This is a genomic window from Paenibacillus phytorum (assembly GCF_013141715.1).
Classification (GTDB): domain Bacteria; phylum Bacillota; class Bacilli; order Paenibacillales; family NBRC-103111; genus Paenibacillus_E; species Paenibacillus_E phytorum.
The window spans coordinates 1-57157 of sequence record NZ_WHOA01000070.1 but is presented as its reverse complement, the minus strand read 5'-3'; the positions used below and the strand labels follow the sequence as shown (position 1 = coordinate 57157).

The 57157-nt window shown below is 43.7% G+C and carries 72 protein-coding genes, 1 pseudogene and 1 other annotated feature (1 of these 74 cut by a window edge); of the genes and pseudogenes, 2 read left to right on the top strand and 71 right to left on the bottom strand.

Features of this window, described 5'->3' with window-relative positions; genetic code table 11:
• Positions 1–78: the end of a spore germination lipoprotein GerD gene (gene gerD, locus GC098_RS09225; protein WP_171642889.1), read on the top strand. It extends 714 nt beyond the left edge of the window; only the last 78 of its 792 coding nucleotides appear in the window; its start codon lies beyond the left edge, outside the window; the stop codon is at positions 76–78.
• A 47-nt stretch (positions 79–125) separates the two neighbouring features.
• Here gerD and salA read toward each other — a convergent pair whose 3' ends face one another.
• From salA to GC098_RS08910, 63 genes are all read right to left on the bottom strand, one after another.
• A complete protein-coding gene (gene salA, locus GC098_RS09220; protein WP_171642888.1) occupies positions 126–1214 on the bottom strand; it encodes an iron-sulfur carrier protein/transcriptional regulator SalA in 1089 nt (362 codons plus the stop codon).
• A gap of 60 nt (positions 1215–1274) precedes the next feature.
• Positions 1275–2030 carry an N-acetylmuramoyl-L-alanine amidase CwlD gene (gene cwlD, locus GC098_RS09215; protein WP_171642887.1) on the bottom strand — a complete coding sequence of 252 codons (756 nt, stop codon included), beginning with the start codon at positions 2028–2030 and terminating at the stop codon, positions 1275–1277.
• A gap of 71 nt (positions 2031–2101) precedes the next feature.
• On the bottom strand, positions 2102–3274 hold the full coding sequence (gene sat / locus GC098_RS09210; RefSeq protein WP_171642886.1) for a sulfate adenylyltransferase: 1173 nt from the start codon (positions 3272–3274) through the stop codon (positions 2102–2104).
• A 27-nt stretch (positions 3275–3301) separates the two neighbouring features.
• Positions 3302–3994: a phosphoadenylyl-sulfate reductase gene (locus GC098_RS09205; RefSeq protein WP_171642885.1), complete on the bottom strand. Its 693-nt coding sequence runs from the start codon at positions 3992–3994 to the stop codon at positions 3302–3304.
• 223 nt (positions 3995–4217) lie between these two features.
• Positions 4218–4610 carry a 30S ribosomal protein S9 gene (gene rpsI / locus GC098_RS09200; protein WP_029196439.1) on the bottom strand — a complete coding sequence of 131 codons (393 nt, stop codon included), beginning with the start codon at positions 4608–4610 and terminating at the stop codon, positions 4218–4220.
• An 18-nt stretch (positions 4611–4628) separates the two neighbouring features.
• Complete coding sequence (gene rplM / locus GC098_RS09195) at positions 4629–5066, bottom strand: 50S ribosomal protein L13 (protein ID WP_029196440.1); 438 nt, start codon at positions 5064–5066, stop codon at positions 4629–4631.
• Positions 5067–5238: 172 nt separating this feature from the next.
• Positions 5239–6000 carry a tRNA pseudouridine(38-40) synthase TruA gene (gene truA, locus GC098_RS09190; protein WP_171642884.1) on the bottom strand — a complete coding sequence of 254 codons (762 nt, stop codon included), beginning with the start codon at positions 5998–6000 and terminating at the stop codon, positions 5239–5241.
• A 137-nt stretch (positions 6001–6137) separates the two neighbouring features.
• Positions 6138–6503 carry a 50S ribosomal protein L17 gene (gene rplQ, locus GC098_RS09185; protein WP_057304263.1) on the bottom strand — a complete coding sequence of 122 codons (366 nt, stop codon included), beginning with the start codon at positions 6501–6503 and terminating at the stop codon, positions 6138–6140.
• A gap of 24 nt (positions 6504–6527) precedes the next feature.
• Positions 6528–7472 carry a DNA-directed RNA polymerase subunit alpha gene (locus tag GC098_RS09180; RefSeq protein WP_028557469.1) on the bottom strand — a complete coding sequence of 315 codons (945 nt, stop codon included), beginning with the start codon at positions 7470–7472 and terminating at the stop codon, positions 6528–6530.
• A gap of 126 nt (positions 7473–7598) precedes the next feature.
• Complete coding sequence (gene rpsK, locus GC098_RS09175) at positions 7599–7994, bottom strand: 30S ribosomal protein S11 (RefSeq protein WP_028557470.1); 396 nt, start codon at positions 7992–7994, stop codon at positions 7599–7601.
• Between the two features lie 18 nt (positions 7995–8012).
• Entirely contained in the window at positions 8013–8381 is a 369-nt protein-coding gene (gene rpsM, locus GC098_RS09170; RefSeq protein ID WP_028557471.1) for a 30S ribosomal protein S13, read from the bottom strand.
• 19 nt (positions 8382–8400) lie between these two features.
• Positions 8401–8514, bottom strand: a complete 114-nt coding sequence (rpmJ, locus tag GC098_RS09165) for a 50S ribosomal protein L36 (RefSeq protein ID WP_003333770.1) — start codon at positions 8512–8514, stop codon at positions 8401–8403.
• Between the two features lie 107 nt (positions 8515–8621).
• On the bottom strand, positions 8622–8840 hold the full coding sequence (gene infA, locus GC098_RS09160) for a translation initiation factor IF-1 (protein WP_009676800.1): 219 nt from the start codon (positions 8838–8840) through the stop codon (positions 8622–8624).
• 16 nt (positions 8841–8856) lie between these two features.
• Entirely contained in the window at positions 8857–9150 is a 294-nt protein-coding gene (locus GC098_RS09155; protein ID WP_171642883.1) for a KOW domain-containing RNA-binding protein, read from the bottom strand.
• 10 nt (positions 9151–9160) lie between these two features.
• Positions 9161–9913, bottom strand: coding sequence for a type I methionyl aminopeptidase (gene map, locus GC098_RS09150; protein ID WP_056834166.1), 753 nt, complete (start codon positions 9911–9913; stop codon positions 9161–9163).
• Entirely contained in the window at positions 9913–10563 is a 651-nt protein-coding gene (locus GC098_RS09145) for an adenylate kinase (RefSeq protein ID WP_029196447.1), read from the bottom strand. Before GC098_RS09145 ends, map begins: the two co-directional genes overlap by 1 nt.
• Positions 10564–10648: 85 nt before the next feature.
• The gene (gene secY, locus GC098_RS09140) at positions 10649–11953 is read right to left on the bottom strand and encodes a preprotein translocase subunit SecY (protein WP_171642882.1); all 1305 of its coding nucleotides are present in this window, start codon (positions 11951–11953) and stop codon (positions 10649–10651) included.
• Positions 11953–12393, bottom strand: coding sequence for a 50S ribosomal protein L15 (gene rplO / locus GC098_RS09135; RefSeq protein ID WP_029196449.1), 441 nt, complete (start codon positions 12391–12393; stop codon positions 11953–11955). The genes secY and rplO overlap by 1 nt, the downstream gene beginning before the upstream one ends.
• A 36-nt stretch (positions 12394–12429) precedes the next feature.
• Positions 12430–12618, bottom strand: coding sequence for a 50S ribosomal protein L30 (gene rpmD / locus GC098_RS09130; RefSeq protein ID WP_029196450.1), 189 nt, complete (start codon positions 12616–12618; stop codon positions 12430–12432).
• Positions 12619–12629: 11 nt separating this feature from the next.
• Positions 12630–13127: a 30S ribosomal protein S5 gene (gene rpsE / locus GC098_RS09125; protein WP_029196451.1), complete on the bottom strand. Its 498-nt coding sequence runs from the start codon at positions 13125–13127 to the stop codon at positions 12630–12632.
• Positions 13128–13155: 28 nt separating this feature from the next.
• On the bottom strand, positions 13156–13524 hold the full coding sequence (rplR, locus tag GC098_RS09120) for a 50S ribosomal protein L18 (protein ID WP_057304266.1): 369 nt from the start codon (positions 13522–13524) through the stop codon (positions 13156–13158).
• A gap of 101 nt (positions 13525–13625) precedes the next feature.
• Positions 13626–14168: a 50S ribosomal protein L6 gene (gene rplF / locus GC098_RS09115; protein WP_047683181.1), complete on the bottom strand. Its 543-nt coding sequence runs from the start codon at positions 14166–14168 to the stop codon at positions 13626–13628.
• A gap of 29 nt (positions 14169–14197) precedes the next feature.
• Positions 14198–14596, bottom strand: coding sequence for a 30S ribosomal protein S8 (gene rpsH, locus GC098_RS09110; protein WP_029196454.1), 399 nt, complete (start codon positions 14594–14596; stop codon positions 14198–14200).
• Between the two features lie 33 nt (positions 14597–14629).
• Positions 14630–14815, bottom strand: coding sequence for a type Z 30S ribosomal protein S14 (locus tag GC098_RS09105; protein WP_029196455.1), 186 nt, complete (start codon positions 14813–14815; stop codon positions 14630–14632).
• A gap of 36 nt (positions 14816–14851) precedes the next feature.
• Entirely contained in the window at positions 14852–15394 is a 543-nt protein-coding gene (rplE, locus tag GC098_RS09100) for a 50S ribosomal protein L5 (RefSeq protein WP_171642881.1), read from the bottom strand.
• Positions 15395–15427: 33 nt separating this feature from the next.
• Positions 15428–15781: a 50S ribosomal protein L24 gene (rplX, locus tag GC098_RS09095; RefSeq protein ID WP_079418006.1), complete on the bottom strand. Its 354-nt coding sequence runs from the start codon at positions 15779–15781 to the stop codon at positions 15428–15430.
• Positions 15782–15836: 55 nt separating this feature from the next.
• Positions 15837–16205 (bottom strand): 50S ribosomal protein L14, encoded by a 369-nt coding sequence (gene rplN, locus GC098_RS09090; RefSeq protein WP_028557485.1) that lies wholly within the window; start codon positions 16203–16205, stop codon positions 15837–15839.
• A 35-nt stretch (positions 16206–16240) separates the two neighbouring features.
• Positions 16241–16504: a 30S ribosomal protein S17 gene (gene rpsQ, locus GC098_RS09085; protein ID WP_171642880.1), complete on the bottom strand. Its 264-nt coding sequence runs from the start codon at positions 16502–16504 to the stop codon at positions 16241–16243.
• 27 nt (positions 16505–16531) lie between these two features.
• Entirely contained in the window at positions 16532–16729 is a 198-nt protein-coding gene (gene rpmC / locus GC098_RS09080) for a 50S ribosomal protein L29 (protein ID WP_028557487.1), read from the bottom strand.
• Positions 16719–17153: a 50S ribosomal protein L16 gene (rplP, locus tag GC098_RS09075; protein WP_029196459.1), complete on the bottom strand. Its 435-nt coding sequence runs from the start codon at positions 17151–17153 to the stop codon at positions 16719–16721. The genes rpmC and rplP overlap by 11 nt, the downstream gene beginning before the upstream one ends.
• Before the next feature lie 3 nt (positions 17154–17156).
• Positions 17157–17819: a 30S ribosomal protein S3 gene (gene rpsC / locus GC098_RS09070; RefSeq protein WP_171642879.1), complete on the bottom strand. Its 663-nt coding sequence runs from the start codon at positions 17817–17819 to the stop codon at positions 17157–17159.
• Positions 17820–17832: 13 nt separating this feature from the next.
• Positions 17833–18165: a 50S ribosomal protein L22 gene (gene rplV, locus GC098_RS09065; RefSeq protein WP_028557490.1), complete on the bottom strand. Its 333-nt coding sequence runs from the start codon at positions 18163–18165 to the stop codon at positions 17833–17835.
• A gap of 31 nt (positions 18166–18196) precedes the next feature.
• On the bottom strand, positions 18197–18475 hold the full coding sequence (rpsS, locus tag GC098_RS09060; protein ID WP_029196461.1) for a 30S ribosomal protein S19: 279 nt from the start codon (positions 18473–18475) through the stop codon (positions 18197–18199).
• Between the two features lie 48 nt (positions 18476–18523).
• Positions 18524–19354 (bottom strand): 50S ribosomal protein L2, encoded by an 831-nt coding sequence (gene rplB / locus GC098_RS09055; RefSeq protein WP_028557492.1) that lies wholly within the window; start codon positions 19352–19354, stop codon positions 18524–18526.
• A 31-nt stretch (positions 19355–19385) separates the two neighbouring features.
• Positions 19386–19676, bottom strand: a complete 291-nt coding sequence (gene rplW / locus GC098_RS09050; RefSeq protein ID WP_028557493.1) for a 50S ribosomal protein L23 — start codon at positions 19674–19676, stop codon at positions 19386–19388.
• The gene (gene rplD, locus GC098_RS09045; RefSeq protein ID WP_060647784.1) at positions 19673–20299 is read right to left on the bottom strand and encodes a 50S ribosomal protein L4; all 627 of its coding nucleotides are present in this window, start codon (positions 20297–20299) and stop codon (positions 19673–19675) included. Before rplD ends, rplW begins: the two co-directional genes overlap by 4 nt.
• Before the next feature lie 16 nt (positions 20300–20315).
• On the bottom strand, positions 20316–20939 hold the full coding sequence (gene rplC, locus GC098_RS09040) for a 50S ribosomal protein L3 (protein WP_028557495.1): 624 nt from the start codon (positions 20937–20939) through the stop codon (positions 20316–20318).
• 45 nt (positions 20940–20984) lie between these two features.
• Entirely contained in the window at positions 20985–21293 is a 309-nt protein-coding gene (gene rpsJ / locus GC098_RS09035) for a 30S ribosomal protein S10 (protein WP_028557496.1), read from the bottom strand.
• A 240-nt stretch (positions 21294–21533) separates the two neighbouring features.
• Complete coding sequence (gene tuf / locus GC098_RS09030) at positions 21534–22724, bottom strand: elongation factor Tu (protein WP_047683193.1); 1191 nt, start codon at positions 22722–22724, stop codon at positions 21534–21536.
• A gap of 39 nt (positions 22725–22763) precedes the next feature.
• Complete coding sequence (gene fusA / locus GC098_RS09025; protein WP_171642878.1) at positions 22764–24839, bottom strand: elongation factor G; 2076 nt, start codon at positions 24837–24839, stop codon at positions 22764–22766.
• 38 nt (positions 24840–24877) lie between these two features.
• Positions 24878–25348, bottom strand: a complete 471-nt coding sequence (rpsG, locus tag GC098_RS09020; protein ID WP_028557499.1) for a 30S ribosomal protein S7 — start codon at positions 25346–25348, stop codon at positions 24878–24880.
• Between the two features lie 44 nt (positions 25349–25392).
• A complete protein-coding gene (gene rpsL / locus GC098_RS09015) occupies positions 25393–25812 on the bottom strand; it encodes a 30S ribosomal protein S12 (protein ID WP_028557500.1) in 420 nt (139 codons plus the stop codon).
• Positions 25813–25975: 163 nt separating this feature from the next.
• Complete coding sequence (locus GC098_RS09010) at positions 25976–26227, bottom strand: ribosomal L7Ae/L30e/S12e/Gadd45 family protein (protein ID WP_171642877.1); 252 nt, start codon at positions 26225–26227, stop codon at positions 25976–25978.
• Positions 26228–26417: 190 nt separating this feature from the next.
• On the bottom strand, positions 26418–30038 hold the full coding sequence (gene rpoC / locus GC098_RS09005) for a DNA-directed RNA polymerase subunit beta' (RefSeq protein ID WP_171642876.1): 3621 nt from the start codon (positions 30036–30038) through the stop codon (positions 26418–26420).
• A 69-nt stretch (positions 30039–30107) separates the two neighbouring features.
• Entirely contained in the window at positions 30108–33647 is a 3540-nt protein-coding gene (rpoB, locus tag GC098_RS09000) for a DNA-directed RNA polymerase subunit beta (protein WP_171642875.1), read from the bottom strand.
• Between the two features lie 382 nt (positions 33648–34029).
• A complete protein-coding gene (locus tag GC098_RS08995; RefSeq protein ID WP_171642874.1) occupies positions 34030–34626 on the bottom strand; it encodes a class I SAM-dependent methyltransferase in 597 nt (198 codons plus the stop codon).
• A gap of 145 nt (positions 34627–34771) precedes the next feature.
• Entirely contained in the window at positions 34772–35137 is a 366-nt protein-coding gene (gene rplL / locus GC098_RS08990) for a 50S ribosomal protein L7/L12 (RefSeq protein ID WP_029196469.1), read from the bottom strand.
• A gap of 54 nt (positions 35138–35191) precedes the next feature.
• Positions 35192–35701, bottom strand: a complete 510-nt coding sequence (rplJ, locus tag GC098_RS08985) for a 50S ribosomal protein L10 (RefSeq protein WP_057304272.1) — start codon at positions 35699–35701, stop codon at positions 35192–35194.
• 66 nt (positions 35702–35767) lie between these two features.
• Positions 35768–35922 (bottom strand) — a sequence feature (ribosomal protein L10 leader region).
• 54 nt (positions 35923–35976) lie between these two features.
• On the bottom strand, positions 35977–36669 hold the full coding sequence (gene rplA, locus GC098_RS08980) for a 50S ribosomal protein L1 (RefSeq protein WP_171642873.1): 693 nt from the start codon (positions 36667–36669) through the stop codon (positions 35977–35979).
• Between the two features lie 120 nt (positions 36670–36789).
• Positions 36790–37215, bottom strand: a complete 426-nt coding sequence (rplK, locus tag GC098_RS08975) for a 50S ribosomal protein L11 (RefSeq protein ID WP_029196472.1) — start codon at positions 37213–37215, stop codon at positions 36790–36792.
• Between the two features lie 102 nt (positions 37216–37317).
• Positions 37318–37851: a transcription termination/antitermination protein NusG gene (gene nusG, locus GC098_RS08970; RefSeq protein WP_029196473.1), complete on the bottom strand. Its 534-nt coding sequence runs from the start codon at positions 37849–37851 to the stop codon at positions 37318–37320.
• Between the two features lie 24 nt (positions 37852–37875).
• Complete coding sequence (gene secE / locus GC098_RS08965; protein WP_171642872.1) at positions 37876–38088, bottom strand: preprotein translocase subunit SecE; 213 nt, start codon at positions 38086–38088, stop codon at positions 37876–37878.
• A gap of 19 nt (positions 38089–38107) precedes the next feature.
• Positions 38108–38257 carry a 50S ribosomal protein L33 gene (gene rpmG / locus GC098_RS08960; protein ID WP_079418041.1) on the bottom strand — a complete coding sequence of 50 codons (150 nt, stop codon included), beginning with the start codon at positions 38255–38257 and terminating at the stop codon, positions 38108–38110.
• 224 nt (positions 38258–38481) lie between these two features.
• Entirely contained in the window at positions 38482–39126 is a 645-nt protein-coding gene (gene sigH, locus GC098_RS08955; protein ID WP_028557511.1) for an RNA polymerase sporulation sigma factor SigH, read from the bottom strand.
• A gap of 119 nt (positions 39127–39245) precedes the next feature.
• Positions 39246–39758, bottom strand: coding sequence for an NYN domain-containing protein (locus tag GC098_RS08950; RefSeq protein ID WP_171642871.1), 513 nt, complete (start codon positions 39756–39758; stop codon positions 39246–39248).
• A 5-nt stretch (positions 39759–39763) separates the two neighbouring features.
• A complete protein-coding gene (gene rlmB, locus GC098_RS08945; protein ID WP_047683217.1) occupies positions 39764–40504 on the bottom strand; it encodes a 23S rRNA (guanosine(2251)-2'-O)-methyltransferase RlmB in 741 nt (246 codons plus the stop codon).
• Between the two features lie 53 nt (positions 40505–40557).
• The gene (locus tag GC098_RS08940; RefSeq protein ID WP_047683219.1) at positions 40558–40989 is read right to left on the bottom strand and encodes a Mini-ribonuclease 3; all 432 of its coding nucleotides are present in this window, start codon (positions 40987–40989) and stop codon (positions 40558–40560) included.
• Positions 40986–42386 (bottom strand): cysteine--tRNA ligase, encoded by a 1401-nt coding sequence (cysS, locus tag GC098_RS08935; RefSeq protein ID WP_171642870.1) that lies wholly within the window; start codon positions 42384–42386, stop codon positions 40986–40988. The genes GC098_RS08940 and cysS overlap by 4 nt, the downstream gene beginning before the upstream one ends.
• Complete coding sequence (cysE, locus tag GC098_RS08930) at positions 42367–43038, bottom strand: serine O-acetyltransferase (protein ID WP_246321031.1); 672 nt, start codon at positions 43036–43038, stop codon at positions 42367–42369. The genes cysS and cysE overlap by 20 nt, the downstream gene beginning before the upstream one ends.
• 346 nt (positions 43039–43384) lie before the next feature.
• On the bottom strand, positions 43385–44839 hold the full coding sequence (gltX, locus tag GC098_RS08925) for a glutamate--tRNA ligase (protein WP_171642868.1): 1455 nt from the start codon (positions 44837–44839) through the stop codon (positions 43385–43387).
• Between the two features lie 31 nt (positions 44840–44870).
• On the bottom strand, positions 44871–45356 hold the full coding sequence (ispF, locus tag GC098_RS08920; protein ID WP_171642867.1) for a 2-C-methyl-D-erythritol 2,4-cyclodiphosphate synthase: 486 nt from the start codon (positions 45354–45356) through the stop codon (positions 44871–44873).
• Positions 45353–46057, bottom strand: a complete 705-nt coding sequence (ispD, locus tag GC098_RS08915; protein ID WP_171642866.1) for a 2-C-methyl-D-erythritol 4-phosphate cytidylyltransferase — start codon at positions 46055–46057, stop codon at positions 45353–45355. Before ispD ends, ispF begins: the two co-directional genes overlap by 4 nt.
• Positions 46058–46234: 177 nt before the next feature.
• Positions 46235–47302, bottom strand: coding sequence for a PIN/TRAM domain-containing protein (locus tag GC098_RS08910; RefSeq protein ID WP_376773851.1), 1068 nt, complete (start codon positions 47300–47302; stop codon positions 46235–46237).
• Positions 47303–47457: 155 nt separating this feature from the next.
• Between GC098_RS08910 and GC098_RS08905 the strand changes: the two genes are divergently transcribed.
• The gene (locus tag GC098_RS08905) at positions 47458–47853 is read left to right on the top strand and encodes a hypothetical protein (protein ID WP_047683251.1); all 396 of its coding nucleotides are present in this window, start codon (positions 47458–47460) and stop codon (positions 47851–47853) included.
• A gap of 74 nt (positions 47854–47927) precedes the next feature.
• Here the strand turns inward: GC098_RS08905 and pssA are convergent, their stop codons facing one another.
• From pssA to GC098_RS08865, 8 genes and pseudogenes are all read right to left on the bottom strand, one after another.
• Positions 47928–48677, bottom strand: coding sequence for a CDP-diacylglycerol--serine O-phosphatidyltransferase (gene pssA / locus GC098_RS08900; protein ID WP_171642864.1), 750 nt, complete (start codon positions 48675–48677; stop codon positions 47928–47930).
• A gap of 120 nt (positions 48678–48797) precedes the next feature.
• A complete protein-coding gene (gene disA, locus GC098_RS08895) occupies positions 48798–49877 on the bottom strand; it encodes a DNA integrity scanning diadenylate cyclase DisA (protein ID WP_082562248.1) in 1080 nt (359 codons plus the stop codon).
• Between the two features lie 46 nt (positions 49878–49923).
• Positions 49924–50142: pseudogene (locus GC098_RS08890) on the bottom strand (DNA repair protein RadA); the annotation flags it as partial.
• A 481-nt stretch (positions 50143–50623) separates the two neighbouring features.
• Entirely contained in the window at positions 50624–52054 is a 1431-nt protein-coding gene (radA, locus tag GC098_RS08885) for a DNA repair protein RadA (protein ID WP_047683235.1), read from the bottom strand.
• A 303-nt stretch (positions 52055–52357) separates the two neighbouring features.
• Entirely contained in the window at positions 52358–54799 is a 2442-nt protein-coding gene (gene clpC, locus GC098_RS08880) for an ATP-dependent protease ATP-binding subunit ClpC (RefSeq protein ID WP_171642863.1), read from the bottom strand.
• A gap of 60 nt (positions 54800–54859) precedes the next feature.
• Positions 54860–55879, bottom strand: coding sequence for a protein-arginine kinase McsB (gene mcsB, locus GC098_RS08875; RefSeq protein WP_216625210.1), 1020 nt, complete (start codon positions 55877–55879; stop codon positions 54860–54862).
• A gap of 65 nt (positions 55880–55944) precedes the next feature.
• Positions 55945–56457 (bottom strand): protein-arginine kinase activator protein McsA, encoded by a 513-nt coding sequence (mcsA, locus tag GC098_RS08870; protein WP_029196491.1) that lies wholly within the window; start codon positions 56455–56457, stop codon positions 55945–55947.
• Between the two features lie 13 nt (positions 56458–56470).
• Positions 56471–56932, bottom strand: a complete 462-nt coding sequence (locus GC098_RS08865) for a CtsR family transcriptional regulator (RefSeq protein ID WP_029196492.1) — start codon at positions 56930–56932, stop codon at positions 56471–56473.
• Positions 56933–57157 lie beyond the last annotated feature (225 nt).

Sequence of the window (57157 nt, the reverse complement as noted above, 5' to 3'; positions counted from 1 at the left end):
CAGAAAAGTGATTCGGGAGACTCCCAAAAGCAAGATGGCGAAAAGAAAAAGGATGACTCCAGCGCTTCGGATTCGTAAATATGAATGTAAAAAGGGCATGCGGATTTCTCCGTATGCCCTTTCTATTATTTTTCCAATTTGGAAATGATATTTGTAGCCATATCCAAATAGATTTGTCCAGCTTTTGAGTCTGCTTTGTAGACAGACGGTGAATAGTCGATTTCCGAGACATGATTGTCGGGAGCTCCAAGTGGAATCTGCGCTAATAATTCACTATGCAAATCTTCCGCCAGTTTAGCTCCACCACCCTTACCGAATACGTAATCTATGCTGCCATCTTTGCATTCATAATAGGACATGTTCTCCACAATACCTAGAATTTCATGGTTTGTTTGAATGGCCATCGCTCCAGCTCTAGCGGCTACGAAAGCTGCTGTGGCATGCGGTGTTGTAACGATCACTTCTTTACTTTGCGGGATAAGCTGATGCACGTCTAGCGCTACATCTCCCGTTCCCGGTGGAAGATCCAGAAGGATGTATTCAACATCTCCCCAATTGACTTCATTGAAGAAATTGCGAAGCATTTTCCCTAGCATAGGACCACGCCAAACAACAGGCGCATTATCTTGAACAAAGAAGCCCATAGAGATTACTTTTACACCAAATTTCTCAACTGGCATAATGACATTATCAACAAGTTTCGGCTGTTCTTCGATGCCCATCATATCAGGGATACTGAAACCGTATATATCAGCGTCAATGATCCCTACCTTTTTCCCTTGGCGGGCCAAGGCAACGGCTAAATTAACAGTCACGGTTGATTTACCCACACCACCTTTGCCACTTGCAACAGCTATAAACTCAACTGTAGAGGCTTCTCCCAGTATTGGTTGTTCAATCGGTGGTTGGATGGGTTGGGTTGGTTTCTCTGCGGCCGGTTGAGACGTATCTTTAATCTGATTACGCTCATAATCAGTCATGAGTCTGAAACGAATATGTACTTGTGCAATACCCAATTTTCCTAAAGTTTGCTGAATATAAACCTTCGCTTTTTCTTTGAAAGCCTCATCCTCGGTCGTGACAATTAAGCTTAAAGACACGTTATCTTCTTTAAACATCACATCTCTAACTAAATTAAGATCCACAACGCTTTTATTGTAATGAGGTTCCACAAGAGGTTGTAACGCTTTTAATAGTTGGTCTTTGTTTATCATAGCCACACCACACCTTTATTCGGACATTGTAATTGTGGCCTTAATTATAACACATTTTGATTAGGAACCCACTTTTTCCCCAGCATAATATCTTAAGATACCTCGATAAACAGATGCTGCCACCATCTTCTGATATTTCTCACTTGCAAGCAGTCTTGCTTCTTCTGGATTTGATAGGAAACCCACTTCTACAAGAGCACTCGGAATTTTTAGCGTTTTTAATAAATAAACAGTCTTGTCCGCCGGCTTGGCAACACGATCGGTATTCTCTAAGTTATTCTTTAATTCCAACTGAATGAGTGCGGCTAGATTAGGGTTATTTGGATTATTCGGGTAATAGAACGTTTGTGCGCCTCTCCATTTCTGGGAAGGTATGCTGTTTAAGTGGACACTGAGAAACAAATCTGCCTTATTCTCATCGATGAGATCGGCACGGTTGTGGAGATCTTGTGTCTTTCTTTTACTATAGCCCTTTGTGCCGGGTTCAGCCAAATCGGTATCCGTTTCCCTTGTCATAATGACTAGCGCACCCGCCTGCTGCAAATAATCACGAATATGAAGTGTGATCGCTAAATTGATATCTTTCTCAACAACTCCTTCCTTGCTGGAAGCCCCACCATCAGGTCCGCCATGACCCGCATCCAGAGCAATTGTTTTACCCGACAAAGGTAAATTCCAATCTGACCACGTCTTCGTTGCCGGCAGCTCATAGGCATAGATGAAGACAACAAGTGCGACCAGCAAGGTCGAGAGAACAAGCTTAAGACTACTGTTAAAAGTCAGCCAAACGACCAGCCTCTTCTTCCTTTTGCGCATAAAAAATCCACCTCTGTTCCCCATAGACTCTGTAACATCTATATGGGACAGGGTGGACAAATATACCTTGCTTAAACTTGATATTCAGGGTCTCTTAGACCTTCTATAAGAACCTGAGCAACCTCAGGACGTGTGAACTCCGGAGGCGGGCATTGACCGTCTCTAAGCAATCCACGAACCTTGGTGCCGGAGAGATGCATATGGTGGGACTTATCATGCGGACAAGTTTTACTAGATGCCATATTGCCACATTTCGTACAGAAGAAGCTGTGCTCAAAGAATAGTGGAGTAATCCCAATTTCTTCTGCCGTAAAATTACTAAAAATCTCTTGCGCTTCATACGTGCCGTAGTAGTCGCCAACACCCGCGTGATCGCGTCCTACGATGAAATGCGTACATCCATAGTTTCTACGCACAATTGCGTGTAGAATCGCCTCACGAGGTCCTGCATAGCGCATAGCAGCCGGGTATACACCTAAGAAAGTTCGATCCTTCGGATAGTAGTTCTCGAGCAATACCAAGTAACTTTTCATACGAACATCTGCAGAGATGTCATCTGATTTGGTCTCACCTACTAGCGGATTAAGGAAAAGAGCATCCACGATTTCCATTGCTGACTTTTGAATATATTCGTGTGCACGGTGGACGGGATTACGTGTTTGAAAACCAACGACAGTTTTCCAGCCTTTCTCGGCAAAAATACGGCGTGTCTCCGATGGATCGAAGTAAAACTCTTCAAATTTCTTTGGTTTAGGGCGATTTAGCAGTTGGATCGGTCCTCCAATATTCGTAGACGAACGCGAGAAGAGTTTATCTACGCCTGGGTGAGCCATGTCATCCGTTTTGAAGACTTTAACTGCTTCATTCGTTTGGTCAACTTTGTAGATACTTGTAGTGTCTAAAATGGCATAAACAATGTTATCCTCATCGCCAATAAGCGCTACTTGCTCTCCGATCGTGATGGTAGCTGCAACATCACGAACAATGGATAGCGTAATTGGAATGCTCCATACTGTTCCATTCGTCAGACGCATAGTTTCAACTACAGAGTTGTAGTTTTCCTCATCCATAAAACCGGTAAGCGGTGAGAAAGCTCCTACTGCAATAAGATCCAGGTCAGAAATCGTCCAAGAATTTACCCGGATATGTTTCAAAGACGCCGCGCGTTTGAGCAGCTCTTCTCTTTGTTCTGCGGGAACCAATCGATTGATTAATTCGCCGCCATGCGGTTTGATCGTAGGCATTAACTAGCACCTCCATCATTTCGCTTCTTATTTATGAAGACCGCATTCCGTTTTCTCGATGTTTGCCCAACGACCAGCGCGTGGATCTTCTCCTTCTGCTACTTGGCGTGTGCAGTGCGTGCAGCCGATGCTAGGGTAATTACGGTCATGCAGCGGATTATAGATTACATTATTCTCGCGAATGTAATTCCATACATCTTCGGATGTCCAGCTTGCTAGTGGATTGAATTTAATTAAACCAAATTTAACATCGTACTCCACTTTTTTAGCATTTGCGCGAGTAGGCGCTTGGTCGCGGCGGATTCCCGTGATCCATGCGTCATAGTTTTTAAGAATATCAGTTAGCGGATCAACTTTACGAATGTTGCAGCATTGGTTTGCATCGCTTTTCCATAGCTCATCGCCAAATTTCTCAGCTTGTTCATCAAGTGTAAGCTTTGGCAATACCTGAACGAATTTAGTCCCATAATGCTGTTCTAGGCGATCTCTTGTTTCATAGGTTTCAGCGAAATGAACGTTTGTATCCAAGTAAAAAATATCTACATTCGGATTAATTTTTTGCAGCATATCAACAAGCACAACATCTTCTGCACCAAAACTGCAAGCAAGCGTTAGGCTTGAGAATGTGTCAACGGCGAGTTTCAATATCGCTTCTGGTGATTGGTTTTCGAATTCTTCAGCTGCTTTCGTTACAAAAGCTTCTTTTTCAAAGAGATTCATAGTAAATACCTCCTAAAGTCTATAATCCCGACTGTTATTGTATGATTTATATTTAATTATAGCTGAGTTCTTCTTTGTGTCAATTACTTTTTATCATTTTGGTATTAACTTCGTTAAATCCATGTTGTTAGTTGGCTCAAGGCATCTCTTTATGTACAAAAAGAAAAAACCTTTCCAGCATAATGCAGGAAAGGTTCCTCTTGAGCGCCAGAGGCGCAAAATCTTAACGTTTGGAGAATTGAGGAGCGCGACGAGCGGCTTTCAATCCATATTTTTTACGCTCTTTCATACGGGAATCACGTGTTAAGAAACCTGCTTTTTTCAGGGATCCACGGTATTCCGGATCAGCTTTCAGCAATGCACGGGAAATCCCGTGACGAATTGCTCCAGCTTGTCCGCTGATTCCACCACCATTTGCAAGAACTAGAACATCGTATTTACCGACAGTCTCAGTTAATGTCAATGGTTGTTTAACGATCAGTTTCAACGTTTCTAGACCGAAATACTCATCTAGATCACGTTTATTGATAATGATGCGTCCTTCACCCGGTACTAAGCGCACGCGCGCTACCGAGTGTTTACGACGACCCGTTCCATAATATTGAACTTGTGCCACGAAACGTTCCTCCTTATATTAACCGCGAAGATTCCAGACTTCTGGTAGTTGTGCTTGGTGCGGGTGCTCTGCTCCACCGTAGACTTTAAGCTTAGTTTTCAAGCTGTCGCCAAGACGGTTCTTAGGAAGCATACCGTGTACGGCAAATTCGATCATGCGATCAGGCTTGCTGTTCAGCAAATCCTGAGCAGAAGTCACTTTTAAACCACCTTGGTATAAAGAGTGACGGTAGTACATTTTGTTTTGCATTTTCTTACCTGTTAGCTTAATTTGGGAAGCATTGATAACAACAACGAAATCGCCAGTATCTACGTGTGGAGTGAACTCCGGTTTGTGCTTACCGCGGATAATGCTAGCAACTTCACTTGCAAGACGGCCAAGTGTTTGGCCTGCAGCGTCAACAATGTACCATTTACGCTCTACTTCATTTGGCTTAGCCATATATGTGGTGCGCATGCTTAATCCTCCTAAAAATATATCTCAATACATAATTATTATTGTTAATTTACATAAATGATGGATGGTTGACGGCCATTTGTGATCAGGGGCTGTGGGGTAGCCGATCACGAAACGCCAAGTTATATTTTACACGAAACATCGATAAGAAGCAAGTAGTGTTTTAAGCTTTTTAATAGTCGACTCTCCATAACGTTAAACCCATAGCTTCGGCCGTAGGACCTGCTTGAGATCGGTCTCTAGCTTCAAGAATCCGCTGCATATCGCTGCTGGGTCTCTTGCCTTCACCAATCTGAATTAGCGTTCCTGCGATAATCCTAACCATGTTATAAAGGAAACCATTACCCGTTACGATTAATCGGATTCGGGCAATTTTCCCCGTCGTAGATAACTCGTCAGCTTCCGTTTCCAGACGAACCTCGTAGAGGGTTCTCACCTTTACTTCCTTATCTGTCCTCACCGTGCAAAACGAAGTAAAATCATGCTCACCTAACAAGCAAGGGAGCGCCTCTCTCATGGCTTCCACATTCAAATGCGTAGGATGATGGTATTCATAGTTGCGGTGAAAGACATCAGGGAAGCGCGCCGAGCGAATTGAAAAGCAGTAAGTTTTACGTTTCGCGGCTTTGCGAGAATGAAAGGAAGGAAGGACTTCTTCCGCGGTATGTGCGACGATATCTCTGGGTAATCTAGCATTTAGAGCTAAACACCAACGTTCCACTGGAATCTTTGAATTCGTGCTGAAATTAATAACTTGTGCTTTCGCGTGTACACCGGCATCTGTACGCCCAGATGAGATGACTTTCACCTTCTCACCAGTCAACATGAAAACAGCCTGCTCTAAACGGAACTGAATCGTGTCTGCTTTAGGCTGAATCTGAAAACCTGAATAAGCAGTCCCATCATAACTTATGGTAAAGCGTAGATTTCTCAAGGCTTGTTCCTCCATGAGTCATCCTTCCTATCTAAGTGATTAGCCTTAGCTAAATTCACTTCTAGAGAGCGTGCTAAGACTGCAAAAAAAGGGCTTCACCAGAATCTATGATTCCGTCCACCCTTTCCCATCCGTCTTTATGCGCGATCTACTAGCTCTAGGTAAACCATTGGTGCTGCGTCACCGCGGCGTGGTCCCAGTTTAAGGATACGAGTGTATCCACCTGGACGCTCGGAGTAACGAGTAGCCAAATCGGAGAACAGTTTTTGAATCGCATCTTGATTCTCGTTTGCAGCTTCTCTACGAACAAAAGCAGCAACCTGACGGCGTGCGTGAAGATCTCCGCGCTTCGCAAGAGTGATTAACTTCTCAGCGATGGAACGAATTTCTTTTGCTTTTGCTTCTGTAGTTTGGATGCGTTCATGTATGAACAGATCTGTAACCAGATCACGGAATAATGCTTTACGATTACTGGAATCGCGGTTCAACTTTCTGTAGTTCATTGAATTAACCTCCTTCTGACAAGATTATTCCTCAGTACGTAGTCCCAAACCCAGCTCTTCGAGCTTCTCTTGAACTTCTTCAAGTGATTTGCGGCCTAAGTTCCGAACTTTCATCATGTCTTCTTCTGTTTTGGTAATCAGCTCTTGTACGGTGTTAATCCCTGCACGCTTGAGACAGTTGTAAGAACGAACAGATAGATCAAGTTCCTCGATAGTCATCTCCAGAACTTTCTCTTTCTTATCTTCTTCCTTCTCTACCATAATCTCAGCATCTTTCGCTTCATCCGTCAAACCGACGAACAAGTTCAAATGTTCTGTTAAGATTTTGGCACCCAAGCTCACTGCTTCTTCTGGTCTAATACTTCCATCGGTCCACACTTCGAGGGTCAACTTATCATAGTTAGTCACTTGGCCGACGCGAGTATTCTCAATAGCATAGTTTACTCGGGTAATAGGCGTGTAGATCGAATCAATTGGAATTACACCAATTGGTTGTTCTTCATGCTTATTTTTGTCCGATTGGACGTAACCGCGACCTCTGCCCGCATGAATCCTCATATGAAGACGCGCATCTGGAGATAAGGTAGCGATATGCAGATCCGGGTTAAGAATCTCCACATCACTATCACCACGAATATCTGCCGCAGTAATATTACCTTCCCCTTCTGCATCAATTTCAAGCACTTTCTCCTCATCGGAGTGAATTTTCAACGATAGGCCTTTCAAGTTGAGGATAATTTCCGTTACATCCTCAAGCACGCCAGGAATCGTTGAAAACTCATGTAAAACGCCATCGATTTGGACAGAGGTTACTGCTGCCCCCGGTAAAGAGGACAGTAAGATACGACGTAGTGAGTTACCTAAGGTTGTACCATAGCCACGCTCCAACGGCTCGATGATAAATCTACCATAAGCGCCATCTTCACTTAATGCTACGGTTTCTATTTTTGGCTTTTCGATTTCGATCATGAAATGTACCCTCCATTCAATACGTCGTTTCCCTCTGGATACTTCGCCTGAAAATTTCATAGTATTCCTATCCTTCAAACCATTATTCACGATTTTAGGATAATTATACTACAAAGTGATCCTGAATTATACGCGACGACGTTTTGGAGGACGGCAGCCATTATGAGGAACCGGAGTCACGTCTTTAATCAGGTTTACTTCAAGACCTGCTGCTTGCAAAGAACGAATTGCTGCTTCGCGGCCAGCTCCTGGACCTTTAACCATTACTTCAACAGTTTTCAAGCCGTGCTCCATAGCTGCTTTAGCTGCTTTTTCAGCTGCCATTTGCGCCGCAAAAGGAGTACTTTTACGGGAACCTTTGAATCCAAGGTTTCCTGAACTTGCCCAGGAAATTGCGTTACCATGCGGATCCGTGATCGTTACGATCGTGTTGTTAAATGTTGAACGGATGTGTGCTACACCGCTCTCAATATTTTTCCGGTCACGACGTTTCGTACGGACGACTTTTTTAGGTTTTGCCATTAGCTCTAACCCCCTTTATTATTTCTTCTTATTAGCTACCGTACGACGAGGACCTTTACGTGTACGAGCATTAGTTTTAGTACGTTGTCCACGAACAGGAAGACCACGGCGGTGACGAAGACCACGGTAGGATCCGATTTCGATTAGACGTTTGATGTTTAGGGAAATTTCGCGGCGAAGGTCGCCTTCTACTTTAAGGGTTTTGTCAATTACATCACGGATCTTGCTCACTTCATCTTCAGTCAAGTCACGAACGCGAGTACTAGCGTCGATACCTGTGGAAGCAATGATTTTCTGAGCAGTTGTAGTGCCGATACCGAAAATGTAAGTTAACGCGATTACAACTCGTTTGTCACGAGGTAAGTCAACTCCAGCTAAACGTGCCATCTACAGATTGCACCTCCTTTTAACCTTGTTTTTGTTTGTGCTTAGGATTTTCACAAATAACCATTACATTACCTTTACGGCGAATAACTTTGCATTTTTCGCAAATCGGTTTTACTGACGGTCTAACTTTCATTTTTAAGCCCTCCTTATCATCGTAAGCAACCATGTTGCGTTTTCTGTTAGAAAACTTGCTTCGTAAGCATACGCCTTGAGAGAGTAACTTACATGTAAGCCGAACATTTATTTAAAACGGTAGGTTATACGGCCTCTTGTTAAATCATAAGGCGATAATTCTACGGTAACCTTATCTCCAGGCAAAATGCGGATAAAATGCATTCTGATCTTACCGGATACATGGGCTAGGATTTTATGACCATTTTCCAATTCAACCTTAAACATTGCATTCGGAAGAGGTTCAATCACTGTACCTTCTACTTCAATTACATCTTCTTTGGCCACAGTCATTCTCCTTTCTCTATTGTGCTTCATCTTGCATAAGTTCAACGAATTTGGCAATTGCGAAGCGCAACTTTCCATTAGTAACACGACCTGTTTCCCTAATGCTTGACTCCACTTCACTGCTAATCGTTTCTTGTAACTGAAGATGATTCATGTTCTTCTTCTTCGGTTGATCGAATTTGCGACTATCACCGTCGGCAAGCCAGACAAAGCGATGATCGACAATTCCAATTACGACCGCATATTCTCCGGGATCTCGACCGCGAAGCACCTTTACGATTTGACCCACCTTCGGAATCTTGCTATCCATTCATCATCACCTACGATCTAGGCAAAGTTAATATTTCATAACCGGCTGCCGTAATTGCAATCGTATGTTCAAAATGAGCACATAGGGTCCGATCCGCAGTGACTACAGTCCAATCGTCTTCGAGTGTTTGGACAAATCTTTCGCCAACGACCACCATCGGTTCAATGGCTAGGACCATGCCTGGTTTGAGACGAGGACCTTTGTCAGGTACACCATAATTCGGAATTTGTGGTTCTTCGTGAAGATCCGTTCCGATACCGTGACCGACATACTCTATAACCACGGAGAAGCCTGCGTCTTCAATACAAGTTTGGATTGCATGCGACAACGTGTAGAGTCTAGCATCCGGTTTAGCTTCTGCTATGCCTCGATACAGTGATTGTTCTGTCACAGCTAACAAACGCCTAGCTGTTTCAGAAATTTCACCGACAGGATACGTCCAAGCAGAATCTCCATGATAACCTTTATACTGAGCACCAATATCTATACTGATAATATCGCCCTCAGTCAGCTTTCTTGGACCAGGAATACCATGAACTAATTCTTCGTTGACTGAAGCACAAATGCTTCCAGGAAAACCGTTGTAGCCTTTAAAAGATGGAATCGCTCCCTGACTGCGAATGAATTCCTCTGCGATCTGATCAAGTTCTTTCGTTGTAATGTTCGGACGAATCGCCCTTGCCAATAAGCGGTGCGTTTCGGCTACGATACGACCGGCTTCTCGCATTAGGTCTAGTTCAACCTCGGACTTACAAATGATCATTACGCTAGACCTCGTAGCAGTGAGCTAATTTGTTCGGTTACCGCATGAATGTCTTGTTCCCCGTTAACCTCACGCAATAATTCCCTCTTTTGGTAGTAATCCAGCAGCGGAGCCGTTTTATTGATGTATTCATCCAAACGCGTTCCGACTTTCTCTTCCGTATCATCAGACCGTTGGTACAACTCACCCGAACATTTATCGCATACGCCTTCTTGCTTTGGTGGGTTGAAGATTACATGATACGTAGAACCACAGGATTTACAAATTCTTCGGCCAGTTAGTCTTGCAAGCAAGAAACTGCGATCAACGGAAAGATTGATAACTACTTCAATCTTCTTACCTAATGAATCTACGATTTCAGACAATGCATCTGCTTGAGCAACAGTTCTTGGGAAACCGTCAAGCAAAAACCCTTTATCGCAATCCGGTTGGGCAAGACGCTCTCTCACAATACCGTTCGTTATTTCATCAGGAACCAGAAGTCCCTTATCCACATAACCTTTGGCCTCAACACCAAGTGGTGTTCCTTGACTCATCGCCAAGCGAAAAGCATCTCCAGTCGAGATATGAGGAATTTGAAATTCGTTAACGATTTTTTCAGCTTGCGTACCTTTGCCTGCACCAGGAGGCCCCATAAAAATTACGTTCACATTTAAAACCTCCCATCGCACTCGGCATTACGAACAGCACAATAGGTGCCGATGTCGCAGATATTGCCCCATCAGAACCTATTAGCTATTTATTGATAAACCCTTTGTAATGACGCTTAATCAATTGGCTCTCGATTTGTTTCATCGTCTCAAGACCAACGCCTACTACGATAAGTAAAGATGTACCACCAATCCGAACCGAACTAGGCAAACCGGCAAGTCCTCCGAATAGCATTGGAAGAATGGAGATCGCTGAGAGAAACAAAGCTCCAGAAAGAGTAATTCTAGTCATTACGCGTGTCAGATAAGTCGATGTTGTCTTACCGGGTCTAATACCTGGTATGTAGCCACCATTTTTCTTCATCTGGTCAGCCATTTGAACTGGATTAATTTGTACGAAGGTATAAAAGTATGTGAATCCTATAATCAGCAGTACGTATAGTACAATCGCTAGTGGTGCAGTTTGGTTAATACTTAAATTGTTAATTATCCATTCTGCAACAACATTACCTCGCCAGTAACTAGCAATGGTAGGAGGGAACATCAATAACGATAGTGCAAAGATTACAGGGATTACACCAGCCGCATTCACTTTAAGAGGAATGTGAGTGGTTTGACCACCATACATTTTACGACCAACTACCCGTTTCGCATATTGTACAGGTATCTTACGGATACCTTGCTGCACGAATATGACCCCGGCAATAATCAGTATAACAACCAAAGCAATAATGATCAGTTTCACGATATTCAGGAACAAAGCTCCTTCGGTCGCAAAAAGTGTTTTGTAAATTTGTTGAATACTTGTTGGAATCGCCGCGACGATACCAGCAAAGATGATAATGGAAATACCGTTTCCAATCCCATATTCCGTGATTTGCTCACCGAGCCACATCAAGAAAGCTGTACCAGCTGTCAGTACAAGAGCGATTAGAGCAAAGGTTGTGACACCTGGATCAATCACGAGTCCGCTATACAAACGGTTAAACCCAATTGAAAGTCCAAAAGCTTGAATCACACCTAGAATAATCGTACCGTAACGAGTAACTTGTGTCATTTTCTTTCTTCCGACATCGCCTTCTTTTGCCCATTGCGCAAAGCGTGGAATTACATCCATGGACAAAAGCTGAACAATGATAGAAGCAGTGATGTAAGGCGTAATCCCCATCGCGAAGAGGGAAAATTGGAAGAGCGCACCGCCAGAAAACGTGTTAAGCAAACCAAAGACATCACTCTGATTCGCTTGGTCTTGAAGTTTCAGAACAGCCGTATTTATGTTAGGCACTGGAATAAAGGCACCTAAGCGGTAGACGATTAGCAAGATGAGTGTAAAGAAAATTCTTCTGCGTAAATCTTCTACTTTGAAGATGTTGGCTATGGTATTAAACATTAAATCACCTCGGTTTGACCGCCGGCAGCTTGGATTTTCTCAATCGCTGATTGAGAGAACTTATTCGCTTTAACGGTTAATTTTACTGTGATTTCACCGTTTCCTAAAATCTTGATACCATCTTTAGGAGCTTTAACAATACCAGTCTCCATTAATACTTGTGGAGTAACTTCGGTACCAGCTGCGAAATTGTTCAAATCTTCAAGGTTTACGATTGCGTATTCCGTACGGAAACGATTCGTGAAACCACGTTTAGGTAAACGACGGTATAACGGGTTTTGTCCACCCTCGAATCCAGGACGAACGCCTCCACCGGAACGTGCGTTTTGACCTTTATGTCCGCGAGTTGATGTTTTACCCATGCCGCTACTTGTACCACGGCCAACACGTTTACGAGTGTGACGAGAACCAGTAGCAGAACTTAGCTCATGTAACTTCATCGTTGCACACCTCCTCTAGATCTTAATATCTTGCTACTATGCTTCGATTTCTTTAACTTCTACCAAATGGCTCACTTGATTAACCATGCCTCTGATCGCAGCATTATCTTGATGAAGAACAGTTTGGTGCATCTTGCGAAGACCAAGTGTTTTCACAGTAACGCGTTGTGTTTCAGGGCGGCCAATCAGGCTGCGTTTTAGGGTAATTTGTAATTGTTTCGCCATGTTTACCCCTCCTAACCTAATAGCTCTTGAACTGTTTTACCGCGAAGCTTTGCAACTTCTTCCGCTTTTTTCAAGCGGCTTAAGCCTTCAAGCGTTGCGTTAACCATGTTCATGGAGTTCGATGAACCAAGGGATTTTGTCAAGATATCGCCGATACCAGCAAGTTCAAGTACTGCACGAACTGGTCCTCCAGCGATAACTCCTGTACCTTGGGAAGCTGGTTTTAGCAGAACGCGTCCTGCACCAAACTTACCTGTTACAAGGTGAGGAATCGAAGTGCCTACGATAGGAACATGAATCAAGTTCTTTTTCGCATCTTCAATGCCTTTGCGGATTGCATCAGGAACTTCGGAAGCTTTACCGATTCCTGCGCCAACCCAGCCATTGCCATCGCCAACGACAACAAGTGCGCTGAAGCTGAAACGACGTCCGCCTTTTACTACTTTAGCTACGCGATTAATATTAACAACTTTTTCTGTTAGCTCTAAAGTATTAGGATCTACACGCAAGTCTTTTACCTCCTTATATATGTTTTTCCTAGAATTCAAGTCCAGCTTCACGAGCTGCGTCAGCTAATGCTTGAACACGTCCATGATAAAGGTATCCACCGCGGTCAAATACCACTTTGTCTAAACCTTTTTCTTTCGCGCGTTGAGCGATTAATGCGCCAACTTTACGAGCAGCTTCAACGTTACCGCCATTACCAATATCACTTTTCAGTTCTTTATCTTGAGTCGATGCAGCAACGATTGTAATACCCGTTGTATCATCGATAAGTTGAGCATACATGTGTTTGGAAGAGCGGAATATGTTTAAGCGCGGACGAACAGTTGTACCTTCGATTTTCTTACGAACACGAAGATGTCTTTTCAAACGAGCTTTATTTTTATCGCTTTTAGTAATCATCTATACTTACACTCCTTTCATCATCTTATGATGCGAGGCTTATGCTTACGTAGCAAGTTTTCATTCGAAAACTCTTAGCTATTACCCGCGATCTAACGATCTTATTTCTTCTTACCAGCTTTACCTTCTTTACGAAGAATACGTTCGCCTTCATACTTGATACCTTTACCTTTATACGGCTCTGGCTCACGTACGGAACGAACTTTAGCTGCCATAGCGCCTACTAATTCTTTATCAATACCTTTAACGATGATTTTCGTGTTCGTTGGAACATCGAACTCAATGCCGTTTTCAGGAGTGATTTCAACTGGATGGGAGTACCCAACGTTGAGAACTAATTTGTCGCCGCTCTTGTTAGCACGGTAACCAACGCCAACTAGATCCAAAGATTTCGTGAAACCTTCCGTTACGCCACTTACCATGTTGGCAACAACACTACGTGTTGTACCATGCAGGGAACGGTGGAGTTTGTTATCGGAAGGACGCTCAACGGAAATCTCGTTCTCTAGAACATTTACTTTCATATCTTTATGAAGTTCACGGGACAAAGAACCTTTAGGGCCTTTAACCGTGATTTGAGTATTGTCTAGTGTTACATTTACACCACTTGGAATGGTGATTGGCTTACGACCAATACGAGACATGTTTGCACCTCCATTCAATTACAATTGTATTACCAAACGTAGCAGATAACCTCTCCGCCAGCTTTGGATTGACGAGCATCTTTATCCGTCATAACTCCTTTAGATGTGGAGATGATGGCAATCCCTAATCCGCCCAATACACGAGGGATTTCTTGTGATTTAGTGTAAACGCGTAGACCTGGTTTGGAAATTCTTTTCAAACCGGAGATAACACGCTCATTGTTTGAACCGTATTTCAGGAACAAACGAATGATACCTTGTTTGCTATCTTCAACGTACTCAGCGTCACGGATAAATCCTTCTTTTTTAAGGATTTCAGCGATTTCCCTCTTCACTTTTGACGCGGGAATTTCAACTGTTTCATGACGTACGATATTCGCATTACGAATGCGAGTTAGCATATCTGCAATTGGATCTGACATGACCATTTTGTGTAAACCTCCTTCCCGAAAATAGGGTGATTACCAGCTTGCTTTTTTAACGCCTGGAATCTGACCTTTGTGTGCTAATTCGCGGAAACAAATCCGACAAATTTTGAACTTGCGAAGCACTGAATGCGGACGTCCGCAGCGCTCACAACGTGTGTATGCTTGCACTTTAAACTTCGGGGTACGTTGCTGTTTGACTTTCATCGAAGTTTTTGCCACTTAATATAACACCTCCTGATAGGTACGACTGGTAACCTATTTAACGAAAGGCGCTCCGAGTTGTGTTAAAAGCTCGCGAGCTTCCTCGTCGGACTTAGCCGTTGTAACGATAACAATATCCATACCACGAACTTTATCAACTTTATCATACTCAATTTCTGGGAAAATGAGTTGTTCTTTCAGACCAAGTGTGTAGTTTCCACGGCCATCAAAAGCCTTGTTGGAAATACCACGGAAGTCACGTACACGTGGAAGTGATACGTTGAAAAGTTTATCCAAGAAATGATACATACGCTCGCCGCGAAGAGTTACTTTTACGCCGATTGGCATATTTTCACGAAGTTTGAAACCCGCGATCGCTTTTTTGGATTTTGTTACAACTGGTTTTTGACCAGAGATCTTTTGAAGATCTTCTACTGCAGTGTCAAGTACTTTGGAGTTCGATACAGCCTCACCAACACCCATGTTGATAACGATTTTCTCGACTTTAGGAACTTGCATAACTGTTGAGTAGTTAAACTTTTGAATTAACGCTGGAGTGATTTCGTTCAAATAACGATCTTTCATTCTTACTGCCATGACTCATTTGCCTCCTTTCCATGCTTGTTTGTATTAATCGATAACTTCGCCGGATTTTTTCGCGATACGAACTTTCGTTCCGTTATCCAATACTTTGTATCCTACGCGAGTAGGTTTGCCGCTCTTAGGATCAATTAGCATCACGTTAGAAACGTGGATTGCAGCTTCTTGATTCAAGATACCGCCTTGTGGATTTTGTTGAGATGGTTTCGCATGTTTCTTAACCATGTTTACACCTTCTACTAGCACACGGTTTTGACGAGGATAAGCAGCGATAACGCGACCCTTCTTACCTTTGTCTTTACCAGTGATTACAAAAACCGTATCGTCTTTTTTCACGTGCAGTTTATTGTTATGAGATTCTAATCTCTTTTTTAATCTTGGCATTAGCTTCTACACCTCCTGAGGTTTCCCGTTAGGAAAACAAACATCGTAACTGTTCTTAGATAACTTCTGGAGCCAAGGATACGATCTTCATGAAGTCTCTGTCACGAAGTTCGCGTGCAACTGGTCCAAAGATACGTGTACCACGTGGACTTTTATCTTCTTTCACGATAACAGCCGCATTCTCATCGAATGAGATATATGATCCGTCTTTACGGCGAGCACCGCTCTTCGTACGAACGATAACTGCTTTAACAACGTCACCTTTTTTGACAACGCCACCTGGTGTTGCTTCTTTTACTGAACAGACGATCAAATCACCAATGTGACCAACGCGACGACCAGTACCACCCAAAACGCGGATACACATTAATTGTTTCGCACCTGAGTTGTCAGCGACAGCCAAACGAGTAAATGGTTGAATCATCGTATTCCCTCCTTTCGGGGTTCATGTCTCGATTATTAGATAACAACGCCAACTTCAGTAACTTCAACCAGTCTCCAGCTTTTATCTTTGGATAATGGTCTAGTTTCACTGATTTTCACAGTGTCACCGATTTTAGCTTGGTTGTTTTCGTCATGCGCTTTAAACTTTTTCGTATATTTGATTCTCTTGTGATAGAGCTCATGTTTTTTGTAAGTTTCAACAGCAACAACAATGGTTTTATCCATTTTATCGCTGACAACTTTACCGATCAGAACTTTACGATCGTTACGTTCAGCCATCTAAGGAACACTCCCTTCTAGATTTGGTTACCCAATCCCCAATTCTCTTTCACGCAAAATAGTCTTGGCACGAGCGATCTCTTTACGCAAATCACGAATTTGAGTCGGGTTGTCCAATTGACCAGTAGCTAGTTGAAAACGGAGGTTAAAGAGTTCTTCTTTAAAACCATTAACTTTTTGCTCAATTTCAGCAGTGGTTAAGTTCCGGAATTCACTACCCTTCATTTGCTTCACCGCCTACTTCTTCTCTTTTCACGAATTTCGTTTTGATTGGAAGCTTGTGTGCAGCAAGACGCATCGCTTCACGAGCGACCTCTTCACTAACACCAGCAAGTTCAAACAAAATTTTACCCGGTTTTACTACAGCAACCCATTTTTCCACGTTACCTTTACCACTACCCATACGAACTTCAAGCGGTTTTTGTGTAACTGGTTTAGCTGGGAAGATTTTAATCCAAACTTTACCGCCACGTTTGATGTAACGTGTCATGGCAATACGTGCTGCTTCGATTTGACGGTTGGATACCCAAGCCGGTTCTACCGCTTGCAGACCATATTCGCCAAAAGCTACTTCCGTTCCGCCTTTAGCGCGACCCTTCATGTTACCGCGGTGTTCTTTACGGTGTTTTACACGTTTAGGTACTAACATGATTTAAATTCCTCCTTCCGGCTGAGCCTTTTTCTTAGCTGGCGGAAGCACTTCTCCACGATAAATCCATACTTTTACACCGATACGTCCATAAGTAGTGGCTGCTTCAGCAGTACCATAGTCGATATCCGCACGAAGCGTATGAAGTGGAACTGTTCCTTCGCTATATCCTTCCGTACGAGCGATCTCAGCACCGCCAAGACGTCCGCTAGTTGCTACTTTGATACCTTTTGCACCGGATCTCATCGTTCTTTGCATAGCTTGTTTCATTGCACGACGGAATGAAACACGACGTTCCAATTGAAGTGCAACAGCTTCAGCTACTAGAATAGCGTCAAGATCTGGGCTTTTGATTTCAGAGATGTTAATGTGAACTTTTTTATTGGACATAGCAGCGATGTAGTTACGAATAACTTCAACTTCAGCTCCGCCTTTACCAATAACCATTCCTGGTTTTGCAGTTTGAATCGTAACGTTCACACGGTTAGCCGCGCGTTCGATTTCGATGTGGGAAACTGCAGCATCTTTAAGTTTATTTTTTAAGTATTCGCGGATTTTGACGTCCTCAAGCAACAGAGTTCCGAAATCTTTCTCTGCGAACCATTTGGACTCCCAATCACGAATGACACCAATTCTAAAGCCTACCGGGTTTACCTTCTGACCCACACGTTACCCCTCCTTATTTTTCAGATACCACGATTGTAATGTGGCTGGTACGTTTTTTGATCGCGCTAGCGCGGCCCATTGCACGTTGTTGGAACCTTTTCATTGTAGGTCCTTGGTTAACAAATGTCTCAGACACCACAAGTTTATTAGGATCTAATGAATAGTTATGCTCTGCATTGGCAATTGCGGAATTCAGTAGTTTCTCCAGAATTGGAGAAGCTGCTTTAGGCGTGTGACGCAGAATCGCAATCGCTTCACCTACCGCTTTTCCCCGAATCAAGTCAACAACTAGCTTTGCTTTACGAGGAGCAATCCGAGCGTGGTTCAATATTGCTTTTGCTTGCATGGTAGTACCTCCTCTCGGTTAAAAATTGAAATTAACGTTTTCCGGTTTTCTTATCGTCATCGTGACCTTTGTAAGTACGTGTTGGAGCAAATTCACCAAGCTTATGCCCAACCATATCTTCCGTTACGTATACAGGCACGTGTTTTCTTCCGTCATAAACTCCGAAAGTGTGACCAACGAATTGCGGGTAAATCGTAGAACGACGGGACCACGTTTTGATAACCAGTTTTTTGCTGGAAGTGTTCAAGTCTTCTACTTTTTTCAGTAAGTATCCATCAATAAATGGACCTTTCTTTAAGCTGCGACCCATGGGTGTTCCTCCCTTCCTTGAACCTTAAGAGAATGTCTATATCCTAGATTACTTCGTACGACGACGTACAATGTATTTATCGGATGCTTTACCTTTTTTACGAGTTTTGAAACCAAGCGTCGGTTTACCCCATGGTGACATAGGTGATTTACGTCCGATTGGTGCGCGTCCTTCACCACCACCGTGTGGGTGATCATTCGGGTTCATTACGACCCCACGAACTTGTGGACGATTGCCTTTCCAACGATTACGTCCTGCTTTACCGATTTTCACGAGCTCGTGATCTTCGTTACCAACAGAACCGATAGTTGCGCGGCAAACTTTAAGGACTTTACGAACTTCACCGGATGAAAGGCGAATTGTTACGTAAGTTTCTTCTTTACCAAGAAGTTGAGCTTCCGTACCGGCAGCGCGCACTAATTGTGCACCTTTACCAGGCTTCAACTCGATGTTGTGGATAACTGTACCAACTGGAATGTTTTCCAATGGAAGAGCGTTACCTACTTTGATATCTGCTTGTGGTCCAGATACGATACGATCGTCCACTTTAAGGCCTTTTGGAGCGATGATGTATTTTTTCTCGCCATCAGCATAATGAATCAATGCGATGTTCGCGGAACGGTTAGGATCGTACTCAACTGTAGCAACGCGTCCTGGTATTCCATCTTTAGTACGTTTGAAATCGATAATACGGTATTTACGTTTGTGTCCACCACCATGGTGACGAACCGTAATTTTACCTTGGTTGTTACGACCAGCATGCTTGAACAAAGGAGCAAGCAAGGATTTCTCCGGTGTTGATGTTGTGATTTCTTCAAAAGTAGAAACCGACATCGCACGTCGAGCTGGTGAGGTTGGTTTGTATTTTTTAATTGGCACTCTGATTTCCTCCTTACTTCAAGAGATAGGGTTATACTGATTCAAAGAATTCCAATTCTTTGCTTTCTGCGCTTAGGGACACGATAGCTTTCTTCCAGATGGAAGTGTAACCGGAGTGTTTGCCATAACGTTTAGGCTTAGCAGGCATTCTGAGTGTGTTTACATTTGTAACTTTCACTTTGAAGATCGCTTCAATAGCTTGTTTAATTTCTGTTTTGTTAGCGCGAAGATCTACTTCGAAAACATACTTTTTGTTAGCCATTAGGTCGCTTGTACGCTCAGTGATGATCGGGCGCTTGATAATGTCGCGTGGATTTTTCATTGTGCAAGCACCTCCTCAACTTTCTGTACAGCCTCTTGTGTTAAGATCAATTTGTCATAAAGCATGACATCAAGAACGTTAACTCCATCAGCAGCAACAAATTTCACACCTGGGATATTACGAGCAGACAAAGCAACATTAGAGTCGTTAGCAACGCCCACAACTAGTACTTTGCTATCTACTTTCAGGTTGTTAAGAATAGCAACGAAATCCTTCGTTTTCGGAGCATTCATTTGAAGTTGATCCAATACGATCAAGTTGTTATCGATAAGTTTCGAGGACAAAGCGGATTTGATCGCTAAGCGACGAACTTTTCTAGGCAATTTGAAACCATAGCTACGAGGTGTCGGTCCGAATACTGTACCGCCGCCTTTCCACTGTGGAGCACGAATACTACCTTGACGCGCACGACCTGTACCTTTTTGTTTCCAAGGTTTACGACCACCGCCGCGAACTTCCGAACGACCTTTTGTTTTGTGTGTTCCTTGACGCACAGCTGCTTGTTGCAAAAGAACAGCTTCGTGGATCGCATGAACGTGAGGCTCAATTCCGAAAACAACGTCAGACAGTTCAACTTCTCCTACCTGAGCACCTGTTACATTATATAAAGCTACTTTTGGCATCTGTCTTCCTCCTTTCTTACTTTTTCACAGCAGACTTCACGCTAACGTAGCTGTTTCTAGGACCCGGAATGGAACCTTTAACTAGCAACACGTTACGCTCAGCATCTACTTTAATGATTTGCAGGTTTTGCAAAGTTACTGTTTCGTTACCCATGTGCCCTGGCAATTTCTTACCTTTAGGAACGCGGTTTGCTTGAATGGAACCCATGGAACCTGGTCCGCGGTGATAACGTGATCCGTGAGCCATAGGGCCTGTGGATTGGTTATGTCTTTTGATGTTACCTTGGAAACCTTTACCTTTGGAAGTACCCGTTACATCAACGAATTCGCCCTCTGTAAACAGATCTGCTTTCAGTTCTTGACCAACTTCATAGTCACCCAACTGAATGCCACGAATTTCTTTAACGTAGCGCTTAGGCGTTGCCCCTGCTTTTTTCGCATGGCCAAGCTCTGGTTTAATGATTCTGCTAGCTTTCACATCATCAAAACCGATTTGGATCGACTCATATCCGTCGTTATCCACATCTTTCTTTTGCAGTACCACACATGGTCCCGCTTGAATGACAGTTACCGGAACTACATTACCCTCCGGAGTAAACAACTGTGTCATCCCAAGTTTTTTTCCTAAGATACCTTTCATCGTTGACACCTCATTTCCTTCCTAAACGTTCATTCTATAGTTGTTTTACAGTTTGATCTCAATATCAACGCCAGACGGTAAGTCTAAACGCATTAGAGCATCAACTGTTTGTGGTGTTGGATTCACAATATCGATAAGACGCTTATGCGTACGCATTTCGAATTGCTCACGCGAATCCTTGTACTTGTGCACCGCACGAAGAATCGTGATGATTTGCTTCTCTGTCGGAAGCGGAATCGGACCGGATACACCTGCACCGGAACGCTTGGCAGTTTCCACGATTTTCTCAGCTGATTGATCAATAATTCTGTGATCATAAGCTTTCAAACGGATACGAATTTTTTGCTTTGCCATGATAAGTCCCTCCTTCTATCGCCCAATTTATTATCGGACATACTCCGCGAAAATTCTCCAACAACCATCCCCATGGCAAAGGGGCCAGGTGTGTCGGCAACCTTTCGCATCATCGCAACGTCACAGACCAACGTTTTATATTATATAAAATTTGAAAAGGAAAAGCAAGCGAAATTTTAGGCATATGCATAAAAAAACACCCACCGCCTAAACGATGAGTGTTTCTTCTATATATAGGTATTACTTTTGAATTGTTGCAACCGCGCCCGCACCAACTGTACGTCCGCCTTCACGAATCGCGAAGCGTGTTCCTTCTTCGATTGCGATTGGGTTGATTAGTTCAACAGTAACAGTGATGTTATCACCAGGCATAACCATCTCAGTACCTTCTGGAAGGGAGATGATACCCGTTACGTCAGTTGTACGGAAGTAGAACTGTGGACGGTAACCTGTGAAGAAAGGCTTATGACGGCCACCCTCTTCTTTAGTTAGAACGTAGATTTGTGCTGTGAAGTTCGTGTGTGGTTTAACTGAACCTGGTTTCGCAAGTACTTGTCCACGCTCGATATCTTTACGGTCTACACCACGAAGCAAAGCTCCAATGTTGTCACCAGCTTGAGCGGAATCAAGCAATTTACGGAACATCTCTACACCAGTTACGATGCATTTACGAGTTTCTTCAGCGATACCAACGATTTCAACTTCTTCTTGTACTTTAACAGTACCACGCTCAACACGACCAGTTGCAACTGTTCCACGACCAGTGATTGAGAATACATCCTCAACTGGCATAAGGAAAGGCTTGTCAGTTTGACGCTCAGGAGTTGGGATGTAAGTATCAACTTGTTCGAACAACTCGATGATTTTGTCAGCCCAAGGACCTTCTGGGTTAGCAAGAGCTTCACGAGCTGCACCACGGATGATTGGAGTATCATCGCCTGGGAACTCATATTCGTTAAGAAGGTCGCGAACTTCCATCTCAACCAATTCAAGCAACTCTTCGTCTTCAACCATATCACATTTGTTAAGGAATACTACGATGTAAGGTACGCCTACTTGACGGGAAAGAAGGATGTGCTCGCGAGTTTGCGGCATAGGGCCGTCAGCTGCGGATACAACCAGGATCGCTCCGTCCATTTGAGCAGCACCAGTGATCATGTTTTTAACATAGTCAGCATGTCCAGGGCAGTCAACGTGTGCGTAGTGACGGTTAGGTGTTTCGTACTCAACGTGAGCAGTGGAGATTGTGATACCGCGCTCGCGCTCTTCTGGTGCTTTATCGATTTGGTCGAATGCTACTGCAGCTCCACCGTATCTTTTGGACAATACAGTTGTAATAGCTGCTGTCAAAGTTGTTTTACCATGGTCAACGTGACCGATAGTACCGATGTTAACATGCGGTTTGTTACGTTCAAATTTAGCCTTTGCCATTTTAAACGATTCCTCCTTAGAGTGACTAATAGTTTTATATTAAGCGCCTTTGCCTTTTGCAATAATTTCTTCTGCAATGGACTTAGGTACTTCTTCATAATGTGAAAGTTCCATGGAGTAAACACCACGGCCTTGTGTTCTTGAACGAAGTGTTGTGGAATATCCAAACATTTCGGACAAAGGCACCTTAGCACGGATGATTTGCGCGCCATGACGGTTATCCATACCTTCAATACGTCCACGACGGGAGTTAAGGTCACCCATAACATCGCCCATGTACTCTTCAGGTACAGTAACTTCAACCTTCATGATTGGCTCAAGAAGAACCGGTTTACATTTTTCTTTAGCTGCTTTAAGTGCCATGGAACCTGCGATTTTGAACGCCATTTCATTGGAGTCAACATCATGGTAAGATCCATCAACAACTGTAGCTTTGATATCCACGAGAGGGAATCCTGCGATTACACCGTTTTTCATGGACTCTTCGATACCAGCTTGAATTGGTGCGATATATTCTCTAGGAATAGATCCGCCCACTACTTTGCTTTCGAAAATGAAACCTGTACCAGCTTCTTGAGGTTCGAACTCAACCCAACAATGTCCGTATTGACCACGACCACCGGATTGACGAACGAATTTACCTTCAACTTTAGCTGATGCACGGAACGTTTCACGATAAGCTACTTGCGGTTTACCAACATTGGTTTCTACTTTGAACTCACGAAGCATACGGTCAACGAGGATCTCAAGGTGAAGCTCACCCATACCTGCGATGATCGTTTGTCCTGTTTCTTCGTCTGTGGAAGCACGGAAAGTCGGATCTTCTTCAGCAAGTTTTTGCAATGCGATACCCATTTTATCTTGGTCGGCTTTCGTCTTCGGTTCAACAGCAAGCTGGATAACCGGTTCAGGGAAGACCATTTTCTCAAGAATAACTGGATTTTTCTCATCACAAAGTGTATCACCAGTCGTTGTATCTTTCAATCCAACGGCCGCGGCGATGTCACCAGCGTATACAATACTGATTTCTTGACGGCTGTTCGCATGCATTTGCAGGATACGACCAACGCGCTCACGTTTGCCTTTTGTTGCGTTAACAACGTAGGAACCGGAGTTCAAGGTACCAGAGTAAACTCGGAAGAACGTAAGACGACCAACGAAAGGATCTGTCATGATTTTGAATGCAAGCGCTGAGAAAGGTTGATCATCAGCAGACTTACGAACCACTTCAGTACCATCGTCAAGTACACCTTTAATGTCAGGTACATCAAGTGGTGATGGTAGGTAACTAATTACCGCATCCAACATCAATTGAACACCTTTGTTTCTGTAAGAAGACCCTACGATAACTGGGAAGATTTTCACTTCGCAGACACCTTTACGTAGAGCTGCTTTGATTTCGTCAACAGAAATTTCTTCGCCTTCAAGGTACTTCATTGTAAGATCTTCATCAAGCTCAGCGACTTTCTCAATCAATTCCAAGCGAAGTTCTGCAACTTGATCTTTGAACTCAGCAGGAATCTCGATTTTCTCGATATCCTTACCAAGATCGTCTTTGTACATATAAGCAACTTCATCAACCAAGTCAATGATACCTTTGAATTCATTCTCAGCACCGATTGGAAGTTGAATAGCTACTGCATTTGCACCAAGTTTTTGACGCATGGATTCAACAACTTGCAAGAAGTCTGCACCGATGATATCCATTTTGTTTACGTAAGCAATCCGTGGAACGTTGTATTTATCAGCTTGTCTCCAAACTGTTTCCGATTGAGGCTCAACGCCCTCTTTCGCACTAAATACACCAACTGCTCCATCCAACACACGAAGGGAACGCTCTACCTCAACGGTAAAGTCAACGTGTCCCGGGGTATCAATAATATTGATGCGGTGACCTTCCCATTGCGCAGTTGTAGCGGCGGAAGTAATCGTGATTCCGCGCTCTTGTTCCTGCTCCATCCAGTCCATCGTAGCTGCACCTTCGTGCACTTCTCCGATTTTGTGAACTTTACCTGTATAGTACAGAATGCGCTCTGTTGTTGTCGTTTTACCAGCATCGATATGAGCCATGATCCCGATATTACGTGTGTTTTTTAAGGAGAACTCTCTAGCCATAGGTCGTTATGTCTCCTTTCTGATATTGATTTAGAATTCTACCAACGATAGTGAGCGAATGCTTTATTAGCTTCAGCCATTTTGTGTGTATCTTCACGTTTCTTAACGGAAGAGCCTGTGCTGTTGCTAGCATCGATGATTTCATAAGCCAATCTTTCTTCCATCGTCTTCTCACCACGTAGACGTGAGTAGTTAACCAACCAACGCAAACCTAATGTCGAACGACGATCAGGTCTTACTTCGATAGGTACTTGATAGTTTGCCCCACCAACACGGCGAGCTTTAACTTCTAGTACTGGCATAATGTTTTTGATTGCAGCTTCAAACACTTCCATCGGCTCTTTACCCGTACGATCTTTCACGAGGTTAAAAGCGTTGTATAGAATGGTTTGTGCTACCCCTCTTTTTCCATCAACCATAATGCGATTGATAAGACGAGTAACTAGTTTGCTATTATAAATTGGATCTGGCAATACGTCTCTGCGAGTAACTGGACCTTTACGAGGCATAGTTATCCCCCTTTCTTATAAGAATCATCCCTGATTATTATCTCTTATTTTTTAACTTTCGGACGTTTTGTACCGTATTTGGAACGGGATTGCTTACGGTTGTTAACACCGGAAGTATCCAGCGCGCCACGCACGATGTGATAACGTACCCCTGGAAGATCTTTAATTCTACCTCCACGGATCAATACAACACTGTGTTCTTGCAGGTTGTGACCGATACCTGGAATGTAAGCTGTCACCTCTACGCGGTTCGTTAAACGAACACGTGCGTATTTACGAAGTGCGGAGTTAGGCTTCTTAGGAGTCATAGTACCTACACGCGTGCAGACACCACGTTTTTGAGGTGCACTCAAATCCGTTGCTTCTCTTTTCAAAGCGTTAAAACCTTTTTGCAAAGCTGGTGATTTAGACTTATCCACCTTCGCTTGACGACCTTTACGTACTAGTTGGTTAATTGTTGGCATATCGCCACCTCCTCCCTACATTCATAACATGATGTTCTTCTTGCAAGCCCACAGATCCAGGCGAGTCATAAATGAGCAAAGAGAAAGTCCTTGCCATGGATAGCTGCGAAAAGTTATAAGAACTTATGTAGGCTATGGCCACTAACAAAAACGTCTTTAGCGTTTATTCATTTACAACAGCTGCTACCGCAGCTCCAACTTCAATTCCACATGCTTTACCTAGCATCTTCATAGAATCTACGTAGGTAATAGGTACACCCTTCTGCGTACAGAGAGTTACCAGATTTATCGTCAATCGCGGATCTGCATCTTTAGAAACAAAAACTTCGACTGCCTTACCTTGTTCGACTATTTTTGTAACTTTTTTCGTACCTACACTTATATTCTTCGCCTGTTTGACTTTATCATAAGACATAAGGCACCCCCTTCAAAGAAAAGGAAAGAATATCGACTTAGGCACACTACGATATATTAGCACTTTGATCTTCGGGTGTCAAGGAATAACTTCATATATTTTATTAGTCTTACTAGATTAGTAAAAGTAAAGCAGAAGGGACAGCGCACTTCATTATAAAGTGGCTATCCCTCCTGATTACATAGCGAATCTATTCAACAGTGACAGTTTCTTTTTCAAGATCCTCGTCTTGTACAACCACTTCGTTCGGATCCGTAATACGGATATTCCGGTAACGAGGCATACCCGTACCTGCAGGTATAAGTTTACCGATAATAACGTTCTCCTTAAGACCAAGTAATTGGTCAACCTTGCCTTTAATTGCTGCATCCGTCAAGACACGTGTCGTTTCTTGGAAAGACGCTGCAGATAGGAAGGAATCGGTCTCTAGGGACGCTTTAGTAATACCGAGCAAGATAGGCCTTGCAACAGCAGGCTCACTACCAGCGAATAAGGCAACTTTGTTGGCTGCTTCGTATTCATGGATGTCTACGAAGGAACCAGGAAGAAGCGTTGTATCTCCAGCGTCAACGATACGGATTTTCCGTAACATTTGGCGAACCATAACTTCGATATGTTTATCGTTAATTTCTACCCCTTGGTTACGATATACGCGTTGAACCTCTTGCAGAATGTAGTTCTGCACACCGCGGATACCTTTGATACGGAGCATTTCCTTCGGATCGATAGAACCGTCAGTCAACTCGTCTCCAGCTTCCACTTGTTGATTCAATGAAACACGTACACGTGAACCGTAAGGAACTGCATATACCTTGGATTCCGCTTCCCCTTGGACTTCAATCTCACGACGGTCCTTAGCTTCACGGATTTCTTTCACAGTACCATCAATTTCGGAAATGATCGCTTGACCTTTCGGATTCCGAGCTTCGAAGAGCTCTTGAATACGCGGCAAACCTTGCGTAATATCATCTCCGGCAACACCACCGGTATGGAACGTACGCATCGTTAACTGTGTTCCTGGCTCACCAATGGATTGAGCAGCGATAATACCAACTGCTTCACCAACCTCAACAAACTGGCCAGTAGCTAAGTTACGACCGTAACATTTTTTACAAACACCATGATTGGTACGGCAGCTAAGAACGGAACGAATTTGAAGTTTCTCGATACCTGCTTCAATAATTGTATCTGCAATACCCGATTCGATGAGTTCATTGCGTTGAACAATAACTTCACCTGTTTTCGGATGACGAAGAGTTTCATAAGCATAGCGACCCTCAATACGGTCATAGAGATCTTCAATAACCTCTTTACCATCTTGAATTTTGCTAACCATGAAGCCTTTGTCAGTTCCACAATCATCTTCACGAACGATAACGTCTTGTGCTACGTCAACGAGACGACGAGTCAGGTAACCGGAGTCAGCTGTACGTAACGCTGTATCGGCAAGACCTTTACGCGCTCCGTGCGTGGAAATAAAGTACTCCAAGATTGTCAAACCTTCACGGAAGTTCGATTTAATTGGCAACTCCATAATTTTACCGGATGGATTCGCCATCAAACCACGCATACCGCCAAGCTGTGTAATCTGAGATTTATTACCCCGCGCTTTGGATTCAACCATCATGCTAATAGAGTTGTATTTATCAAGGGATTTCATCAAAATATCTGTGATTTCATCCTTTGCTTTACTCCAGATCGCAATAACTCGGTCATAACGCTCTTCATCTGTAATCAAACCGCGGCGGTATTGGTTCGTTACTACACGTACTTTCTCTTCACATTCTTTGAGGATCGCTACTTTTTCAGTAGGAACAACAACGTCAGAGACAGCTACGGTAATACCCGCTTTGGTGGAGTACGTGAATCCAAGCTCTTTAATTTTATCAAGGATCATGGACGTTTGAGTTGTGTGGTATTTACGGAAACACTCAGCAATGATAGAACCGAGATATTCTTTACCTACCGCTTTGTTCTCTTCACGTTCCAACATAATAGCTCTAAGATCAGCACCTTTTTCAAAAACAAAGTGAGCATCAGGAATCCCATTCAGCAGGTTTGTTTTGGTTGGTTCATTAATGAATGGGAAGTCGCTAGGGAAAATCTCATTCATAATGATTTTACCGATCGTCGTGATCAAGATTGCATTTTGCTGTTTCTCAGAGAAACTAACTTTGTTCAATGCTCTTGCAGGAATAGCAACCCGTGCGTGCAGTGCCATTTTGCCCGATTGGTAAGAAGAAACTGCTTCATGCACTGTTCTAATAATAGAACCAGCACCTTTAGCGAATTTGTTGTCTGTTGTTAAATAGAAGCTTCCCAGAACCATATCCTGTGAAGGCGTAACGACAGGCTTACCGTCTTTCGGATTCAAGATGTTACCTGACGCCAGCATGAGCAAGCGAGCTTCAGCTTGAGCTTCAGAAGACAATGGTACGTGAACGGCCATTTGGTCACCGTCGAAGTCAGCGTTGTAAGCTGTACAAACGAGCGGATGAAGTTTAATAGCGCGGCCTTCAACCAGAATCGGTTCAAAAGCTTGAATACCAAGTCTATGCAGCGTAGGGGCACGGTTCAGAAGAACCGGGTGCTCCTTAATTACTTCTTCAAGTACATCCCAAACATCTGGACTTACGCGCTCAACTTTACGTTTTGCACTTTTGATGTTATGGGCCAAACCTTTATTTACAAGCTCTTTCATAACGAAAGGCTTGAACAACTCAAGTGCCATTTCCTTCGGAAGACCACATTGGTACATCTTCAGGTTAGGACCTACAACGATAACGGAACGACCGGAATAGTCAACACGTTTACCGAGCAAGTTTTGACGGAAACGTCCTTGTTTACCTTTCAGCATATGGCTGAGGGATTTCAAAGGACGGTTACCAGGGCCTGTTACCGGACGGCCGCGACGACCATTATCGATAAGAGCATCAACCGCTTCTTGGAGCATCCGTTTTTCATTTTGAACAATGATATCCGGAGCGCCTAGGTCGAGCAATCTTTTCAAGCGGTTGTTACGGTTGATAACGCGGCGATACAGATCATTCAAGTCAGAAGTCGCGAAGCGGCCACCATCAAGCTGTACCATCGGACGTAGCTCCGGAGGGATGACAGGAAGTACATCCAGAACCATCCAGCCTGGTAAATTCTTCGAGTTACGGAATGCTTCCATAACTTCCAGACGCTTAATCGCACGATTACGACGTTGACCTTGCGCTGTTTTGAGTTCTTCTTTGAGTGTATCTACTTCACGCTCGATATCAATATCGACTAGAAGTTTTTTAACGGCTTCCGCACCCATTCCCGCTTGGAAAGCATAACCGTACTTCTCGCGATAGCTGCGGTATTCTTTCTCTGAAAGCAGTTGTTTCTTCTCCAAAGGTGTATCCCCTGGATCAGTTACCACATAGGAAGCGAAGTAGATGATTTCCTCCAACGATCTTGGAGACATATCTAACGCAAGCCCCATACGGCTTGGAATACCTTTGAAGTACCAAATGTGGGATACCGGAGCGGCAAGTTCAATATGACCCATGCGCTCACGACGTACCTTTTGACGTGTTACTTCAACGCCACAACGGTCACAAACAACGCCTTTATAACGAACTCGTTTGTATTTACCGCAATGACATTCCCAATCTTTGGTAGGCCCGAAGATCTTTTCGCAGAAAAGACCTTCTTTCTCAGGCTTTAAGGTTCTGTAGTTAATCGTTTCCGGCTTCTTTACTTCCCCACGGGACCAAGAGCGAATTTTATCGGGTGATGCCAAGCCGATTTTCATAAACTCGAAGTTGTTAACGTCCATCAAGGAGCAACCCTCCTTTAAGAATTTAAACCCACTATACAGTGAATCGTTCTCGATCTATTGTGGTGTTCTTTATTCGTTGACTCCTAATTCAGAGCCCTCTAAGTTTAGGTTTAATTTATCGCTAGTGACTTCGTCGTCATCGTCGGCTTCTCTCATTTCGATCTCTTCTTCGTCGCCGGAAAGGATTTTAACATCCATACCTAAGCTTTGAAGCTCTTTGATCAAAACTTTGAATGACTCCGGAACACCTGGTTCTGGAACATTTTCGCCTTTAACGATAGACTCATATGTTTTCACACGGCCTACAACGTCATCGGATTTCACAGTAAGAATTTCTTGCAGTGTATAAGCAGCTCCATAAGCCTCGAGTGCCCATACCTCCATCTCCCCGAAACGTTGTCCACCGAACTGCGCTTTACCACCCAGCGGCTGCTGAGTAACAAGGGAGTAAGGTCCAGTTGAACGGGCATGGATTTTATCATCAACCATGTGCGCCAGTTTAATCATGTACATGACGCCAACGGTAACTTCGCGTTCGAACGATTCGCCTGTACGACCATCGTACAGAATCGTTTTACCGCTACGCTGCATACCTGCTTCTTCCATCGCATCGAACACGTCATACTCACGCGCTCCATCGAATACTGGCGTTGCAGCATGGATACCCAGGTACTTGGAAGCCATACCTAAGTGAACTTCAAGCACTTGACCGATGTTCATCCGTGAAGGAACCCCTAGTGGATTCAATACAACTTCAACCGGTGTACCATCTGGAAGGAAAGGCATATCTTCTTCCGGAAGAATACGTGCCACTACCCCTTTGTTACCGTGACGTCCTGCCATTTTATCGCCCTCGGAAATTTTCCGTTTTTGTGCGATATAGACACGAACGAGTTGGTTCACACCAGGAGGCAGCTCATCGCCGTTCTCACGAGTAAATACTTTCACATCAACAACAATACCGTCTGTACCATGTGGTACGCGAAGGGATGTATCACGAACCTCACGAGCCTTCTCACCGAAGATCGCATGCAGCAATCTTTCTTCCGCAGTCAACTCAGTTACACCTTTAGGTGTTACTTTACCAACGAGGATGTCGCCTGCGCCGATTTCGGCACCGACACGGATAATTCCGCGCTCGTCAAGATTTTTCAGTGCATCTTCCCCAACGTTCGGGATATCGCGAGTGATTTCTTCAGGTCCCAGCTTCGTATCACGAGCTTCGGACTCGTACTCCTCAATGTGAATGGAGGTGTACACATCTTCTTTAACAAGTTTCTGGCTAAGCAAGATCGCATCCTCATAGTTGTAGCCTTCCCAAGTCATGAAGGCAACGACTACGTTACGTCCAAGCGCCAATTCACCTTGCTCCGTTGATGGTCCATCTGCAAGAATATCGCCCGCTTTAACCAATTGGCCTTTTTTTACAATCGGACGTTGATTAATACATGTACCTTGGTTAGAACGCATAAATTTGTGAAGTTTATATTTGACGATGTTGCCGCTAACTAGCTTGCCATCGACCAATTCTTGGCGACGCAGCCAAATTTCATTCGCAGCAGCTTTCTCAATAATTCCATCGAATTTGGAGACAATACATACTCCTGAGTCTTTTGCGACCTTATGCTCCATACCCGTTCCTACAAGAGGTGCTTTCGGGATCAAAAGCGGAACCGCTTGACGCTGCATGTTTGAACCCATAAGCGCACGGTTGGAGTCATCATTTTCAAGGAACGGAATTAACGCCGTTGCCACGGAAACAACTTGCTTCGGAGAAACGTCCATGTAATCGACACGTTCAACCGGAAGTGTTAAGTTGTCATCCTTGTAACGCACGATAATTGCATCTTCAACAAATTTATTATCTTCCGTCAATTGCGCATTTGCTTGAGCGATAACATAGTTATCCTCTTCGTCTGCTGTCAGGTAAGCGATTTGGTCAGTTACAAGTCCTGACTTCGGATCTACCCAACGATATGGCGCCTCAATGAAGCCATACTCATTAATACGGGCAAACGTAGACAAGGAGTTGATCAAACCAATGTTCGGTCCCTCTGGCGTCTCAATTGGACACATACGGCCATAGTGAGAGTGATGGACGTCACGAACTTCCATACCTGCACGCTCTCTCGTCAAACCGCCGGGTCCGAGTGCAGACAGACGTCTTTTGTGCGTCAATTCAGCAAGTGGATTCGTTTGGTCCATAAACTGAGAAAGCTGTGAACTACCGAAGAACTCTTTGATCGATGCGATAACAGGTCGAATGTTGATTAACGCTTGTGGTGTAATTACATTCGCGTCTTGAATCGACATACGCTCACGAACAACACGTTCCATACGGGAAAGACCAATACGGAATTGATTTTGCAGCAATTCACCTACAGAACGAAGTCTACGGTTACCCAAGTGGTCAATATCATCCGTATTTCCGATACCGTGAAGCAAATTGATGAAATAGTTAATGGATGAAATAATATCGGCAGGCGTGATGTTTTTGACAGTTTTATCAATAACACCGTTAGAAATAACTTTAACGACCTTGCCCTCTTCTGTTGGTGAATAAACGTTGATGCACTGAACTGGAATCGTATCCGCGCCCGTTACACCTTTAGGAATCGTAAATTCTTTATACCCTGCGCCTTTTTCAATAAAAGGAAGGATTTCATCTAAAACACGACGATCAAGCAATTGCCCAGCTTCTGCAATGATTTCTCCAGTCTCGGAGTCCACCAGTGTTTCAGCCAAACGCTGATTGAACAATCTGTTTTTGATGTGAAGTTTTTTATTGATTTTGTAGCGACCTACATTCGCCAAATCGTAACGCTTCGGATCAAAGAAACGAGCAACGATCAAGCTTCTAGCATTATCAAGTGTAGGAGGCTCGCCCGGACGAAGACGCTCATAGATTTCGATTAACGCTTTTTCCGTAGAATCCGTGTTATCTTTATCGAGCGTATTACGGATGTATTCATTGTCACCCAGCAAATCCAAAATCTCAGCATCTGTACCAAATCCTAAGGAACGAAGAAGGACAGTTACTGGAATTTTACGCGTGCGATCGATACGAACATAGATGATATCTTTCGCATCAGTCTCAAGCTCCAACCAAGCTCCACGGTTCGGAATGACGGTTGCGGTATATGTTTTTTTGCCGTTTTTATCCACTTTCGTGCTATAATAAACACTGGGTGAACGAACGAGCTGGGAGACGATTACACGCTCCGCACCGTTAATAATGAACGTTCCCGTGTCAGTCATGATAGGGAAATCCCCCATGAACACTTCTTGTTCTTTGACCTCACCGGTTTCCTTATTAATCAAACGGACTTTGACTCTTAACGGCGCCGCATAGGTTACGTCGCGTTCTTTGGATTCATCAACTGAATACTTAGGCTCGCCTAAGCTATAGTCAATAAACTCCAGTACTAGGTTACCTGTAAAATCCTGGATCGGAGAGATATCCTGAAACATCTCGCGAAGTCCTTCTTCCAAAAACCACTCATACGATTTTTGCTGGATTTCAATCAGGTTTGGAATGCCCAGCACCTCATTAATTCGTGCATAAGTCCTGCGTTTACGTCGTCCAAATTGAACAAGATGTCCCGCCAACTTTCATTCACCCCTCAACTCTACTCAATAAATAAAAAGAAGAAGAAAAACTTCTACCGACGTACACTCAGGACGCCTCCGTTAGTGGAGCCCGTCCGAATTAAGCGACTGTATGAAGGAAGGTTTTTCCCTGTAATCAATAAGACTTTTCCAAATATTTCTTCCCATCCTGTTAGAGTTTCCTAAAATTCAAACATTATACGTTACAAGTTCAAATTTTATTCATCCAGGAAGAAAAAAACACTTGACATTTTTGTTAACTAAAGACATGTGTCCCATCTTAATACTGACATTTTTTAATAATACCACATGTGAAATGTCAAGTCAAACAAATTCCCTCGATTGTCAGCAAAGACTTCATCCCACTTCAATAAGCTTTCGATTACTTCGTGGCTTTGAGAATTTTGTACCCTTTATCTTTGGATACCTCAGTAACTTCACTGTACAAGGACTCGAGTTTTTTCATGGCCGATGGAGCACCCTGCTTTTTTTGAATAACAACCCAGATAGCCCCGCCGTCAACTAAGCAATCATAAGCATCCGTAAAAATGCGATGAACGACTTCCTTGCCGGCACGAATGGGCGGATTGGTTAAAACCGCGTCAAAGCGCTGCCCCTGCACTTGTTCCAAGAGATCACTTTGGAGAATGGTCACATTCGTAATTCCGTTACGCTTCGCATTATCAACTGAAAGCTCGATCGCTCTCTCATTGATGTCGACCATTGTCACATGCCCATTCGGACACATGACAGCAGCGCTTAGCCCAATAGGACCGTACCCACACCCTACATCAAGAACCTTAGCATCATCGTGCAGCTCCATGGTTTCAATTAAATGCTTACTACCATAATCGACACCTTTTTTCGAAAAGACTCCCGCATCCGTCAGGAACGTATATGTTTTACCACGCAGCACTTCCTGCATAGTATGAACATCTCGTTTAACCGTCGGTCGCTCAGTATAGTAATGCTCTGACACGTTATGAATTCCTCCTTCACTTTTACCTTTAGGAAAATCAAATAACGAGAGCGTTCCTAAGGCTTTCCTAAGGGTAAAAACCTCATCTTATAACGGTTAAAAAAACCTCTTGAAGTCAAGCTTCAAGAGGTTTCCTATTGAAAGATTACTTAACTTCTACGGAAGCGCCAGCTTCAGTAAGCTTAGCTTTAACAGCTTCTGCTTCTTCGGAGCTAACTTTTTCTTTAACTGCTTTAGGAGCTCCATCAACCAAGTCTTTCGCTTCTTTCAGGCCAAGACCTGTGATTTCGCGAACTACTTTAATTACGTTGATTTTGGATGCGCCAGCGCTAGTCAAGATAACGTCAAACTCAGTTTGAGCTTCTTCAACTGCTACTGCTGCGCCACCGCCAGCTGCTACTGGAGCTGCTGCTGTTACGCCAAACTCTTCTTCAATTGCTTTAACCAGGTCGTTCAATTCCAAGATTGTCATGCCTTTGATTGCTTCTAGGATCGTTGCATTGTTGCTCATGGTTAAACCTCCATTATCATTCATATATTTTGTGGTTGTTGTTGTAAAACAAAATTAAGCTTGACCTTCAGCTTCTTTTTTCTCAGCAACTGCTTTAACAGCAAGTGCAAAGTTACGAACTGGAGCTTGAAGAACGCTAAGCAACATGGAGAGAAGACCATCTCTGGATGGAAGTTCAGCAAGTGCTTTGATTTGATCGTATCCAACTACGCGGCCTTCGACCACGCCGCCTTTTACGCTCAATTGATCATTCTTTTTCGCAAATTCAGTCAAGATTTTCGCTGGAGCGACTAGATCGTCATTGCTGAAAGCAATTGCAGTTGGACCTGTTAGGTACTCATCCAATGCGCTTAAATCAGCATTTGCCGATGCGCGTCTAGCCAACGAGTTCTTGAGAACTACGAATTCAATACCAGCTTCGCGCAAGGTTTTGCGCAGCTGCGTTACTTGAGCTACGTTCAAACCGCGGTAGTCTGCTATGATTGTAGAAGCACTAGCTTTAAACTTTTCAGTTACTTCAGCTACTGCCTGTTCTTTCTGTGCAAGAATTTTCGCGTTTGCCATAGTACACCTCACTTCTTATGCATTTATCTTTCAAGATCGCAAACAGTAGGAGCATCAGCATTCCTTATCTAAAATAAGAAATGCCTTCGTAGACGCTACGAAGGCATGATGTGTTCACTATTTCCCTGATGTACAAAGAAATCGCTATATATATCATAACACCTCGGTAGGAAATTAAGCACGTTGGCACCTACTGTCTACGGTTTGCATATTCATTTTTATGACCTTTGATAGAGTATCACGCCCAGCAACCGAAGTCAACTGGTAGCTTTTACTTATCTGAAGGATTGCAGGTTCACACGAACACTTGGGCCCATTGTGGAGGATACAGCAATGTTTTTCAGGTAAACACCTTTAGCAGCTGCTGGTTTCGCTCTTACAAGTGCATCAACCAATGCTTTGAAGTTTTCATTCAACTTATCAGCATCGAATGATACTTTGCCAAGTGGAGCATGGATTTGGCCTGCTTTGTCAAGACGGTACTCGATTTTACCTGCTTTGATCTCTTGAACAGCTTTGGTAACGTCGAAAGTAACTGTTCCTGCTTTAGGGTTTGGCATTAAACCTTTACCCCCGAGGATACGACCCAGTTTACCAACTTCGCTCATCATGTCCGGAGTAGCTACGCAAACGTCAAATTCGAACCAACCTTGTTGAATTTTGTTGATCATGTCAGCATCACCAACAAAATCTGCACCAGCTGCTTCAGCTTCTTTCGCTTTCTCGCCTTTAGCAAATACAAGTACACGTTTCGTTTTACCAGTACCGTGTGGAAGTACAACGACACCACGAACAGCCTGATCTTGTTTTCTTGGGTCAACACCCAGACGAACTGCAACATCTACAGTTTCATCAAATTTAGCAGGAGCTGTTTTCTTAACAAGCTCGATTGCTTCTGACGGATCATACAGAGCTTCAGCATTTACAAGCTGAGATAATTCGCGGTATTTTTTACCGTGTTTAGGCATTTTAAAATCCTCCTTAGTGGTATTAGCGGATAATCCTCCCACCGAGCGGCTGAAGAGTTTTCTCGAAGAAAACCCACTTCGACAGCTTGCGCTTATCGTTTAACCGCATTCCTTGCGGAATTAATCTTCGATAGTGATTCCCATGCTGCGAGCAGTACCTTCAACCATACGCATTGCAGCCTCAACGGATGCAGCATTTAGGTCAGGCATTTTTTGTTCAGCGATTTCGCGAACTTTAGCGCGTTTCACAGTTGCAACTTTCTTTTTGTTTGGTTCACCGGATCCTTTTTCGATACCAGCAACGACGCGAAGAAGAACTGCAGCCGGAGGCGTTTTAGTGATGAATGTAAAGGAACGATCCTCGAATACTGTGATTTCAACCGGAATGATAAGACCAACTTGATCAGCAGTACGAGCGTTAAACTCTTTACAGAAAGCCATGATGTTCACACCTGCTTGACCCAATGCTGGACCGATCGGTGGTGCTGGATTTGCTTTCGCAGCTTGAACTTGAAGCTTAACGATTTTAATAACCTTTTTTGCCATGATAGACACCTCCTTGCTTTTAATATGGGATCTCATTGCCATCCCACTAACGAAGGTCTATCCCGAGGAATAGACCTGGTAGAAACCCTTGGTTGTCTTGTTTTATAGCTTTTCCACTTGGTCGAAATCGAGCTCAAGCGGGGTTTCTCTACCAAACATGTTGACATGCACCTTAAGTTTACCCTTGTCAGCAACAATTTCTTCAACAGAGCCGACAAAGTTTGCGAAAGGTCCTACCTTGACGCGTACGGTTTCTTTGAGTTCGAAGTCGATTTTCTCCTTCGGCTCTTCCATACCCATATGCTTCAGGATAGATTCAACTTCCTCAGGTAATAATGCAGTCGGTTTAGAGCCGGATCCTGTAGAACCTACGAACCCAGTTACTCCTGGCGTATTACGTACAACATACCAAGAGTCATCCGTCTGAATCATTTCTACGAGGACATAACCTGGATAAACTTTACGCATGACGACTTTTTTCTTGCCGTCTTTGTTTACCAGCTCTTCTTCCATAGGCACAAGCACACGGAAGATCTTGTCCGTCATTTCCATAGATTCAACGCGTTTCTCTAAGTTGGCTTTCACTTTGTTCTCATACCCTGAATAGGTATGTACGACGTACCATCTTTTTTCCATGAATAAATTCACCTATAGTCCTGTTTATTTAAAAACAAGGCGCAGCAACTCAGAAATTCCTAGATCCAGCACAAAAAAATAGATGGCAACAAAAGTTACGGTACCCAATACGACAAGCGTATAAGTAGTCATCTCTTTGCGACTTGGCCACTTGACCTTTTTGAGTTCTGACCAACTGTCGGTGAAGAAGGAAAAAGTGGATCCGAAGCTTTGTCTCATTCTAGCCAAGAACGCCACAAACTACACCTCCAAAGAACTACCTAGTCTCGCGATGAGCAGTATGTTCATTGCAAAATTTGCAATATTTCTTCAACTCAATACGGTCGGGATTGTTGCGCTTATTTTTAGTGGATGCATAGTTTCTTTGTTTGCAATTTGTGCACGCTAATGTGATGATGACCCGCATGATGTACACCTCCTACAGACACTTTCTAATTAAAGCCCTTCTAAGCGCGTCAAAAAGAAAGCGACTTTTAGGGCTACCTGAAATACTTTATCACAACCCGTAATAGGGTGTCAAGGCAGAAGTCTCATAAATGCGAGAGTATCACCATTATAGACTCTCTAGGCAATTGTTAAACATTCTCCCAAAGAAAAACACCCGCACAGCTTAAGCGGCACGGGTACTTCCTACAAATCTCGGACTTCTAGATAACGTTCAAGCTTGCGTTTAACACGTTGAAGAGCATTATCAATAGACTTCACATGACGATCGAGATCAACGGCAATTTCTTGATACGATCTGCCATCGAGATAGAGCATCAGTACCCTGCGCTCTAGGTCACTTAATATCTCTCCCATTTTATCTTCAAGGCCCGTAAACTCTTCTTGATTGATTACAAGCTCCTCAGGATCTGTAACCCGGGAACCGCTAATAACGTCAAGCAGCGTACGATCAGAATCTTCATCATAGATAGGCTTGTCCAGTGACACGTAGGAATTAAGAGGAATGTGCTTCTGACGCGTTGCTGTCTTGATCGCCGTGATGATCTGTCGCGTGATGCACAGTTCAGCAAAGGCTTTGAATGAAGCAAGCTTGTCTCCTCGGAAGTCGCGAATAGATTTATATAAACCTATCATACCTTCCTGCACAATGTCTTCTCGGTCTGCACCTATCAAAAAATAAGAACGTGCTTTGGCACGTACGAAATTCTTATATTTATTGATAAGATATTCCAACGCTTCGCTACTGCCTTCACGGACTGCTTCGACGATGTCTTCATCTGGCTTGAGGTCATAATCATACATTCTCAGTTCTTTGAGGTCGACACTCACCAACAATCCCTCCGGCCTGCAGGACTACCCAGATTCACTATAAAAGTTTAGGTTAAGTATACATGAAGCAAACTCACACCGTCAACGGGGAACCGCACCATTTCTAGCATTTGGAGGATTCACTCTCCTCTTCGCCACCGCTCGAACTGCTCTTTGAGCTCATGGCTCAGTTTACCTTCGAACGGATTACGCTTGGATGAGGTTTCAGGATGAATACGTTCTCTCACTTCTTTGCGATTCTGTTTGATTTTGACTAGCAGTTCACCAGCGGGCATCCGAAGAGCTCCTTTACCGAAAATGACATGCTGCTCAATCATATCCGAGGTGGCTACGTAGATCTGCTTACGCCTTCCCATCAGATTCGTGACCAGGCGTTCGATCCGTTCATCTGCCGTTTCCTTCTCTTTGGTATAGAGTACTATAAGCTTACTCTGCACATATTTCTTACCAAGTCCAGGTACCATATAGGCATCAAAAACGAGGTATACTTTCATACCCGAGTAGGATTGAAACTCCGCCAGCATATGAATTAACTGATCGCGAGCGCCCTCCAAATCCGTGTCCTTCAGCTTACTCAGCTCCGGCCATGCGCCAATAATATTGTAGCCATCAACAATCAGAAACTGTTCCATTTCAATTAACTCTTATTTCGCTGTCTAACCACTTCATACATCAATACACCCGCGGCGACGGACGCATTCAAAGAATTCACATGTCCTGCCATCGGAAGCTTAACTAAGAAGTCACATTTCTCCTTAATTAATCGACCTACACCTTTACCTTCATTCCCGATAACAAGAGCTATTGGAATACTAAAGTTGGCTTTATACACATCCTGAGCAGCGGACACATCCGTTCCAGCAACCCAAACTCCCTGTTCTTTTAATTTCTCAATTGTCTGCGCAATATTCGTCACACGTGCAACGGGAACATATTCAACGGCCCCAGCTGAAGTCTTGGAAACCGTAGCTGTAAGTCCAACGGAACGCCGCTTAGGGATAATGACGCCATGAACACCCGTGCAATCTGCTGTTCGCAGAATCGAGCCCAGATTATGCGGATCCTCGATCTCATCAAGAATCAGGATAAAAGGTTCTTGCCCGAGCTCTTTAGCCTTATCTAGAATATCCTCTACTTCGACATACTCATAAGCAGCAACTTGCGCTACAACTCCTTGGTGTTGTAGTCCTTCGGCCATTTGGTCCAGCTTGCGCTTATCCGTAAACTGAACGATAATACCTACATTTTTGGCTTCTGCTACAATAGGACCTGCGAATTGCTTCTGAGCACTCTCTGCGATCCAAATTTTATTAATCGTCCGACCAGCACGAAGCGCCTCTAGAACGGAGTGCTTCCCGCCGATATATTCTTCATCCATTCCTGTTCCTCCTAAAAGTTTTTCTTGAACAATACAATCATCGTTAGCTTAAGCTACTTGTTCTGCTTGTAAGCAATTGCAAAGTCTAATATTTCCTTCAATCTCTCAAAAGATTGTTTATAGTACAAATATCCGATTAAGCACTCAAACGCGGTGCTATGCCGGTATTCCAGCACTTCCGCGTTTTTGGCTGTAGTTCCTGATTTGGCATTGCGTCCCCGCTTTACCATGTCTACTTCTTCTTCCGATAGCATCGGCATCAAAGCCTCCAACAATTTGGATTGCGCTTTGGCTGAGACATATCCCGTCGATGCTTTGTGCAAATGGTTCGGCCGATGGTTAGCTCCAGAAATCACATATTGCCTGATGTACACTTCATACACAGCATCCCCTATATAAGCCAATACAAGCGGATTCAGTAAATGGGGACTTTTAGATGGCGGGAAAATAAAAAGGTTCGCAGCATCATGGATGGACTCGCTCATTTACGGCGCCAGCGTATTCCCTGTGGTGTATCCTCAAGGAATATCCCTTTCTCTGTGAGCAGGTCACGAATTTCATCTGCGCGGGCCCAGTTCTTCGACTTACGCGATTCCGTTCGTTCGATAATCAACTGCTCAATCTCTTCATCTAACAGCTCATCCGATTGCTGTGAAAGAATCCCTAAGGTTTGGTCAAAGGCTTGCAGCTGATCCAAGAAAAGCTGCAGTGCGGCAGCATTTACCCGCTCCTGTTGCAGATACAGGTTAGCTTCAGCAACAAGGTCGAATACCGCTGTAATAGCATCCGGAGTATTGAAATCATCATTCATCTTATCATCAAACTGGCTCGCAATCGCAGCCAAACGATCCGTTAGTGCTGATTCTATTTCGTTAGTCGCAGAAGCAGTAGTAAGGCGGTGCTTCAGGTTATCATAAGCATTTTGAATACGTTCTAACGCATTAGAGGCTTGTTTCAAGCTCTCATCGCTGAAATTCAGCGGATTGCGATAGTGCGCGGACAACATGAAGAAACGGAACACTTGCGGCTTGATTTGTTTAACTAGATCACGAATAAGAATCCCGTTGCCAAGTGACTTGGACATCTTCTCATTGTCAATGTTAAGGAAGGCATTGTGCAGCCAATAATTAGCCATCGGATGCCCCGTTACAGCTTCCGTCTGAGCGATTTCACACTCGTGATGCGGGAAGGTCAAATCTTGTCCGCCACCGTGTATATCAATCGTTTCACCCAAATATTTGCGCACCATGGCGGAGCATTCGATATGCCAGCCTGGACGGCCTTGACCCCATGGGCTATCCCAATAAATTTCTCCCGGTTTGGCCGCTTTCCACAGAACAAAATCCTGAGGACTCTCTTTGCGATCGTCTACTTCAATACGGATACCGTATTGGAGCTCTTCCAGATTTTGATTGGATAACTTACCATACTCAGCAAATTTACTTGTTCGGTAATAAACGTCACCGCGGGCTTCGTAAGCGAAATCTTTCTCAACGAGGGCAGCAATGAAATCGATAATTTCCTGAATGTTCTCCGTAACGCGCGGATTCAAGGTAGCATCGTGAACACCAAGCGTTTTGACGTCGTCCAAAAAGGCTTGAATGAATGTTTCTGCAAGCTCCGGAACGGTTACAGCCAACTCCTCGGCTTTACGAATCATTTTATCATCCACATCGGTAAAGTTCGTAATATAGGTCACTTCATACTTCTGAGACTCCAAATAGCGACGGACAACATCGAAGAAAATTACCGGCCTGCCGTTACCAATATGAATATAGTTATACACAGTAGGCCCGCAAACGTACATCTTCACTTTGCCTGGTTCAATTGGCACGAAATCTTCTTTTTTCCGCGTTAGCGTATTATACACTCTGAGTGTCATGTTCTCTCGTTTCTCCATTCTTAAGGCGTTCTTGTTCAAGTTGCTGTTTTAAATCATTAATCTGATTCTGTAATTCCTGAAATATATCAACAATGGGATCAGGTAAGTTTCCATGGTCCAAACGATTCACACGAACCCCGTCCCGCTTCACAAGTTTAGCAGGGATAGTAACGACGGTGCTATTTGAAGGAACTTCCTGAATAACCACCGCATTAGAACCAATACGTGAATTTTCGCCTACAAGGAAAGAACCGAGAATTTTGGCACCCGAACCAATAACTACATTATTGCCAATAGTTGGATGCCTCTTACCTTTTTCCTTACCCGTACCCCCTAAGGTTACGCCTTGGTATAGGATGACATCGTCACCAATCTCACAGGTTTCCCCGATAACAACACCCATGCCATGATCAATAAACAGTCTTTTCCCTATCGTCGCACCCGGATGAATCTCAATCCCTGTCATGAACCTGCTCCACTGTGAAACGATACGAGCGATAGTATACATTCCCCGCTTGTAAAACCAATGGCCGATCCGATGGGACCAAATTGCATGAAGACCAGAATACGTAAAAACAACCTCAAACCAGCTGCGTGCAGCCGGGTCGTTATCGAATACGGCGGATATATCAGATTTGATCGTTGCCCACATGTTCTCACCTTCTTCGTAGAAATCATACAAGGATCCTTCTAAAACAAAAAAAGCCCCCGCAGCCATATGGCTGCAGAGGCGTAGTTATCGCGGTTCCACTCTGCTTGGTGACTCGGAAGTCTCCCAACTTAAGTTCCCGTAACGTGGGTATTCCGGCTGCGCCTACCCTACTCTTACGAGTATTCGGCGCGGCAGCTCCCAGGTGCATTTCCGATTACAGGAATTGGATAACTCACAGCCAAAGCCTCGCGACTTTGATTATCCTCTCTGATAAATCCCTAGTTAAACGTACTCTCCTGATCATTGCATTCGATATTGAACTAAGTATAGCGAAAAGAAACCCGCTTTACAATAAGTTCCTTAGACGTGATGCGACTTTTTCTTTGCCAAGTAAGTAAAGGGACACATTTAAGTCCGGTCCGTGTACTTGACCCGTTAGCGCAGAACGAATAGACATGAACAGTTGTTTTCCTTTGAAGCCTGTATCCTTCTGCACTTGTTTCAGCAAAGCAGGAATGGCTTCTACGGTGAAAGCTTCCGCTTGCTCGACTTGCGTCAGGAAGCTTGCCAGCACAACAGGCACATGCTCCTCTTTCAATACAGCAGAAGCTTCCTCATCGATAACTAGCTCTTCTTTGAAGAAAATGCTCGATAACTCGACGATTTCCGCCGCGAAACGCATTCTCTCTTGATTGAGGCCTACCAGGGCCGTTACCCACTCTTGACCTGCTGCATCCAAATCACCTTGGATGTATCCAGCCTTTTGCAGATGAGGCACACTTAGCTCGACCACTCGGGAGAGCGGGGCCTTTTTCAAATAAGCATTGTTCATCCAATTCAATTTATCCATATCAAACACAGCTGGACTTTTGGATACACGATCCAGGTCAAACTGGGCAATAAGCTCTTCCTTCGTGAACATCTCTTCTTCGCCGCCAGGGGACCAACCGAGAAGGGCAATGAAGTTAACAACAGCTTCAGGCAGATAGCCTAGCTCTTTGTACTGTTCGATAAACTGAATGATGGATTCATCCCGTTTACTCATTTTTTTACGATCAGGATTCAAGATAAGCGCCAAATGAGCAAAGTCAGGCACAGGAAGTCCCAGTGCTTCGTACATGAGGATTTGTCTTGGTGTATTGGACAGATGCTCCTCACCGCGAATAACCAGATTGATTTTCATCAAATGATCATCCACAATGACAGCAAAATTATAGGTTGGAATGCCATCGGTACGTGCAATGATGAAATCACCAATCCCATTGGATTCAAATTCAACATGCTCGCGCACCTTGTCCTCGAAGCCGATAATCCGGTCTTCTGGAACACGGAAACGAATGGATGCCTTACGACCTTCAGCTTGATAAGCAACAATCTGATCAGGTGTTAAATTGCGGCATTTACCTGAATAACCACCCATTTCTCCGCGCGCTTCTTGCTCTGCCCGCTCCTGCTCCAAATCCGCTTCTGAGCAATAGCAATGATAAGCATGGCCGCTCTGAACCAATTGATCGAGATATGTCTGATAAATATCCAGTCGCTCCATCTGACGATAAGGACCGTATGGACCTCCGATATCTACGCTCTCATCCCACTCTAAACCAAGCCATCTAAGGCCATTCAGTTGATCCTCGATACCAGACTCTTTATGACGAGTTTGATCCGTATCTTCAAAACGAACAACGAACGCACCGCCGTGGCGACGCGCCAATAAATAATCAAACAGTGCTGTACGAGCACCGCCAATATGTAAATGTCCAGTCGGACTAGGTGCATAACGCACACGTAAAGGCTGATTCATGTGTGTAACCTCTTCTCCCCAATATTACCTGCTATTCTAGCACATCTCGAATTAAACAAACAACCGATTGTGCAGCAATTCCTTCGCCTCGACCGGTGAAACCAAGCTGTTCCGTCGTCGTAGCCTTCACATTGACTTGATCTGGCTTAGCATCTAGCGCAGCGGCAATAATTTCTACCATCTGCGGGATGTACGGGGCCATTTTGGGCTTCTGGGCAATGATGGTTGAGTCCGTATTCCCTAGGTGATAACCTTTGTCCTTAGCCAGCTGCCAAACCTGTTTCAGCAGTTCCAGACTGTCCGCATCCTTGAACTCTGCAGCCGTATCCGGGAAATGTTTTCCGATATCGCCTAAACCTAGCGCTCCCAGAATAGCATCACTAATAGCGTGCAGCAGTACGTCGGCATCAGAATGACCGAGCAGCCCTTTTTCATAAGGAATTGTCACGCCTCCAATAATGCACTTGCGGCCTTCCACCAACTGATGAACATCAAATCCTTGTCCTACGCGAATCATAGCTGTCCCTCTCCCCTTACGTTGTGTAGTATCCATTCTGCCCATGGCAAATCTTCCGGTGTCGTAATCTTAATATTATAATAGTCCCCTTCGACCACATGCACCGTCGTTCCTATTCGTTCCACCAACATCGCATCGTCCGTCCCCATGAAATCATCGTGAAGAGCCCGTTCATGCGCTTCCTGTAGAAGAGAAAACCGAAAAGCTTGCGGCGTTTGGATCGCCCACAAGCTTCGTCTATCGGGTGTAGATTGAATTCGTTTCTCGGTATCTACGATTTTGATCGTATCCTTAACAGGAACGGCCAACACTGCTGCACCCTGTTCTTGCGCTTTCAATAGGCAATCGAACACATGTTCTTTTTTCACGAAAGGCCTAACACCGTCATGAACGAGTACCCACGTTGTACCCCTCTGTAGGGAGTCCAGACCCCGTCTAACGGAATCTTGACGTTCGGCGCCTCCTGCTAGCACATGAGTGACCTTGGAGAGAGCGTGGTCCTGTACATAGCCTCTACAGCGATCTACATCAGTTCCCCCAACAACGAGAATGATTTCATCCACTTCATGTATGTTTTGAAATAATTGCAAGGTATGTACCAGAATTGGCTTGTGTCCCAGTTGTAAGTATTGTTTACTTTCAGCCGTTCCCATTCGCGAGCCCTTGCCCGCTGCCACGATGATAACTCCTAGCTTCTCCATATGACCTCCAACTAAGTGCTTTCAGAAAGAAAGCTTTCTTCGTAAGCATAGGCCCAAGGATAAACGACTCCGTCGTCCTTTTTGGACGAGCGGTTTGTCAAGGTTGATGCAAAGCAAAAGTATATACTTTCCCATCAACTAGTAAGAGCTATGTTACATCTCCTTATCATACTGGTTTTACTGTGCTTTTTCCAATAGTTTCGGTTTCGCGAAAATCATACGTCCCGCCGATGTCTGCAGGACACTTGTGACCATCACTTCGAGTGTCATCCCGATGAATTCGCGACCGCCTTCCACCACGATCATCGTACCGTCGTCCAGATAAGCTACACCTTGTCCATGCTCCTTGCCATCCTTAATGACTTGAACTATGATTTCTTCACCAGGCAGGACAACAGGCTTCACTGCATTCGCGAGGTCGTTGATATTGAGCACCGAAACACCTTGCAGTTCACATACTTTGTTTAGATTGAAATCATTCGTAATCACTTTGCCTTGCAGTACTTTTGCGAGCCGGACTAGCTTGCTATCTACTTCAGATATTTCCTCGAAATCTCCTTCGTAAATGAGCACTTTCACTTCAAGTTCCTTTTGGATCTTGTTCAAAATGTCCAGACCGCGTCGACCGCGATTCCGCTTGAGTAAATCCGATGAATCGGCAATGTGCTGCAGCTCTTCCAAGACAAATTCGGGAATAACGAGGGTACCCTCGATAAATCCTGTTTTGCAAATATCAGCGATCCTGCCATCAATAATGACGCTAGTATCGAGAATCTTATGCTCCTCATAAGGACGGTGTGTCTGCTTCTCCGGGCCTGTGGACCGGCTCTTTGCAATGATCTGAACCAGCTCTTCCCGCTTGCTGTAACCGATACGGAATCCCATTACAGCTAGTACCGCAGATACAATGAACGGTAAAAAGGGACCTGCCCACTTCGCCTGCTCTAATACAGGGAACACCAATACAGATATAAGCAGTCCAATGACTAATCCTAATGTACCTGAGAGCAGATCGGATACCGGGATATCCGCTACATTCCTTTCGCCTCTCATAAGCAGCTTCATTCCCTGACTAGCAACCCATGACGAAAGGATGAACATACCTACTGCGCATAAACTATTAATCCAGATAACTTGTCCTGCATCACTCATTAACGCTGTCTTTCGAAGGATCGAATCACTCCAACTATAACCTAAACTACCACCCATGATGGCCAAAATGATTTGTACCCATTTCCTCATCACAGATTCACCCCCTAAATCAAACTTGTTTTAAGCCTTATTACAATTATGTTCCAATTTCTCCAACGTTAATCACTTCTTTACATGGAAAATTGAAATATTAGAGGGCTTCCTTTATAATGAAATTGGAAGTTACCAACACACCCGAGGTGGATGGAATGAGCTCCTTGACTTTAAAGCAGTTTCAGGATCAAGTATCCGAATTGTTACTCCGTCACCGAAGTCTGCTTGACGTCTTATCCAAGTTTCAACAGTCTGGCGCAGCTACTAATCGTTCCGTGGTCAAATCTATTACGGAATGTGGATGTATTCAGGTTCATGCAGCCAAGCAAGAGTATCATCCAGAGATGACTTTGGATGAAGCCAAGGATGTACTCGGTACTCATGTGTCTGGTCACTTATGTGAACAATGCATTGAGGTCGTAAGTACGGAACTGGGTAGAAATCTCTTCTATATGTCTGCACTTAGTAACATCCTAGACGTTAATTTGGAGCAAGTCGTTGAGAACGAATCGAAGAAATGCACAACACTGGGACTTTTCAACATGTCATGAAGACGAAAAAAAAGCATTTATTTTCTCTCTGAATCATCAGAAGAAAATAAATGCTTTTTATTTTCGAAACCTGCTTAAACGTCCGATTTCACTGAATTCGTGTCGTCCATGCCGCGTCTTTTGTTCTTTCTCCGGAGACGAATGAAGAACCCATCAACGTTTTTTTTTAGGCCATATAGCGCGTACGCTAACAGGGGTACGAAAATCATTTTAGAAATCGACTCCGGCCATTTGATAGCAATCAAAATAGCTACAGCAACAATAATTGGCGTAATCCAGATCGCTGCTTTCGGGATACCGGCTTTTTTGAAGTTCGGATACTTCACTGTACTTACCATTAAGTAAGACAATAGAATTGTACTCACCAACAGAACATACACGTTAATTTCGTTCACGAACAACGCTAGTGTACAAAGTACACCGCCTGCTGCTGGAATCGGCAAACCGATGAAATAACCAGGCGTACCGGCAACGACATTGAAACGAGCTAAACGAAGAGCTCCACAAATCGGGAAGATCGCTGTAACAATCCAAGCAAATGCCGGACTAATCACACTCGGATCATTAAATGCAACCACATACATGATAAAGGCTGGTGCTACACCGAATGAAATGACATCGGACAGCGAATCTAACTCTTTACCGAACTCACTCTGCGCGTTCAAAGCTCTGGCAACACGTCCGTCAAGTCCATCAAGCAACATAGCGACAATGACGAGTACTGCTGCAATTCCATGTTCACCACTGAAAGCAAGAATAATTGACAGTACACCTAGGAATAAGTTCCCTACTGTAAAAAGACTGGGAATTGATTTCGTTAACATATGTTTTTGTCCACCTCTGGATTTACTATACCCTAATCTCGACTTAATAAAACCTCGACTGCATAAAACTGCCTTGCCTTAACAAAACCTCAACAATGATACTTTATGATTGTATCTAGTTTAAATATGTCTGTCAATGAACACTTGTTCCTGAATTCTTTTGAGACCTTCCTTAATGGCGCGGGCTCTCACCTCTCCGATTCCGTCAACTTCATCCAATTCTTCAATTGTCGCCATCATCATATGAGGCAGATAACCAAACTTTTCGACCAGATTGGCAATAATGATGGACGGTAGCCGCGGAATTTTCCCTAAAATCCGGAACCCTCGAGGGGAAACCGGTTCTTCGGCAATAGAATTCGTATGCGGATATCCAAGCAATCGGATGATTTGGTGCGGCTCCAGCAGTTCATCCGAGGATAACCGCTTTAAGCCTGCTTGCATTTCTTTGACGCGGTCTTCCGATAAATCACGTACATAATCTTTTACGATCAAACGCGCTTCAAGTTCCGCATTGCCAACAAGTTCTTCAAGCTGCATGCTAATGAGGCGGCCTTCATTTCCTAACTCATTAATGTATCGGTTAATCTCGGCCTTAATGCGTAGTACCATCTCAAACCGAGCAATGACATTAGTAACATCGTGCAATGTAACCAATTCCTCAAACTCGGATGCGCTTAGATTGGTCAGCGACTGATCCAGTACGACTTTGTAACGCTCCAATGTCTGGATCGCTTGATTCGCTTTAGTCAGGATAACGCCAATATCTTTCAGCGCATAACGTAAATTGCCTTGATAAAGTGTTATGACATTGCGCCGCTGTGAAATCGAAACAACTAATTTATTTGTTTGCTTCGCAACACGTTCGGCTGTCCTATGCCTGATTCCCGTCTCCGATGATGAGATTGAGGAATCTGGGATTAATTGTGTGTTCGCATATAGGATACGTTTGATGTCCTCACTGAGGATAATCGCCCCATCCATTTTGGCAAGCTCATATAAATAATTGGGGGAAAAATCACAATCTATGGAAAAACCGCCATCCACGATTTCCGTTACTTCTGTACTGTAACCAACTACAATAAGTCCACCCGTTTTGGCGCGTAGGACATTCTCTAACCCATCACGGAACGGTGTACCAGGTGCTACCATTTGCAGCAGTTGGCTCATGACGTCTCGCTTTATCTCTTCTTTGCTCATCATTTTCCTCCTGAAGGCTTGCAGGTTGAATGACCACGAGGTAACCCAGTGCCGCTTTCAATGCCTCTGCTACCGTGTTCACTCCGATAATCTCCATACCGGGCGGATGAGTCCATCCCTTCAAACTTTTCTCCGGCATAATTACTCTACGGAATCCAAGCTTTTCCGCTTCCTTCACACGCTGATCAATCCGCGATACACCGCGGACTTCTCCCGTCAATCCGATCTCACCGAACACCACATCATAAGGCCTGGTCGGCTGATCTTAAAAAACTAGATGCAATAAAATTCTTTTAAACGATATAATAGACGATTGGATTAGACAGCATCCCAACCAATGCTCATAATCATTTGAATAAACCATTTGAAGCATATCCAATGAGTCCCGTCTATAATCTTCTTCTTAAAATAATCCCTCTACATATATAATACATTTCACATTCGAAATTCATGCTGCTTTGATCCAACCTAACACCCTTAATCCGAACTGTACTACTGGATAGAGCCCAATTGCTAAATCCTTACAACTAAGTATAACGGAAAATTCATTCCTTTAAAAGAAATTGTATATCAATGAAAGAACAGTTCTAATTTTCTTAGGATAACCAGTTTAGTTTATAACTAAGTTCGAAACTTTATCATTCAATCTAATGGTTCAAATTGGCAGGAGTCGTTATGTGTAACTTCTTTATGTAGGTCACTCACCGTTTAACTTGAAGTCTTTTACGCTCAACAATAGCTGTTGTCTAATTATCTTCCTCATCCCAAGGTGCTTTCTCCTCTTTGCCTTTGGAAGAAGTGCCAAATACAGAGTGGATGACTTGGCTCAATGTCTTACATGGGATTACCTTTATTGTAGAAAACGTAGTTGTGCTTTTCAATCCATTGAGCGCAACATAGACACGTTTGAAACCCATTCTTTCAAGTTCTCTAATTCTTAGTTCTAACGTAGGTACTTTTTTTAATTCACCCGTTAATCCAATATCTGCGATAAATACAGTATCATTTGGGATACCTTGATTCTTGCAGGAAGATACAATGCTCATTATCGCGGCTAAATTTGATGATTGTTCTTTTAAACGAATACCGCCTGTCGTTTTAACAACCACGTTCTTATCATGAAGAGGGATATTGGCTCTTTGCTCCATGATGCTGATAAGTGTATTCACATGGTCCTTTTTTAAACATTCAGCAATCCGGCTTGGGTATGGCATGAAGGTGGTTGATACCAAACTTTCTATTTCCAGAATGATGGGTCTTGTGCCTTCTTTAACGACTGTTAATGCACTTCCACTAACTACATCATTCTCGTCTCTTTGTGTCATAAAGAACTCTGAGGGATTATCAATAGGTGTCAATCCTTGCTCACCCATTGTGAAAAATCCAAGCTCTCCTGTGCTGGCGTAGCGATTTTTAGTCGAAAATAGCTGTTTTAGCTCCTCGCCTTCCTCCCCCTCAAGAACAAGAACAGCATCTACCAAGTGTTCTAAAGCTCTTAATCCAGCTAATTCGTTATCTTTGGTCATCTGCCCAACCATTATAATGGCTCTTGGTCTTTGTGCATCTTTTGCGACCTTTAAGAGAGTGTTCGCGCATTCCATCGTCTGCGTGGGTGAGCCAGGTCTTTGCGGATATTCTTCTAATACAAAAGTTTGAATACTATCAATAATAATGAGGTCAGGGTCTACTTGGTCAATACAACCTAAGACATTATTCAAACTATTATCAGAATAAACCCAAACGTTTTTATGAATATCTTGCAAGACTCGCTCTGCTCTTCTCTTTATCTGACTATCACTTTCTTCACCTGAAGCATACAGCACTTTCAATCCTTGCTTTGCCACATCATCTGATATTTGCAATAAAAGTGTGGATTTTCCCGCACCTGGAACAGCCGTAATAATCGTAACAGAATCTTTAACGATTCCTCCACCCATTACACGATTAAATTCATTGTACTTGGTAACAATCCTATCACTGTTTTGGGATACGGTATCTGTAAGACGGTTTATGATAACATTCTTCTTTTTGTTTATGCCCTTCTGACCACCACTAGGAGCGTTTATAACATCATCTTCTTCAAGGGTATTCCACTCACGGCAACTACTGCACGAACCTTGCCATTTTGGATGCTCTTGACCACAACTGGTACATTTATATATGGTTTTCTTTTTCATAGTTAAGATTCACTTCCCCAATTAATCAAATAGTTCTTCAAACTCTTCTTAAATAAGGTTTCATTCTTTTCTATATGTTCTTTATTCTTACTCTCATACTCAGCCAACTGGGTGATAACTTTTGTTTATTTCTGCATCCACCGTTCTATCATACATTTTTTTATGCATTTCTTACATATTTATCAACATGGTTAATACCGTTTGAGATACATTATTTAAAATTATTATATTCGGGGCTGAGATAAATAAAAAGCATTTTACTACACCCTAGGCAGGATGGAGCAAAATGCTTCTTTGCTTTTATTATTTTACGGCTACGCCTTCGCCCTTCAGGACGACAAGTTCGCCATCTTTCTCATCAATGGTTAAAGAGTCGCCCTTGGCAATGTTGCCTCTGAGCAGTTCCTCAGACAAGCGATCCTCGATATGCTTCTGAATAGCTCTGCGAAGCGGTCTTGCTCCGTAAGTCGGATCGAATCCTTCTTTGGCAAGGAACGCCTTCGCTTTGTCTGTTAGCAAGAAATCAACCTCTTGCTCTTTCAGACGTTTGCGTAGATCATCTGCCATTAGGCTGACAATTTGCGCAATATGTGCTTCATCCAAGGAGTGGAACACGATAATTTCATCAATACGGTTAAGAAACTCAGGACGGAAGCTTTTCTTGAGCTCGCCCATTACTTTATCCTTCATATTGGTGTAATCTCTACCTGCATCGACAGCAGCCGTAAAGCCAAGCGAAGAATTTTTCTTAATCATATCCGCGCCAACATTGGATGTCATAATAATCAATGTGTTGCGGAAATCAACCGTGCGTCCTTTGGAATCTGTTAAGCGACCATCTTCCAGCACTTGCAGTAGAATGTTGAACACTTCTGGATGTGCTTTCTCGATCTCATCGAGCAGTACAACCGAGTATGGCTTACGGCGTACTTTCTCCGTGAGTTGACCACCTTCTTCGTATCCAACGTAACCTGGAGGCGCCCCTACTAATCTAGAAGTCGAGTGCTTCTCCATGTATTCCGACATATCAATTCGGACTACCGCGTTATCATCACCGAAAAGAGATTCTGCTAATGCACGTGCTAATTCGGTTTTACCAACACCCGTTGGTCCGAGGAATATGAAGGAGCCCATTGGACGCTTCGGATCTTTCAGACCTGCTCTAGCGCGGCGAATGGCACGGCTTACGGCTTTAACAGCTTCTTCTTGGCCAATGACACGCTCATGAAGAATATCTTCCATTTTGAGCAGACGCTCTGTTTCTTCTTCAGCAAGTTTACTTACTGGAATTCCTGTCCAGCTCGCCACAATTTGTGCGATATCATCTGGTGTTACTTCTGTGTCCAAACGACCTTGCTTCTCTTTCCAATCATTCTTCGTTGTATCCAGCTCTTCACGAAGCTTCTGCTCCGTATCACGAAGACCAGCTGCTTTCTCGAATTCTTGACTTTGAACCGCTGCATCTTTCTCCTTACGGATATTATCCAGCTTGCTCTCAAGCTGTTTCAATGAAGGCGGTGTTGTGTAAGAACGTAGTCTTACTTTGGAACTCGCCTCATCGATCAAATCGATCGCTTTATCCGGTAAAAAACGATCCGTAATGTAACGATCGGAAAGCTTTACAGCTTCTTGGATCGCAGCATCCGTGATTTTAACACGGTGATGAGCTTCATAGCGATCACGCAATCCATAAAGGATTTGAATAGCTTCCTCAGGAGATGGTTGATCTACTGTAATCGGTTGGAAACGACGCTCTAAAGCCGCATCCTTTTCAATGTATTTACGATATTCATCCAACGTTGTAGCACCAATACATTGGAGCTCGCCTCTAGCTAGCGCCGGTTTAAGGATGTTGGAGGCATCAATTGCGCCTTCCGCTCCACCAGCACCAATCAAGGTGTGAAGCTCATCAATGAATAGTACGATATTGCCCGCTTGGCGAATTTCGTCCATGATCTTTTTGAGACGGTCTTCGAACTCACCGCGATATTTGGTCCCTGCTACAACAGAACCCATATCGAGTGTCATTACCCTTTTATCCTTCAACGTTTCCGGAATTTCATTATTAATAATTTTCTGTGCGAGGCCTTCAGCAATCGCTGTTTTACCAACGCCTGGTTCACCGATCAACACCGGATTGTTCTTCGTTCTGCGGCTTAACACTTGAATGACACGCTCAATTTCTTTGCTTCGCCCAATCACAGGATCCAGATGACCCTCTTTGGCATACGCCGTCAAATCTCTCGCTAAACCATCCAAAGTAGGCGTGTTCACATTCGGATTACTACCATGACTTGGTGACACGGTCTCGCTGCTTCCAAGCAATTGAAGGACTTGTTGACGTGCTTTATTCAAAGAGACACCTAAGTTATTAAGGACTCTTGCAGCAACACCTTCTCCTTCGCGAATAAGCCCGAGTAAAATATGTTCAGTCCCCACATACGTGTGACCTAATTTCCTCGCTTCATCCATCGAAAGTTCAATGACCTTCTTCGCTCTAGGTGTATACGCAATGTTGGTAGGCTGTTCTTGTCCTCTGCCAATCAGTGACTCAACTTCGTCTTGAATTTTCTCAAGACCTAAGCCCAAAGCAACGAGCGCTTTAGCGGCAATGCCTTCCCCTTCACGAATAAGACCAAGTAAAATGTGCTCCGTACCAATATTGTTATGCCCTAAACGAACAGCTTCCTCTTGAGCAAGAGAGAGCACCTTTTGCGCACGTTCCGTAAATCTTCCAAACATCATAGAGAACACCTCCAAAATTAGTATATCTATGGAAATCCTAAAGGATGAATCTTATCTTTCTTAAACCCTACCAAATCTTTCGCGAATCAACTCAGCCCTGCGTATATCTCGCTCTTCGGCATTTAATTTCTCACCGGCATATTGTTGAAGAAAACCAGGCTGCGTCATCACCAACAGTTCATTCAAAACATTCGATGAAACGTTGTTGATAATTCCAAGGTCAATGCCAAGTCTCACATCTGATAAACGCTGCGCGGCTTCTTTCGAATCCATGATTCCCGCATAAGACAGAATGCCTAATGAACGGTTCACACGATCTATTATCCGCATTCGGGACTCTTGAATTAGCTTATGTCTCGCAGCACGTTCATGCTCTATAATTTGCCTTGCAACACTGTGTAAATTATCAATAATCTCATCTTCGGATTGGCCGAGTGTGATTTGATTCGATATTTGAAACAGATTTCCTAAAGCTTCGCTGCCTTCCCCGTATAATCCTCTAACTGTCAACCCAACTTGCGTAACAGCTGATAAAATTCGATTAATTTGTTGGCTGAGCACCAAAGCGGGTAAATGCATCATCACCGAAGCGCGGATACCGGTACCGACATTCGTAGGGCAACTTGTTAAGTAGCCCCTCTTTTCGTCGTACCCGTAATCCATTTGTGTTTCAAAAATATCATCGATTTGGTTCGCCAAATCCCATACTTCTTTAATCTGAAACCCGGGACATAAACATTGTATGCGAAGATGATCCTCTTCGTTGATCATTATACTAATGGATTCATTTTCGCTTAAAATAACGGCGCCATTCCTGGACTCGTTAGCTAAATTTGGACTAATTAAATGCTTTTCTACCAGAACCATTCGCTCAAGTTCATTCAGATCGGATAGCGGAATGAGCGAAAAATTGCTTATCGTCTCCAACTCATCATTTTCAAGCACACCGGACAAATGATCCAGTACTTCTTGTGATTGTTGATTCGTCGCTAGCATTGGATAAGGGTAGTCCCTAAGGTTGCGAGCAATGCGGATCCGACTACTGATGACGATATCCGATTCAGGCCCTTCGCCTTTCATCCATTCACTTAATGCATCTGCTGTAAACCGCTGTGATGTCACTGGATTCACACCTCCTTACAAACTCACATACCCGCAATTTTCTTCTCAATTTCACGAATTTGATCACGAATCTTTGCAGCCTGTTCGAACTCTTCTTGTTCGATACAGGTCATCATATCCTTCTTGAGCGTATCAATTTCCCGCTTACATTGGATGATGCCACCACTTCGCTTGGGCACTTTCCCAACGTGAACGATATTTCCATGCACTCTTTTGAAGAGAGGATCTAACTTTTCTGAAAAGCTCTGATAGCATGATCCGCAACCAAAACGTCCTAATTTACTAAACTGAGAATACGTAAGGCCGCAGCTCTCACAACGGATCGCCTGAGACTTTGCAGCGGATAGAGATGACGGTTCGAAATCAAGTAATCCTGATAACAGATTGTGAATCGAAAATCCGTTGGATGTTCCGGGAATCATTTCGCCCTTCTCACGAGCGCAATTCTCACAAATGTGGAACTCGTTCTTGTCTCCATTCACAATCTTTGTAAAATGAAGAGTCGCCGGTCGTTTCCCGCATTCCTGACAAATCATTTCATATGCCTCCTCATCTGCTAAGCAAGGATATCAGCATTGCTTTAAGAATCTTGGCCCGAATTTCATCGCGCAGCGGGAGCTTGAAGGTCAACACATCTCTCGAAATTGCGGCCCGAATCAGGTTAGCTTCTCGTGTTGAAATATAGTGGCCTTCCTGCAGTTGGTATACGAGTCCTTCTGAAGTAACTTGATCAATGTGCGTATGAATCGTGCGAAAAATGTGGTCTAAAATGGACCCGTGACTCTTGAGCTCGATTTTTTGGATACGTATGTATCCACCACCGCCGCGTTTACTTTCCACAATGTAACCTTTTTCCAAGGTAAACCTTGTACTGATCACATAATTGATTTGGGAAGGCACACATTGGAACTGATCAGCTAGATCATTGCGTTGAATCTCAATGGCCCCTTCGGAACTCTGCTGCAAGACATGTTTTAAATACTGCTCAATAATTTCTGATACGTTGCGCATCAATTCGTCCTCCCAGATTGCCAGAAGTAAATTGACTTTGACTTTCTTTGACCTTAACTAGATTATAATCATTTCCTTTCTTTTTGACAAGTACTGCTCCTAAAATCCAATCCTTAATGATCCGATAACCAAAAGTGAACCTTACTATTGTTGACCTTACCTACAGTTTTATTCGAAATAAAAAACAAAAAAGCCTTCTTGAGATTTCTCTCAAAAAGGCTTTAT

Excerpts from the sequence above, each read along its gene's own strand:
- rlmB (WP_047683217.1), bottom strand. The coding sequence starts at position 40,504 with ATGGATGAAGAATATATCGGCGGGAAGCACTCCGTTCTAGAGGCGCTT.
- GC098_RS08950 (WP_171642871.1), bottom strand. The coding sequence starts at position 39,758 with ATGGAACAGTTTCTGATTGTTGATGGCTACAATATTATTGGCGCATGG.
- rpsL (WP_028557500.1), bottom strand. The coding sequence starts at position 25,812 with ATGCCAACAATTAACCAACTAGTACGTAAAGGTCGTCAAGCGAAGGTG.
- cysS (WP_171642870.1), bottom strand. The coding sequence starts at position 42,386 with ATGACACTCAGAGTGTATAATACGCTAACGCGGAAAAAAGAAGATTTC.
- rplD (WP_060647784.1), bottom strand. The coding sequence starts at position 20,299 with ATGCCAAAAGTAGCTTTATATAATGTAACAGGTGCTCAGGTAGGAGAA.
- rplO (WP_029196449.1), bottom strand. The coding sequence starts at position 12,393 with ATGAAGTTACATGAGCTAAGTTCTGCTACTGGTTCTCGTCACACTCGT.
- salA (WP_171642888.1), bottom strand. The coding sequence starts at position 1,214 with ATGATAAACAAAGACCAACTATTAAAAGCGTTACAACCTCTTGTGGAA.
- rplF (WP_047683181.1), bottom strand. The coding sequence starts at position 14,168 with ATGTCTCGTATTGGTCGTAAGCCAATCACCATTCCAAGTGGTGTAAAT.
- radA (WP_047683235.1), bottom strand. The coding sequence starts at position 52,054 with ATGAAAAAGAAAACCATATATAAATGTACCAGTTGTGGTCAAGAGCAT.
- rplN (WP_028557485.1), bottom strand. The coding sequence starts at position 16,205 with ATGATTCAACCATTTACTCGTTTGGCTGTCGCTGACAACTCAGGTGCG.
- gltX (WP_171642868.1), bottom strand. The coding sequence starts at position 44,839 with ATGAATCAGCCTTTACGTGTGCGTTATGCACCTAGTCCGACTGGACAT.
- GC098_RS08865 (WP_029196492.1), bottom strand. The coding sequence starts at position 56,932 with ATGCGCAACGTATCAGAAATTATTGAGCAGTATTTAAAACATGTCTTG.
- rplX (WP_079418006.1), bottom strand. The coding sequence starts at position 15,781 with ATGCCAAGATTAAAAAAGAGATTAGAATCTCATAACAATAAACTGCAC.
- rplM (WP_029196440.1), bottom strand. The coding sequence starts at position 5,066 with ATGCGCACCACATATATGGCTAAGCCAAATGAAGTAGAGCGTAAATGG.
- secY (WP_171642882.1), bottom strand. The coding sequence starts at position 11,953 with ATGTTTAATACCATAGCCAACATCTTCAAAGTAGAAGATTTACGCAGA.
- rplQ (WP_057304263.1), bottom strand. The coding sequence starts at position 6,503 with ATGAACTACAGAAAGTTGAACCGCGATTCCAGTAATCGTAAAGCATTA.
- tuf (WP_047683193.1), bottom strand. The coding sequence starts at position 22,724 with ATGGCAAAGGCTAAATTTGAACGTAACAAACCGCATGTTAACATCGGT.
- rplP (WP_029196459.1), bottom strand. The coding sequence starts at position 17,153 with ATGTTAGTACCTAAACGTGTAAAACACCGTAAAGAACACCGCGGTAAC.
- sat (WP_171642886.1), bottom strand. The coding sequence starts at position 3,274 with ATGCCTACGATCAAACCGCATGGCGGCGAATTAATCAATCGATTGGTT.
- map (WP_056834166.1), bottom strand. The coding sequence starts at position 9,913 with ATGATCATTTGTAAGTCCGAGGTTGAACTAGACCTAATGCGAGAAGCC.
- rplK (WP_029196472.1), bottom strand. The coding sequence starts at position 37,215 with ATGGCAAAAAAGGTTATTAAAATCGTTAAGCTTCAAGTTCAAGCTGCG.
- rplR (WP_057304266.1), bottom strand. The coding sequence starts at position 13,524 with ATGATTACTAAAAGCGATAAAAATAAAGCTCGTTTGAAAAGACATCTT.
- rplC (WP_028557495.1), bottom strand. The coding sequence starts at position 20,939 with ATGAAAGGTATCTTAGGAAAAAAACTTGGGATGACACAGTTGTTTACT.
- rplV (WP_028557490.1), bottom strand. The coding sequence starts at position 18,165 with ATGCAAGCAAAAGCAATATTGAACCACGCTCGGATTGCTCCTCGTAAA.
- disA (WP_082562248.1), bottom strand. The coding sequence starts at position 49,877 with ATGAGCAAAGAAGAGATAAAGCGAGACGTCATGAGCCAACTGCTGCAA.
- rpsS (WP_029196461.1), bottom strand. The coding sequence starts at position 18,475 with ATGGGTCGCAGCTTAAAGAAAGGTCCATTTATTGATGGATACTTACTG.
- ispF (WP_171642867.1), bottom strand. The coding sequence starts at position 45,356 with ATGATTCGCGTAGGACAAGGATTTGATGTTCATCAGTTGGTGGAAGGC.
- cysE (WP_246321031.1), bottom strand. The coding sequence starts at position 43,038 with ATGTGGGCAACGATCAAATCTGATATATCCGCCGTATTCGATAACGAC.
- nusG (WP_029196473.1), bottom strand. The coding sequence starts at position 37,851 with ATGGAAAAAAGATGGTACGTCGTACATACCTATTCAGGGTATGAGAAC.
- rplL (WP_029196469.1), bottom strand. The coding sequence starts at position 35,137 with ATGAGCAACAATGCAACGATCCTAGAAGCAATCAAAGGCATGACAATC.
- rpsG (WP_028557499.1), bottom strand. The coding sequence starts at position 25,348 with ATGCCTCGTAAAGGTCCAGTTACTCGCAGAGACGTATTGCCAGATCCA.
- GC098_RS09010 (WP_171642877.1), bottom strand. The coding sequence starts at position 26,227 with ATGTCTTATGATAAAGTCAAACAGGCGAAGAATATAAGTGTAGGTACG.
- rplA (WP_171642873.1), bottom strand. The coding sequence starts at position 36,669 with ATGCCTAAACACGGTAAAAAATACCGCGAATTATCTCAGCTTGTAAAT.
- fusA (WP_171642878.1), bottom strand. The coding sequence starts at position 24,839 with ATGGCTAGAGAGTTCTCCTTAAAAAACACACGTAATATCGGGATCATG.
- rplW (WP_028557493.1), bottom strand. The coding sequence starts at position 19,676 with ATGAAAAATCCACGCGACATTATCAAGCGCCCGATCATCACTGAGCGT.
- GC098_RS09180 (WP_028557469.1), bottom strand. The coding sequence starts at position 7,472 with ATGATCGAAATCGAAAAGCCAAAAATAGAAACCGTAGCATTAAGTGAA.
- ispD (WP_171642866.1), bottom strand. The coding sequence starts at position 46,057 with ATGGAGAAGCTAGGAGTTATCATCGTGGCAGCGGGCAAGGGCTCGCGA.
- rpsQ (WP_171642880.1), bottom strand. The coding sequence starts at position 16,504 with ATGGCTGAACGTAACGATCGTAAAGTTCTGATCGGTAAAGTTGTCAGC.
- rplE (WP_171642881.1), bottom strand. The coding sequence starts at position 15,394 with ATGGCAGTAAGAATGAAAGATCGTTATTTGAACGAAATCACTCCAGCG.
- rpsH (WP_029196454.1), bottom strand. The coding sequence starts at position 14,596 with ATGGTCATGTCAGATCCAATTGCAGATATGCTAACTCGCATTCGTAAT.
- rpsM (WP_028557471.1), bottom strand. The coding sequence starts at position 8,381 with ATGGCACGTTTAGCTGGAGTTGACTTACCTCGTGACAAACGAGTTGTA.
- cwlD (WP_171642887.1), bottom strand. The coding sequence starts at position 2,030 with ATGCGCAAAAGGAAGAAGAGGCTGGTCGTTTGGCTGACTTTTAACAGT.
- GC098_RS09155 (WP_171642883.1), bottom strand. The coding sequence starts at position 9,150 with ATGGATAGCAAGATTCCGAAGGTGGGTCAAATCGTAAAGGTGCTTCGC.
- rplJ (WP_057304272.1), bottom strand. The coding sequence starts at position 35,701 with ATGGCAAACGCGAAAATTCTTGCACAGAAAGAACAGGCAGTAGCTGAA.
- rpmC (WP_028557487.1), bottom strand. The coding sequence starts at position 16,729 with ATGAAGGGTAGTGAATTCCGGAACTTAACCACTGCTGAAATTGAGCAA.
- GC098_RS08905 (WP_047683251.1), top strand. The coding sequence starts at position 47,458 with ATGAGCTCCTTGACTTTAAAGCAGTTTCAGGATCAAGTATCCGAATTG.
- GC098_RS08940 (WP_047683219.1), bottom strand. The coding sequence starts at position 40,989 with ATGAGCGAGTCCATCCATGATGCTGCGAACCTTTTTATTTTCCCGCCA.
- rpmG (WP_079418041.1), bottom strand. The coding sequence starts at position 38,257 with ATGCGGGTCATCATCACATTAGCGTGCACAAATTGCAAACAAAGAAAC.
- clpC (WP_171642863.1), bottom strand. The coding sequence starts at position 54,799 with ATGATGTTTGGAAGATTTACGGAACGTGCGCAAAAGGTGCTCTCTCTT.
- rpsJ (WP_028557496.1), bottom strand. The coding sequence starts at position 21,293 with ATGGCAAAGCAAAAAATTCGTATCCGTTTGAAAGCTTATGATCACAGA.
- rpmD (WP_029196450.1), bottom strand. The coding sequence starts at position 12,618 with ATGGCGAAACAATTACAAATTACCCTAAAACGCAGCCTGATTGGCCGC.
- GC098_RS09205 (WP_171642885.1), bottom strand. The coding sequence starts at position 3,994 with ATGAATCTCTTTGAAAAAGAAGCTTTTGTAACGAAAGCAGCTGAAGAA.
- mcsA (WP_029196491.1), bottom strand. The coding sequence starts at position 56,457 with ATGATTTGTCAGGAATGCGGGAAACGACCGGCGACTCTTCATTTTACA.
- rpmJ (WP_003333770.1), bottom strand. The coding sequence starts at position 8,514 with ATGAAAGTTAGACCGTCAGTAAAACCGATTTGCGAAAAATGCAAAGTT.
- mcsB (WP_216625210.1), bottom strand. The coding sequence starts at position 55,879 with ATGAAAGGCGAAGGGCCTGAATCGGATATCGTCATCAGTAGTCGGATC.
- pssA (WP_171642864.1), bottom strand. The coding sequence starts at position 48,677 with ATGTTAACGAAATCAATTCCCAGTCTTTTTACAGTAGGGAACTTATTC.
- rpsK (WP_028557470.1), bottom strand. The coding sequence starts at position 7,994 with ATGGCAAAACCTAAAAAAGTCGTCCGTACGAAACGTCGTGACCGGAAA.